The 55,548-nt window shown below is 72.3% G+C and carries 50 protein-coding genes and 3 pseudogenes (1 of these 53 cut by a window edge); 28 read left to right on the top strand and 25 right to left on the bottom strand.

The window, feature by feature from the left end; translation table 11 throughout:
- A protein-coding gene (locus tag AQJ91_RS00425) for an MFS transporter (protein ID WP_067014463.1) crosses the window boundary here: on the bottom strand, window positions 1-714 show its 5' portion. It extends 846 nt beyond the left edge of the window; only the first 714 of its 1,560 coding nucleotides appear in the window; the start codon lies at window positions 712-714; the stop codon falls past the left edge of the window.
- Between the two features lie 241 nt (window positions 715-955).
- On the opposite strand from AQJ91_RS00425, the gene panB reads away from it, so the two are divergent.
- The 3 genes from panB (at window position 956) to AQJ91_RS00410 (ending at window position 4,007) form a co-directional block, all read left to right on the top strand.
- Complete coding sequence (panB, locus tag AQJ91_RS00420; RefSeq protein WP_067014460.1) at window positions 956-1,831, top strand: 3-methyl-2-oxobutanoate hydroxymethyltransferase; 876 nt, start codon at window positions 956-958, stop codon at window positions 1,829-1,831.
- Between the two features lie 344 nt (window positions 1,832-2,175).
- On the top strand, window positions 2,176-3,201 hold the full coding sequence (locus tag AQJ91_RS00415) for an ATP-binding cassette domain-containing protein (RefSeq protein ID WP_067014457.1): 1,026 nt from the start codon (window positions 2,176-2,178) through the stop codon (window positions 3,199-3,201).
- Window positions 3,198-4,007, top strand: coding sequence for an ABC transporter permease (locus AQJ91_RS00410; protein ID WP_067014454.1), 810 nt, complete (start codon window positions 3,198-3,200; stop codon window positions 4,005-4,007). Before AQJ91_RS00415 ends, AQJ91_RS00410 begins: the two co-directional genes overlap by 4 nt.
- A gap of 26 nt (window positions 4,008-4,033) precedes the next feature.
- Here the strand turns inward: AQJ91_RS00410 and AQJ91_RS00405 are convergent, their stop codons facing one another.
- Together AQJ91_RS00405 and AQJ91_RS00400 are read right to left on the bottom strand one after the other, a co-directional pair.
- A complete protein-coding gene (locus AQJ91_RS00405; protein ID WP_067014451.1) occupies window positions 4,034-7,459 on the bottom strand; it encodes an AfsR/SARP family transcriptional regulator in 3,426 nt (1,141 codons plus the stop codon).
- A 72-nt stretch (window positions 7,460-7,531) separates the two neighbouring features.
- Window positions 7,532-8,230, bottom strand: a complete 699-nt coding sequence (locus AQJ91_RS00400; protein ID WP_067014447.1) for a DUF6578 domain-containing protein — start codon at window positions 8,228-8,230, stop codon at window positions 7,532-7,534.
- Between the two features lie 115 nt (window positions 8,231-8,345).
- Here AQJ91_RS00400 and AQJ91_RS00395 point away from each other — a divergent pair, with 115 nt between their 5' ends.
- Window positions 8,346-9,146 (top strand): site-2 protease family protein, encoded by an 801-nt coding sequence (locus AQJ91_RS00395; RefSeq protein ID WP_067014444.1) that lies wholly within the window; start codon window positions 8,346-8,348, stop codon window positions 9,144-9,146.
- Here the strand turns inward: AQJ91_RS00395 and AQJ91_RS00390 are convergent.
- The 3 genes from AQJ91_RS00390 to AQJ91_RS00380 are packed head-to-tail and all read right to left on the bottom strand — an operon-like array spanning window position 9,136 to window position 11,223.
- A complete protein-coding gene (locus AQJ91_RS00390) occupies window positions 9,136-9,318 on the bottom strand; it encodes a hypothetical protein (RefSeq protein WP_067014441.1) in 183 nt (60 codons plus the stop codon). The genes AQJ91_RS00395 and AQJ91_RS00390 overlap by 11 nt on opposite strands.
- A 56-nt stretch (window positions 9,319-9,374) precedes the next feature.
- Window positions 9,375-10,091, bottom strand: coding sequence for an NADPH-dependent F420 reductase (gene npdG, locus AQJ91_RS00385; protein ID WP_067014438.1), 717 nt, complete (start codon window positions 10,089-10,091; stop codon window positions 9,375-9,377).
- Between the two features lie 37 nt (window positions 10,092-10,128).
- Window positions 10,129-11,223 carry a sialidase family protein gene (locus AQJ91_RS00380; RefSeq protein WP_067014434.1) on the bottom strand — a complete coding sequence of 365 codons (1,095 nt, stop codon included), beginning with the start codon at window positions 11,221-11,223 and terminating at the stop codon, window positions 10,129-10,131.
- An 80-nt stretch (window positions 11,224-11,303) separates the two neighbouring features.
- On the opposite strand from AQJ91_RS00380, the gene AQJ91_RS00375 reads away from it, so the two are divergent.
- Window positions 11,304-11,906, top strand: coding sequence for a MurR/RpiR family transcriptional regulator (locus AQJ91_RS00375; protein WP_067014431.1), 603 nt, complete (start codon window positions 11,304-11,306; stop codon window positions 11,904-11,906).
- An 83-nt stretch (window positions 11,907-11,989) separates the two neighbouring features.
- A pseudogene (locus tag AQJ91_RS00370) lies at window positions 11,990-12,241 on the top strand (MFS transporter); the annotation flags it as partial.
- Here the strand turns inward: AQJ91_RS00370 and AQJ91_RS00365 are convergent.
- On the bottom strand, window positions 12,242-12,475 hold the full coding sequence (locus AQJ91_RS00365; RefSeq protein ID WP_067014425.1) for a hypothetical protein: 234 nt from the start codon (window positions 12,473-12,475) through the stop codon (window positions 12,242-12,244).
- Between the two features lie 62 nt (window positions 12,476-12,537).
- On the opposite strand from AQJ91_RS00365, the gene map reads away from it, so the two are divergent.
- A complete protein-coding gene (map, locus tag AQJ91_RS00360; RefSeq protein WP_067014422.1) occupies window positions 12,538-13,395 on the top strand; it encodes a type I methionyl aminopeptidase in 858 nt (285 codons plus the stop codon).
- A gap of 153 nt (window positions 13,396-13,548) precedes the next feature.
- The gene (locus AQJ91_RS00355) at window positions 13,549-14,196 is read left to right on the top strand and encodes a biliverdin-producing heme oxygenase (protein ID WP_067014419.1); all 648 of its coding nucleotides are present in this window, start codon (window positions 13,549-13,551) and stop codon (window positions 14,194-14,196) included.
- A 206-nt stretch (window positions 14,197-14,402) separates the two neighbouring features.
- Here AQJ91_RS00355 and AQJ91_RS00350 read toward each other — a convergent pair whose 3' ends face one another.
- Window positions 14,403-15,047, bottom strand: a complete 645-nt coding sequence (locus AQJ91_RS00350; protein ID WP_067014416.1) for a PhzF family phenazine biosynthesis protein — start codon at window positions 15,045-15,047, stop codon at window positions 14,403-14,405.
- A 66-nt stretch (window positions 15,048-15,113) separates the two neighbouring features.
- Here AQJ91_RS00350 and AQJ91_RS00345 point away from each other — a divergent pair, with 66 nt between their 5' ends.
- The 5 genes and pseudogenes from AQJ91_RS00345 to AQJ91_RS00325 all read left to right on the top strand — a co-directional run bounded on the left by AQJ91_RS00345 (window position 15,114) and on the right by AQJ91_RS00325 (window position 18,980).
- Window positions 15,114-15,959 (top strand): heme ABC transporter ATP-binding protein, encoded by an 846-nt coding sequence (locus AQJ91_RS00345; RefSeq protein WP_067014413.1) that lies wholly within the window; start codon window positions 15,114-15,116, stop codon window positions 15,957-15,959.
- A gap of 186 nt (window positions 15,960-16,145) precedes the next feature.
- A pseudogene (locus tag AQJ91_RS48520) lies at window positions 16,146-16,334 on the top strand (iron uptake system protein EfeO); the annotation flags it as partial.
- Window positions 16,327-17,151, top strand: a pseudogene (locus AQJ91_RS00335) (Dyp-type peroxidase); the annotation flags it as partial. The pseudogenes AQJ91_RS48520 and AQJ91_RS00335, both read left to right, overlap by 8 nt.
- Window positions 17,152-17,155: 4 nt before the next feature.
- Entirely contained in the window at window positions 17,156-18,028 is an 873-nt protein-coding gene (gene efeU, locus AQJ91_RS00330) for an iron uptake transporter permease EfeU (protein ID WP_067014407.1), read from the top strand.
- A complete protein-coding gene (locus AQJ91_RS00325; RefSeq protein WP_079084600.1) occupies window positions 17,988-18,980 on the top strand; it encodes an SCO2278 family lipoprotein in 993 nt (330 codons plus the stop codon). The genes efeU and AQJ91_RS00325 overlap by 41 nt, the downstream gene beginning before the upstream one ends.
- 207 nt (window positions 18,981-19,187) lie before the next feature.
- On the opposite strand, the gene AQJ91_RS00320 is transcribed toward AQJ91_RS00325, so the two are convergent.
- Window positions 19,188-19,922 carry a bifunctional DNA primase/polymerase gene (locus AQJ91_RS00320; RefSeq protein ID WP_067014401.1) on the bottom strand — a complete coding sequence of 245 codons (735 nt, stop codon included), beginning with the start codon at window positions 19,920-19,922 and terminating at the stop codon, window positions 19,188-19,190.
- A 170-nt stretch (window positions 19,923-20,092) separates the two neighbouring features.
- On the opposite strand from AQJ91_RS00320, the gene AQJ91_RS00315 reads away from it, so the two are divergent.
- Window positions 20,093-20,941: a glycerophosphodiester phosphodiesterase gene (locus AQJ91_RS00315; RefSeq protein ID WP_067015996.1), complete on the top strand. Its 849-nt coding sequence runs from the start codon at window positions 20,093-20,095 to the stop codon at window positions 20,939-20,941.
- Here the strand turns inward: AQJ91_RS00315 and AQJ91_RS00310 are convergent.
- The 4 genes from AQJ91_RS00310 to AQJ91_RS00295 form a co-directional block, all read right to left on the bottom strand.
- The gene (locus tag AQJ91_RS00310; protein ID WP_067014398.1) at window positions 20,911-21,540 is read right to left on the bottom strand and encodes a TetR/AcrR family transcriptional regulator; all 630 of its coding nucleotides are present in this window, start codon (window positions 21,538-21,540) and stop codon (window positions 20,911-20,913) included. The two genes, AQJ91_RS00315 and AQJ91_RS00310, sit on opposite strands and share 31 nt — an antisense overlap.
- A gap of 258 nt (window positions 21,541-21,798) precedes the next feature.
- A complete protein-coding gene (locus AQJ91_RS00305; RefSeq protein WP_067014395.1) occupies window positions 21,799-22,785 on the bottom strand; it encodes a small ribosomal subunit Rsm22 family protein in 987 nt (328 codons plus the stop codon).
- Between the two features lie 151 nt (window positions 22,786-22,936).
- A complete protein-coding gene (locus AQJ91_RS00300; RefSeq protein WP_107122304.1) occupies window positions 22,937-24,112 on the bottom strand; it encodes a serine hydrolase domain-containing protein in 1,176 nt (391 codons plus the stop codon).
- Window positions 24,064-25,359: a multidrug effflux MFS transporter gene (locus AQJ91_RS00295; RefSeq protein ID WP_067014392.1), complete on the bottom strand. Its 1,296-nt coding sequence runs from the start codon at window positions 25,357-25,359 to the stop codon at window positions 24,064-24,066. The genes AQJ91_RS00300 and AQJ91_RS00295 overlap by 49 nt, the downstream gene beginning before the upstream one ends.
- Window positions 25,360-25,447: 88 nt before the next feature.
- On the opposite strand from AQJ91_RS00295, the gene AQJ91_RS00290 reads away from it, so the two are divergent.
- Together AQJ91_RS00290 and AQJ91_RS00285 are read left to right on the top strand one after the other, a co-directional pair.
- Window positions 25,448-26,470 carry a Gfo/Idh/MocA family protein gene (locus AQJ91_RS00290; protein WP_067014389.1) on the top strand — a complete coding sequence of 341 codons (1,023 nt, stop codon included), beginning with the start codon at window positions 25,448-25,450 and terminating at the stop codon, window positions 26,468-26,470.
- Complete coding sequence (locus AQJ91_RS00285) at window positions 26,467-26,892, top strand: SDR family oxidoreductase (protein ID WP_079084599.1); 426 nt, start codon at window positions 26,467-26,469, stop codon at window positions 26,890-26,892. Before AQJ91_RS00290 ends, AQJ91_RS00285 begins: the two co-directional genes overlap by 4 nt.
- A gap of 253 nt (window positions 26,893-27,145) precedes the next feature.
- Here the strand turns inward: AQJ91_RS00285 and AQJ91_RS00280 are convergent, their stop codons facing one another.
- Together AQJ91_RS00280 and AQJ91_RS00275 are read right to left on the bottom strand one after the other, a co-directional pair.
- The gene (locus AQJ91_RS00280) at window positions 27,146-28,126 is read right to left on the bottom strand and encodes an aldo/keto reductase (RefSeq protein ID WP_067014386.1); all 981 of its coding nucleotides are present in this window, start codon (window positions 28,124-28,126) and stop codon (window positions 27,146-27,148) included.
- 66 nt (window positions 28,127-28,192) lie between these two features.
- A complete protein-coding gene (locus AQJ91_RS00275) occupies window positions 28,193-28,519 on the bottom strand; it encodes a nuclear transport factor 2-like protein (protein ID WP_067014383.1) in 327 nt (108 codons plus the stop codon).
- A gap of 132 nt (window positions 28,520-28,651) precedes the next feature.
- Here AQJ91_RS00275 and AQJ91_RS00270 point away from each other — a divergent pair, with 132 nt between their 5' ends.
- Window positions 28,652-29,218: a DoxX family protein gene (locus AQJ91_RS00270; protein ID WP_067014379.1), complete on the top strand. Its 567-nt coding sequence runs from the start codon at window positions 28,652-28,654 to the stop codon at window positions 29,216-29,218.
- Window positions 29,219-29,283: 65 nt separating this feature from the next.
- A complete protein-coding gene (locus AQJ91_RS00265; protein ID WP_067014376.1) occupies window positions 29,284-29,661 on the top strand; it encodes a MazG-like family protein in 378 nt (125 codons plus the stop codon).
- Here AQJ91_RS00265 and AQJ91_RS00260 read toward each other — a convergent pair.
- Window positions 29,613-29,825, bottom strand: coding sequence for a hypothetical protein (locus AQJ91_RS00260; protein WP_067014373.1), 213 nt, complete (start codon window positions 29,823-29,825; stop codon window positions 29,613-29,615). The genes AQJ91_RS00265 and AQJ91_RS00260 overlap by 49 nt on opposite strands.
- 102 nt (window positions 29,826-29,927) lie before the next feature.
- Here AQJ91_RS00260 and AQJ91_RS00255 point away from each other — a divergent pair, with 102 nt between their 5' ends.
- Both AQJ91_RS00255 and AQJ91_RS54270 read left to right on the top strand, forming a co-directional pair.
- The gene (locus AQJ91_RS00255) at window positions 29,928-31,289 is read left to right on the top strand and encodes a diacylglycerol/lipid kinase family protein (protein ID WP_067014370.1); all 1,362 of its coding nucleotides are present in this window, start codon (window positions 29,928-29,930) and stop codon (window positions 31,287-31,289) included.
- A 246-nt stretch (window positions 31,290-31,535) separates the two neighbouring features.
- Window positions 31,536-31,709, top strand: a complete 174-nt coding sequence (locus AQJ91_RS54270; RefSeq protein WP_199847816.1) for a hypothetical protein — start codon at window positions 31,536-31,538, stop codon at window positions 31,707-31,709.
- An 85-nt stretch (window positions 31,710-31,794) separates the two neighbouring features.
- Here the strand turns inward: AQJ91_RS54270 and AQJ91_RS00250 are convergent, their stop codons facing one another.
- Window positions 31,795-32,538, bottom strand: coding sequence for a thioesterase II family protein (locus AQJ91_RS00250; protein ID WP_067015991.1), 744 nt, complete (start codon window positions 32,536-32,538; stop codon window positions 31,795-31,797).
- 80 nt (window positions 32,539-32,618) lie between these two features.
- Window positions 32,619-33,062: a type II 3-dehydroquinate dehydratase gene (locus tag AQJ91_RS00245; RefSeq protein ID WP_067014367.1), complete on the bottom strand. Its 444-nt coding sequence runs from the start codon at window positions 33,060-33,062 to the stop codon at window positions 32,619-32,621.
- A gap of 181 nt (window positions 33,063-33,243) precedes the next feature.
- On the opposite strand from AQJ91_RS00245, the gene AQJ91_RS00240 reads away from it, so the two are divergent.
- The 5 genes from AQJ91_RS00240 (at window position 33,244) to AQJ91_RS00220 (ending at window position 40,099) form a co-directional block, all read left to right on the top strand.
- On the top strand, window positions 33,244-34,410 hold the full coding sequence (locus AQJ91_RS00240; protein ID WP_067014364.1) for a DegT/DnrJ/EryC1/StrS family aminotransferase: 1,167 nt from the start codon (window positions 33,244-33,246) through the stop codon (window positions 34,408-34,410).
- On the top strand, window positions 34,407-35,510 hold the full coding sequence (locus AQJ91_RS00235; RefSeq protein WP_234381768.1) for a Gfo/Idh/MocA family protein: 1,104 nt from the start codon (window positions 34,407-34,409) through the stop codon (window positions 35,508-35,510). Before AQJ91_RS00240 ends, AQJ91_RS00235 begins: the two co-directional genes overlap by 4 nt.
- 49 nt (window positions 35,511-35,559) lie before the next feature.
- The gene (locus tag AQJ91_RS00230; RefSeq protein ID WP_079084597.1) at window positions 35,560-36,285 is read left to right on the top strand and encodes an HAD-IA family hydrolase; all 726 of its coding nucleotides are present in this window, start codon (window positions 35,560-35,562) and stop codon (window positions 36,283-36,285) included.
- Between the two features lie 239 nt (window positions 36,286-36,524).
- Window positions 36,525-39,260 (top strand): AAA family ATPase, encoded by a 2,736-nt coding sequence (locus tag AQJ91_RS00225; protein ID WP_067014361.1) that lies wholly within the window; start codon window positions 36,525-36,527, stop codon window positions 39,258-39,260.
- Between the two features lie 68 nt (window positions 39,261-39,328).
- Window positions 39,329-40,099, top strand: coding sequence for an arylamine N-acetyltransferase family protein (locus AQJ91_RS00220; protein ID WP_067014357.1), 771 nt, complete (start codon window positions 39,329-39,331; stop codon window positions 40,097-40,099).
- A 961-nt stretch (window positions 40,100-41,060) separates the two neighbouring features.
- Here the strand turns inward: AQJ91_RS00220 and AQJ91_RS00215 are convergent.
- Entirely contained in the window at window positions 41,061-42,545 is a 1,485-nt protein-coding gene (locus tag AQJ91_RS00215) for an MFS transporter (RefSeq protein WP_067014353.1), read from the bottom strand.
- Window positions 42,546-42,692: 147 nt separating this feature from the next.
- Between AQJ91_RS00215 and AQJ91_RS00210 the strand changes: the two genes are divergently transcribed.
- A complete protein-coding gene (locus tag AQJ91_RS00210) occupies window positions 42,693-43,121 on the top strand; it encodes a winged helix-turn-helix transcriptional regulator (RefSeq protein WP_067014349.1) in 429 nt (142 codons plus the stop codon).
- Between the two features lie 49 nt (window positions 43,122-43,170).
- Here the strand turns inward: AQJ91_RS00210 and AQJ91_RS00205 are convergent, their stop codons facing one another.
- From AQJ91_RS00205 to AQJ91_RS00195, 3 genes are all read right to left on the bottom strand, one after another.
- Window positions 43,171-44,769, bottom strand: a complete 1,599-nt coding sequence (locus tag AQJ91_RS00205) for an FAD-dependent oxidoreductase (RefSeq protein WP_199847815.1) — start codon at window positions 44,767-44,769, stop codon at window positions 43,171-43,173.
- Window positions 44,770-44,826: 57 nt separating this feature from the next.
- Complete coding sequence (locus AQJ91_RS00200; protein WP_067014343.1) at window positions 44,827-46,359, bottom strand: FAD-binding oxidoreductase; 1,533 nt, start codon at window positions 46,357-46,359, stop codon at window positions 44,827-44,829.
- A 174-nt stretch (window positions 46,360-46,533) separates the two neighbouring features.
- Window positions 46,534-47,478, bottom strand: a complete 945-nt coding sequence (locus AQJ91_RS00195; RefSeq protein WP_067014340.1) for an ROK family protein — start codon at window positions 47,476-47,478, stop codon at window positions 46,534-46,536.
- Window positions 47,479-47,718: 240 nt separating this feature from the next.
- Between AQJ91_RS00195 and AQJ91_RS00190 the strand changes: the two genes are divergently transcribed.
- Both AQJ91_RS00190 and AQJ91_RS00185 read left to right on the top strand, forming a co-directional pair.
- On the top strand, window positions 47,719-48,540 hold the full coding sequence (locus AQJ91_RS00190; protein WP_067014337.1) for a lantibiotic dehydratase C-terminal domain-containing protein: 822 nt from the start codon (window positions 47,719-47,721) through the stop codon (window positions 48,538-48,540).
- Window positions 48,541-48,619: 79 nt separating this feature from the next.
- Window positions 48,620-49,672: a 3-dehydroquinate synthase family protein gene (locus tag AQJ91_RS00185; protein ID WP_067014334.1), complete on the top strand. Its 1,053-nt coding sequence runs from the start codon at window positions 48,620-48,622 to the stop codon at window positions 49,670-49,672.
- 279 nt (window positions 49,673-49,951) lie between these two features.
- Here the strand turns inward: AQJ91_RS00185 and mhpA are convergent, their stop codons facing one another.
- The 3 genes from mhpA to AQJ91_RS00170 form a co-directional block, all read right to left on the bottom strand.
- On the bottom strand, window positions 49,952-51,568 hold the full coding sequence (gene mhpA / locus AQJ91_RS00180) for a bifunctional 3-(3-hydroxy-phenyl)propionate/3-hydroxycinnamic acid hydroxylase MhpA (RefSeq protein WP_067014331.1): 1,617 nt from the start codon (window positions 51,566-51,568) through the stop codon (window positions 49,952-49,954).
- A gap of 1 nt (window position 51,569) precedes the next feature.
- Window positions 51,570-54,710 carry a type I polyketide synthase gene (locus AQJ91_RS00175; RefSeq protein WP_407696814.1) on the bottom strand — a complete coding sequence of 1,047 codons (3,141 nt, stop codon included), beginning with the start codon at window positions 54,708-54,710 and terminating at the stop codon, window positions 51,570-51,572.
- Between the two features lie 24 nt (window positions 54,711-54,734).
- Window positions 54,735-55,548: beta-ketoacyl reductase (locus AQJ91_RS00170; RefSeq protein WP_159054466.1), on the bottom strand; the 814-nt coding region annotated here is incomplete at its 5' end.

Here is a 55,548-nt window from a genome sequence, read left to right as displayed (position 1 = left end):
GGTGGCCAGCACGGTCGCGTCCGTGAAGTCGGCGAGCTGGCCGCCCTTGATGATGCCGTAGACGAGCAGGACCAGGCCGACGACGGACAGGACGACGCCGACGGGGTCGATCCGGCCCGGGTTCGGGTCGCGGGAGTCGGGGACCAGCCACAGCATCAGGCCGACGGCGAGGACGACGATCGGCACGTTGATGAGGAAGACCGAGCCCCACCAGAAGTGGTCGAGGAGGACACCGCCGGTGATCGGCCCGATGGCGATGGCGAGCCCGACACCGCCGGCCCAGATCCCGATGGCCTTGGGCTGCTCCTCGCGCTCGAAGACGTTCATGAGGACGGCGAGCGTGGCCGGCATGACGAACGCGGCGCCCAGGCCCATCACCGCGCGGAAGGCGATCAGCTCGGCCGGGGAGCCGGAGGAGGCGGCGAGGGCGGAGCCGATGCCGAAGACGACGAGGCCACCGAGGAGGACCCTCTTGCGGCCGAGGCGGTCGCCCAGCAGCCCGGCGCTGAACAGCAGACCGGCGAAGACGAGGGTGTAGGAGTTGATCGCCCACTCCAGCTCGCCCTGGGTGGCGCCGAGGCCGGTCGGGGCGGGTGTCGAGATCGTCTTGACGGCGACGTTCAGGATCGAGTTGTCCAGGACGACGATCAGCAGGCTGAGCATCAGGACACCGAGGATCACCCAGCGGCGCCGGTGGACGGCAGGAGTAGTCATGTCCGCGAGCCTAGGCGAAATAAGATACGGCACCGTCTCGTATCGGAATTCCTTTACGGAGGTCTTAACAACGGACCTAGGACGCAAGACGCACATCGGCGCAGGACGTACGTCGGCTACGGCGTCGCGTAGCTCACGTCCCCCGCCCCGGTCTGGCCGCGCGTGGCACGAGGTGCCACCATGGAGGGGATCCGGGGACGCCGTCAGGGCGCCTCGAGATGACGTGTTAGGAGCCGTTGCCATGACGCAGCTCTCGGCTGCCCAGAGTGCCAGCACAGGAACCTCCGACGGCAGCAAGGCGCTGTACGGGGGGAAGGGCACCCGCCGTATCACCGTGCGCGACATCGCCGCCGCCAAGGAGCGGGGCGAGAAGTGGCCCATGCTCACCGCCTACGACGCGATGACCGCGTCCGTCTTCGACGAGGCCGGGATCCCGGTCATGCTCGTCGGCGACTCGGCGGGCAACTGCCACCTCGGGTACGAGACGACCGTGCCCGTCACCCTCGACGAGATGACGATGCTGTCCGCGGCGGTCGTACGGGGCACGCAGCGTGCCCTGATCGTCGGCGACCTGCCCTTCGGGTCGTACCAGGAAGGCCCGGTGCAGGCGCTGCGCTCGGCGACGCGACTGGTCAAGGAGGCCGGGGTCGGGGCGGTCAAGCTGGAGGGCGGTGAGCGCTCCCACCGGCAGATCGAGCTGCTGGTCGAGTCCGGGATCCCGGTGATGGCGCACATCGGGCTGACGCCGCAGTCGGTGAACGCCATGGGGTACCGCGTCCAGGGGCGGGGTGAGGAGGCGGCTCAGCAGTTGCTGCGGGACGCCAAGGCGGTGCAGGACGCGGGTGCGTTCGCGGTCGTTCTGGAGCTGGTTCCGGCGGAGCTGGCGGCGGAGGTGACGCGGGTGCTGCACATCCCGACGGTCGGGATCGGAGCCGGGCCGGAGACCGACGCGCAGGTGCTGGTCTGGACGGACATGCTCGGGCTGACCGGCGGTCGCGTCCCGAAGTTCGTGAAGAAGTACGCCAACCTCCGTGAGGTCATGGGCAACGCGGCGAAGGCGTTCGCGGAGGACGTCGTCGGCGGAACGTTCCCGCTGGAGGAGCACTCCGTCCACTGAGCCATTGCGGCACCATGACAGCCCCGCCGATCTTCCCCCGTCGGCGGGGCTGTTTTTGCGCCTGAACCGGCGCCGCTCTCGCGGAGGTGGTTGCTCGCCGTCGTGGTACGCCCCTTTTGCGCCTGAACCGGCGCCGCTCTCGCGGAGGTGGTTGCTCGCCGTCGTGGTACGCCCCTTTTGCGCCTAAACCGGCGCCGCTCTCGCGGAGGTGGTTGCTCGCCGTCGTGGTTCCTCAATTGATGGTTGCGGCCGTCGTCGGGGGAATCTTCGGTGCTGTCGGTCGTTTGTCACGCTGTCGGCGACCTGTCGGTCGTTTGTCGGTGGGGGGTGGGAGCTTCTTGCTCATGACGCGCATCGACAAGAAGGCCAACGGTGGGAACGTCGCCGTCTCCGTGCGGGGGCTGGTGAAGCACTACGGGGAGACCAAGGCGCTGGACGGGGTCGACCTGGATGTCCGGGAGGGGACCGTGATGGGGGTGCTCGGGCCCAACGGGGCCGGGAAGACGACCCTCGTGCGGATTCTGTCCACGCTGCTCGCTCCCGACGCGGGACAGGCCACCGTCGTCGGATACGACGCCGTACGGCAGCCCCGGCAGCTGCGCCGGGTGATCGGCCTCACCGGGCAGTACGCCTCCGTGGACGAGAAGCTGCCCGGGTGGGAGAACCTGTACATGATCGGGCGGTTGCTCGATCTGCCACGGAAAGAGGCACGCGCGCGTGCCGATGAGCTGCTCGAGCGGTTCTCGCTGACCGACGCCGCCAAGCGGCCCGCCTCGACCTACTCCGGCGGCATGCGGCGGCGGCTCGATCTCGCCGCCTCCATGATCGGGCGGCCCGCCGTTCTCTTTCTCGACGAGCCGACCACCGGGCTGGACCCGCGGACCCGCAACGAGGTGTGGGACGAGGTCAAGCGGATGGTCGGAGACGGTGTGACCGTGCTGCTCACCACCCAGTACATGGAGGAGGCCGAACAGCTCGCCTCCGAGCTGACCGTCGTCGACCGGGGCAAGGTCATCGCGGGCGGCGAGATCGAGGAGCTCAAGGCGAAGGTCGGCGGGCGGACGCTACGGGTACGGCCGGCCGACGCCCTGCAACTGCGGCCCCTCGCCGGCTACCTCGACGAACTCGGCATCACCGGCCTCGCCTCCACCACCGTGGACACCGAGACCGGCACCCTGCTCGTCCCCGTCCTCAGCGACGAGCAGCTCACCGCGATCGTCGGCGCCATCACCGCGCGTGGCATCACGCTCTCCTCAGTCTCCACCGAACTGCCCAGCCTGGACGAGGTGTTCCTGTCCCTCACCGGCCACCGCGCCAGTGCCCCGCAGGACACCGTGCCCGCGGACGCCCGCGAGGAGGTCACCGTATGAGCGCCGCCACCGTCACCCCCACCGACGCCCGCATTCCGCTGCGCGGCCACCTGCGCCACACCGGTGCCCTCATCCGCCGCAATCTGCTGTGGATCCGGCAGGACCCGGAGTCCATGTTCGACGCGCTGCTGATGCCGGTCGTCTTCACGCTGCTGTTCGTGTACGTCTTCGGCGGCTCGATCGGGCAGGCCCTGGGCGGCGGGCAGGACGGGTACGTGCAGTACGTGATCCCCGGCATGATCGCGATGATGAGCATGACGCTGTCCCAGGGCGTCGGCACCGGCTTCAGCCAGGACTTCAACTCCGGTGTCATGGACCGCTTCCGGTCCCTGCCGATCGGGCGCGGCTCGGTGCTGTTCGCGAAGGTCTCGGTCGAGCTGGTGCGGATGCTGTTCGCGACGACCGTGCTGATGATCGTCTCCGTCGCGGTCGGGTTCGACATCGCCAGCTGGCCCGGTCTGTTCGCGGCCGTGGGTCTGTCCGCGGTGTTCGCCTCGTCGATCATGTGGGTGTTCCTCACCCTGGGCGTGGTCCTGAAGAACGCGCAGTCGGTGCAGGCGATGGGCTTCCTGGTGCTGTTCCCGCTGCAGTTCGGCTCGTCGATCTTCGCCCCGACGGACTCGATGCCGGGCTGGCTGCAGGCGTTCACCGACTACAACCCGCTGTCCACGCTGGCGGACGCGGCCCGCGGCCTGATGGTGGGCGGCCCGGTCGCGCACGACCTGTGGGTGACGCTGGGGTGGTCGGTGGCCATCACGGCGGTCATGGCACCGGTCGCCATCCACAAGTTCCGTACCAAGAGCTGACGCACCCGGGCCCGCGCCGGTACGCGTCAGAGCAGGGCGGCGGCCTCCCGCGAGGAGAAGCCGCCGCCCTCCGCGTACGCCGCCTCGTACGCCGCGTCGCCGAGAACGGCCCGGGTGTGCCGCACCGCCCGGTCGTACACCTCGCGCTCCTGGGTCGACGCGACGTGCCGGGGCGGCAGCAGCGCGTCGGCGGCGCCGAGGAAGCGGGCCGCGTCGCGGGCGCGGCGGCCGCCGTCGACGCGGGCGAGGGCGAACGCGGCGATGGTCAGGTACCCGGAGCGCATCTGCGGGGCGATGGCCTCGGACAGCGGGTCCTCGGCGTGTGCCAGGGCGCGCCTGATCGTGGCCAGGGACTCCGGGTAGCGGCCGTCGACCGCGTCCACCCAGGCTTCGGCGCCGAGGATGTACGCGTCGAAGATGACGAAGTGGGCGAGCTTGAACTGCTCGCGCAGCAGCCGGAGCTGCTCCCGTGCCTCGGGGATCCGGTCGGTCATGCCGAGCCGGCCGGCGAGGATGAGCCGGGCGAAGGGCATCGCCTGCTCGGCCGGGCCGTTCTCACGGTCGATCACCTCGCGCAGCAGGCGTTCGCCGCGCTCTCCCGCGCCGGCCTCGATCAGCACACTGCCGAGCCGGGCGCTGAGCACATCCGTCTGGGCGCGGGCACCGAGGCGTCCGGCGTGCTCGATCGCCGTCCCGTAGTCAGCGGCGGCGGCACCGTACTCGCCCCTGCGCTCATACGCCTGGGCGCGCGCGGCGAACGTTTCGGCGGTGCCCCACAGGTCGCCGAGGCGGCGGTAGATCGCCAGCGACTCGTCGGCGTCGCGGGTGGCGTCGCCGGCCCATTCGGTGCGGTTGGCGCGCAGGTTGGCCCGCATGTGCAGATTGGCGGCAAGGTCCCACTCGTAGCCGGGCACACCGCGGCAGGTGTCGACGGCGGCGTCGACGATCGTCCGCACCCGCTCCATGTCCCCGGTGAGCAGGACGGCGAAGAACCACAGGGAACCGGGGGAACGGCACGCCTGCGGCAGTCCGGGCTCGTACGTCGCGGCGATGCTCCGCAGCTTCGCCTGCGCCTGGGGCGTCTGCCAGGCATCCAACTCGGTGTCCATACAGGCGAGATGGACCAGATGAACGCCGCGCCGGGCCTCGGCGAGTACCTCGCCGGTCCACGGCGGCGGCGTGTCCGTGCAGCGCTCCCACAGCGGGGCGGCCGGGCGGACGGGCTCCGCGAAGGGGTCGGGACCGAGACCCTGGACCTCGCGGGACCAGTTGCGGGCGACGATCCGCAGGCCACGCATCTGCCAGTACCAGGCCATCGACAGGACGAGACACAGCGCCTCCTGCTCGTCGCGTGCGGCGACGGCGTGGTGCAGGGCGGCGCGGATGTTCTCGCTCTCGCGCTCGAGCCGTGCGATGGCGGCGACCTGGCTGTGGCCGCGCAGCAACGGGTCACTGGTGCGGGCCAGTTCGCGGTAGTACGTCAGATGCACGCGCTCGGCGTCCGCCCGCTGCCCGGACGCGTCGAGCCGTTCGCGCGCGTACTCCGCGACGGTCTCCAGGAGCCGGTAGCGCATAGCGCTCCCGGCACCGCCGTCCGGCGTGGGCGCCGCCACGACCAGGGACTTGTCGACGAGCGAGCCGAGCGCCTCGAGGGCGGCGGGCCCGCAGACGGCCTCGGCGGCGGCGAGATCACAGCCGCCCGCGAACACGGACAGCCGCAGCAGCACGTCCCGTTCGTCCTCGTCCAGCAGCTCCCAGGACCAGTCGACGACGGCCCGGAGGGTCTGCTGGCGGGGCAGGACGGTACGGCTGCCTGAGGTGAGGAGACGGAAGCGGTCGTCGAGCCGGTCGGCGATCTGACGTGGCGTCAGCATCCGTAGCCGGGCGGCCGCCAGCTCGATGGCGAGGGGCAGTCCGTCAAGACGTCGGCAGATCTCGGCGCACGCGGCCGCGGTCTCCTCGTCGCCGTCGACACGGAAGCCGGGCCGGGCGGCGGCCCCGCGGTCGGCGAGCAGCCGCAGCGCGACCGGCTCGGGCAGCGGCTCCACGGGCCGCAGCAACTCCCCCGGTACGCCGAGGGGTTCACGGCTGGTGGCCAGCACCGTCAGCTCCGGGCAGCGCTCCAGGAGCTCCTCGACGAGCCGGGCGGCGGCGTCGACGACATGCTCGCAGTTGTCGAGGATCAGCAGCATGCGCCGCTTGCCGCAGTGCTCGGCGAGCCGCTCGATGGGATCGTCGTGCCGGTCGGACCCGGCGCGCATGGCCTCAGCCCCCGCGCCGTACAGCACGGTCTCGCGGGCGCCGACGGCGGTGAGCACGGCCTCCGGTACGGCTTCGGGGTCGTCGACGGGCGCGAGCTCGGCCAGCCACACACCGTCCCGGACTGCGTCCCGCACGGTCTCGGCGGCCTCCTGCGACAGCCGCGTCTTCCCGGCCCCGCCGGGACCGAGCAGCGTGACCAGCCGGGTGGTCGCGAGGTCGCCCCGGATGGCCTGGATATCGGCTTCACGACCGACGAAGGAGGTGAGGCGGGCTCGGAGGATGCCGGGGGCTGGGGGTGGGGGTGAGGTGGGGGGGTTCGTGGTGCCGGGCGCGAGGGGCTGTGCGGTGCCGGGTAACGCCGGGGCGTCAGCCGCAGCGGCACGAGCCCTGGCGGACGCTGCGGGGGTCTGCGTATCGCCGGGCACGGCTGTGGTGCTCGCGCCGCCACCCCCGTCCCACTCCCCCGGCCGGAGCAACTCCCCGTGCAGCGCCCGTAGTTCCGGCCCTGGATCCGAACCCAGCCGGTCCGCGAGCAGCCGTCGTACGTCCTCGTACGCGGCCAGTGCCTCCGCCGTGCGGCCCGCGGCGCGGAGGCCGCGGAGGCGGAGGGCCTGGAGGGGTTCGTCGAGGGGGTGGGTGTCGCACAGGGCGGTCAGTTCGGGGAGGGACTGTTCGGCGTGGCCCAGGGCGAGGGCGGCGGTGTGGCGGGCGCGGAGGGCGTCCAGGCGCCGCGCCTCCCAGCGGGCCGCCTCCGCCGCACGGTCGGGCAGGTCGGCCAGCGCGGGGCCGCGCCACAGGGCGAGGGCGTCGTCGAGGACGCCGGCCGCCTTGGCGGGGTCGCCGTCGGCCAGCGCGCGGGTGCCCTCGCCGGCCAGCCGCTCGAAGCGGTGCAGGTCGATGTCGTCGGGAGGGGCGGCGAGCCGGTATCCGCCCTCCGCCGAGACGACCGCGTCCGCGCCGAGCGCCCGGCGTAACCGGCCGACCAGCGCCTGCAGCGCGCCCGGCGCGTCGGCGGGCGGGTCACCGTCCCACACCTCGTCGACCAGCAGCCCCGCGGGCACGGCGCGCCCGGCCCGCAGCGCGAGCACGGTCAGCAGCGCACGCAGCCGCGCCCCGCCGACCTGGACGGGGTTGCCGTCGGGGCGCAGTGCCTGGGTGGTGCCGAGGATGCGATAGCGCACGGGGTTCATTGTCTCCGGTGGATTCGGGGCCGGTCACGGGGTTGGGCGGCGCGGCGCGACAGAGTGGCGACGGCCCCCGCCTCACCCGTCCCCCGGCCCTCGGACCGTGCTCAGGGTCTCCAGCAACGCCGCCAGTGCGTCCTCCGGCAGGCCCTCCGTCTCCGCACCCGGCGCGGCCCCTTCGTGGGGGATGCCGCTCGCCTCGCGGACGGCGTACGACAGCCAGGAGTCCGTGCCCGGCACCTCCAGTGCGACCACCACGCCCGCGTCCCTGCGCCGCCGCGGCCGCCCGTCGCCGCCCTTGCCCGCGGCCTTGTCGGCGAACCACTTCGGGCACTCGTCCACCGCGCGCAGCCACCGCTCCCCGGGCACCGGCTCCCAAGCCGCCGACGTCCCCTCGGCGTAGCCCTGGGTCAGCACCTGCACGGCCCGCACCCGCCCCGCGACCTCAGGCCACTCGGCACCGTGCGTCTCGACCGAGAGCAGCCCGACCCGGCGTATCGGGTCCCCCAACCGCGGACCGTCCGCCTCGCCCTCGTCGTCGTCCTCGTCACGCCCGCCCAGGGCCACCATGAGGCCGGTCTTGTCCCGCACGATCCGCACACCGTCCCAGTCCTCCACCACCCCGACGACCTTGGTGAGCTGGTCGTGCCAGCCGCCGCCCAGCACCGCGTCGGCGTCCACGATCATCATCGGCCAGCTCACCTCGTCCCCCACCGAGAACGGCGTACCGCAGCACTCCATCTGCCAGTCCTCGTAGAACACATGCCAGAGCCCCATGTCCCCCACCTTCTCCGGAACCAGTGACCGGCCGCGAGACGTTTTCCCCGTACGCCCGGTACGGTCGGGCAGTCCCAGCCAGTCCCCACTTGCGCACGAGAGTCCAGGGAGCCCCATGACCAGCACCGCCATCCGCCGCAGCGACCGGCGGGTCAGTCCCGTCTTCGTCGGGATCCTCGCTGTCACGGCGGTGACAGGCTGGGCCACCTGGACCGGGTTCGCCGAGCAGCCCGGTGTGGCCGTGTTCCTGTTCGTAACCGCCGCGTGGATCGTCTCACTCTGTCTGCACGAGTACGCGCACGCCCGCACGGCCCTGCACAGCGGCGACATCACTGTGGGCGCGAAGGGGTACCTGAGCCTCAATCCTCTCGCCTACACGCACGCCCTGCTCAGCATCGTGCTCCCCGTAATCTTCGTGATCATGGGCGGCATCGGTCTACCGGGCGGTGCCGTCTTCATCGAGCGCGGGCGGATCCGGGGGCGGTGGCGGCACAGTCTGATCTCGGCGGCGGGTCCGCTGACGAACGTCCTGTTCGCGATCATCTGCACGGCCCCGTTCTGGCTGGACGCGCTGGACGGCGTGCCGCGGGACTTCCGGTTCGCGCTGGCCTTCCTCGCGCTGCTCCAGGTGACCGCCGCGATCCTGAACTTCCTGCCGGTGCCCGGCCTGGACGGCTACGGCGTGCTCGAGCCCTGGCTGTCGTACAACATCAAGCGCCAGGTGGAGCCGTTCGCGCCCTTCGGGCTGCTGTTCGTGTTCGCGCTGCTGTGGGTGCCGTCCATCAACGGCGCGTTCTTCGACGTGGTCGACACGATCCTGCGCGGTCTCGGGATCAGTGACTTCGAGACGTACTGCGGTCAGGACCTGTACCGCTTCTGGCAGGGCTCGAACGAGTTCTGCGCGGTCAGCTCGTGACGGACTTCCGAGCCGCCCGGTCCCGCTTCAGGTAGTACCAGCACATGTTGGAGGACAGGCCCGCGAGCAGCACCCACACGATCCCCAGGAAGCTGCCCTGCACGAAGGAGACGACCGCCGCGGCCACGGCGAGGACGCAGACGACAAGGGCGTAGAGGGCGAGGCGGGGCATGTCGATGGGCTCCTGTCGGGGGACACTGCTTGTGCCGACCAGTGTCCCCCATCCACTCATACGTCCGTGACGCGGAGTCCCGCGTGCGCCTTGTACCGGCGGTTCACCGAGATCAGGTTGGCGACCAGCGACTCGACCTGGTGGGCGTTGCGCAGCCGGCCCGCGAAGACACCACGCATCCCCGGGATACGGCCGGCGAGGGCCTGGACGATCTCGACGTCAGCCCGGACCTCGCCGAGGACCATCACGTCGGTATCGATCTCGTCGATCTCCGGGTCCTGGAGCAGCACGGCGGACAGATGGTGGAAGGCCGCGGTGACCCGGGAGTCCGGCAGCAGGGCGGCGGCCTGCTCGGCGGCGCTGCCCTCCTCGGGCTTCAGGGCGTAGGCGCCCTTCTTGTCGAAGCCGAGCGGGTTGACGCAGTCGACGACCAGCTTGCCGGCCAGTTCCTCGCGCAGGGACTCCAGCGTCTTGCCGTGTCCGTCCCACGGCACGGCGACGATCACGATGTCGCTGCGCCGCGCGGTCTCGGCGTTGTCGGCGCCCTCGACGCCGTACCCGAGTTCCTCGCCGGCGGCCTGCGCGCGCTCCGCGGCCCGCGAGCCGATGATCACCTTCTGGCCTGCCCTGGCGAGCCGGTAGGCGAGGCCCTTGCCCTGCGGCCCGGTCCCGCCGAGTACGCCGACGACGAGCCCGGAGACGTCGGGGAGGTCCCACGGGTCCTTGGCGGGGGCCTTCGCGGGGGTCTGTGCAGCACTGTCGGTAGTGGTCATGGGCCGACTTTACGTCCGCCCCGGCCGGCCCTGACGGTCAGGTGAGCCGCGTCACGGGCACCCGCAGGAAGGTGATCGTCTCGTAGGGGCCGAAGTCACCGGTCTCGTAGAGGAGTCCGACGGTGCCGGCGTCGATCCGTACCAGGTCGGAGTACGCGGCGGGCAGACCGTCGACCGTGAACGACGGGCGCCAGGTGCTGCCGCCGTCGGTGGAGGCGCGGATCGTCATCAGGGCGCGGGCGGTGGGGTCGGCGGGGCCGGAGTAGAGGAGCAGGTCGGGGTCGCGGAGCTGGAGGACACTGGCCTGGCAGACGGGGGCGGGCAGTGAGGCCTGCGGACGGAAGGGTTTCACCAGTGTCTTCCCACCGTCCTTCGAGTGGGCGTCGGCGCGGTTGCCGGGTGACAGGGAGGGCGGGCGGGAACTACCAGTGTCGTTACGCGTGTTGAAGTAGACGCGGCCGTCGGGGAGTTCGGCGGCGGTGGTCTCGTTGACGTTGACGTAGCCGTCGGTGTTCTCGTCGACGTAGCCGATCGACCAGGTGGCGCCGCGGTCGTCGCTGAGCAGGCAGTGGCCGCTGTTGTAGCCGGCCTCGGTGCCGTCGTCGGTGCCGGTGGGCGGGATCGTGTGGTTGGCGGGGACGACGACGCGGCCGGTGCGCAACTGGATCGCATGGCCGGGGGTGGTGGCGTACCACCGCCATCCCGCCCGTTTCACCTGCGCGGTGATCTCCCTCGAACTCGACCAGGTGAGGCCGTCGTCGTCGCTGTGACGCACCCAGATCCGGCGGCCGTCGGCATCGCTCACCTCGCCGCGGAGGATGGCGTCCTCGGTGGCGGTGGCGGTGGAGCGGATGTAGACGAGCAGGATGCGGCCGGTGTCGAGGACGACGGGGGCGGGGTTGCCGGCGAGGTGCCTGCCGTTGTCTGCGGCGACGGCCATGGGGCCCCAGGTACGGCCGCCGTCCGTGGACCGCTTCAGCACGATGTCGATGTGGCCGTGGTCGCGGGCCGATTCGACGCGACCTTCGCAAAAGGCGAGCACGGTGCCCTGTTGGCTGGTGACCACGGCCGGGATCCGGAAGCTCGCGTAGCCCTCACGGCCGGCGTGGAAGGGGACGCTGCTGTCTGCCATGGCGGTCCCCTTGCCCAAGTTGGGCGAATTCGGGGTGAACTCCGGGTCACGAGTGGTCGGTTGCGGCAGGATGCGGTCACATGGATGCCGTACGTGTCGCCTTGCTGCGTGAAGTGCTCGCCGGGACCGAGTGGCTGGGGGCCACGCGGAGGTTCGCCGGGGCGCTGCGGGGGTCGGTGGTGTCGCACGGGGGCGGTCTGCTGCTGGTCGGCACGCCGTCGTACGAGCCGTGGCATCTGGCGGCGCATCTGGTGGACGAGGCCGCGTGGTCCGGTACGCCGGAGTTGGCGCCGACTCTGGTACGGCACGACGCGCGTCCCTCGGACCCCGCTCATCTGGCCGTCGGTCTGGGGAGGCTGGCGGCGGCACGGCGGGGCGAGACGCTGCTGGTGGTTTCACCGGACGGCCCGGGGACTCCCCTCCTGGAACGGGTGCACGATGCCCGGCGGGCCGGGGCGACGGTGCTGGCGCTCGGGGCCGGGAACGGGGACCTGGCCTCGATGGCGCACGAGTCTCTGGCGGTACCGGAGGGGACGGACCTGGACCTGGACACGGTGCAGCACTTGGTGAGCGCGGCGACGGGGGAGAACTCCTTGCCGGCACCAAGGGGTCGACGCCGTGTCCGGGACAGGCTCGCAAGCCTGGCGGACACCTTGACAGCACCGCCACCGGCGCCTTGGTGACTACCTTTGCCCAACCGCCCACCCGACTCGCTCGGGATCCTGCCTTCGGCAGAGGGGCCAACAGCCGGCTGCGCCTCGCGGGAGGCCGCCTGCGGCCAGAAAAGCTGCTGTCGTACTCGGTCGGCCCGCAGCTCGGACAGACCAGGGTGGGCGGCGTCGCCGCCTGGAAGGGCGTACGGACGTCCGTGTGGTCGGGCGGGCTGTTGTGCGTGGGCGCGGTGGGGCTGCTGGCGCTGTGCCTGCCGAAGCCGATGACGTACGACGTGCGGACGAACGAACACGCGCTGCGGCAGCGGGAACAGCGGGCGGCGGCAGCCGCACCCACCCCGGCCTGATCAGTCCTCGTCCGACGCGCCGCTCGTCGGCGCGTCGTGCCAGCGCGGGTCGTTCTCCCACTCCAGGTTGCGTTCGCGGGCGAGCGACATGGCGTGCTCGGCCTCCTTGCGGGTGGCGTACGGGCCGAACCGGTCCTTGGCCGGGCACTCGGGGCCCTCCTCGACCTTCTTGTGGACCAGGCAGTAGTACCACTCGCCGGGCTTCCCGACCGTCCGCTTCTTGAACAGGGCCATGACAGGCTCCTTTCGCTCGCCACGGACATGGTCCCCCACGCCCGCTGGTTAGACTCGCTGGCATGTCTGGCCAGTCGCTGCTCGTACCAGGGGAGCTGTCTCCCACCCGTTCCGTACCCGGAAACATCCGTCGTCCCGAGTACGTCGGCAAGCCCGCACCCACGCCGTACACCGGACCGGAGGTGCAGACTCCCGAGACGATCGAGGCGATGCGCCACGCCGGCCGGATCGCCGCGCAGGCGATGGCGGAGGCCGCGAAGCTGATCGCGCCGGGTGTCACCACCGACGAGCTGGACAAGGTGGCGCACGACTACATGTGCGACCACGGCGCCTACCCGTCGACGCTCGGCTACCGGGGCTTCCCGAAGTCCCTGTGCACCAGTGTCAACGAGGTGATCTGCCACGGGATTCCGGACTCCACGGTCCTGCGGGACGGCGACATCATCAACCTCGACGTGACGGCGTACGTCGGCGGGGTGCACGGCGACAACAACGCGACGTACCTCGTCGGGGACGTCGACGAGGAGAGCCGTCTGCTGGTGGAGCGGACCCGGGAGTCCCTCAACCGCGCGATCAAGGCGGTCAGGCCGGGCCGGCAGATCAACATCATCGGCCGGGTCATCGAGTCGTACGCGAAGCGGTTCGGCTACGGCGTGGTCCGCGACTTCACCGGGCACGGCATCAACTCGTCCTTCCACTCGGGCCTGATCATCCCGCACTACGACAGCCCGCACGCGACGACGGTCATCCAGCCCGGCATGACCTTCACCATCGAGCCGATGCTGACGCTCGGGACGCACGAGTACGACATGTGGGACGACGGCTGGACGGTCGTCACGAAGGACCGGAAGCGGACGGCACAGTTCGAGCACACGCTGGTGGTGACGGAGACGGGCGCGGAGATCCTCACGCTGCCGTAACCCCGCCCCGACCACACCCCACCCATGGCCCGCTCTCTTCGGAGGGCGGGCTTTTCGCATGTGGCAGCATCGCGGATTCCGAGTACCGTTTTACCGACAGAGGGTCGGCAAAGGCGTTGACTTAGGTAAGCCTAACCATAGAAAATCTGGTTCATGGACTCGTTCTCGACACTCATCCGCACCGCGTCCCACGAGCAGCACGTGGAGGCGGAGACCTCGACGTTCATGAGCGACCTGCTCGGCGGCAAGCTGGGCGTGGCGGCGTACGCGCGGTACACCGAGCAGCTGTGGTTCGTGTACGAGGCGCTGGAGGCCGGGGCCGAGCGGCTGGCGTCGGATCCGGTGGCCGGGCCCTTCATCCAGCCGGAGCTGTTCCGGCTCGCGCCGCTGGAGCGGGACCTGGCGCATCTGCGGGGTCCGGAGTGGCGGTCCACCCTCACCGCGCTGCCCGCCACGCGCGCGTACGCGGACCGGGTGCGCGAGTGTGCCGCGCGGTGGCCGGCCGGATACATCGCCCACCACTACACCCGCTACCTCGGCGACCTCTCCGGCGGCCAGATCATCCGCGACAAGGCGGAGAAGACATGGGGCTTCGCGAAGAAGGGCGACGGCGTCCGCTTCTACGTCTTCGAGGAGATCACCAACCCGGCCGCGTTCAAGCGGGGTTACCGGGAACTGCTGGACGCGGTGCGCGCGGACGACCTGGAGAAGCAGCGGATCGTCGCCGAGTGCAAGAAGGCGTTCGCCCTGAACACCGCGGTCCTGCGGGCACTGGGCGAGGAGTTCCCGCTGAGCGCCTGACCGACGACGGCTAGGGGGTGTTTCGAAAGTCCTGTGCGGTGCCCGCGGTGTCCGGTGCGTGCTCTCGGCGCGCCGGACGAAAGCCCTCGTACTGGACGTACTTGGGCTTTTGGCCGGTGCGGCGAGTGGGGGCACCTCCCACGCCCTTAAGGCAGTGGCGGAGCGTGCCGGGCGTCGCGACGGGGCGAATGTCGCCTGTTGGGGCACTAGCGCTCCAGGAACACGCGCCCGCCGACCTCCACCCAACCCCCCGGCTGCGGCGCCGTGAGGATCTGCGAGCCCGCTCCCTGCGTGATGTTGAGAGCCCGCCCCAGCCGGTCCGTGAGCAGCAGCGCCGCCGCGCCCGTCGCCTCGTCCTCCTCCATGCCGTCGTCGCGGCCGGGGAAGGCGCGGGCGCGGATCCGGCCGGCGGGCTCGTCCTCCCACGCCCAGGCGTAGATCCACTCCCCCGGCGGCGGCACGTCCAGATCATCGACCTCGGCGGCCTTCGCGTACTGGCGGAGCGTGCGCGGCGGTGCCCACTCCGGGCGTGCCTCGATCCAGCTGAACTCGCCGTCCAGGCGGGCGCCCACGATCCCGGCGGGTGTGACCAGTTCGGGTACGTCGAGCAGCCAGGCCGTGCCGACGCAGGGGTGGCCGGCGAACGGGAGGCGCAGGGTCGGGGTGTAGATGTCGATGACGCCGCGCTCGGGGTCGTCCACGAACACGGTCTCGCTGAAGCCGAGTTTGGCGGCCAGGGTCTGGCGGTCCGCCGGGTCGGGCAGGACGGAGCCCTCGCGGACGACGCCGAGTTCGTTGCCGTATCCGCCGGTCGGGCCGCAGAAGACGCGCAGCACGTCGTAGTCAGTCACGGGGGCATTCAAGCATCGCGCGGTCGGTGAGGTCGTCCCAGGTGGCGGGTCCGCCGGGGACACGCGATGGTCGGTTCGCTGCCACCACCTCGTCTGAGCCACCCGGCACCCCGTCCAACCCCTCCCGCCCCCGCCACCCCCGGTGACGTACTCGCCGAAGCCGAAGACCTCCACGTCCGCCTCGGCCCCCGTACCGTCCTCCGCGGAGTGTCCGTCACCGTCCGTGCCGGCGAGGTGCTTGCCCTCGTCGGGCCCAACGGCGCGGGCAAGTCCACCCTTCTCAACGCCCTCGCCGCCGACCTCCCGCCCGTCGGCGGGGTCGTCCGCGTCCACGGCCGCCCCGCCACGGAGTGGTCCGCACCCGAACTCGCCCTGCGCCGCGCGGTGCTGCCGCAGGCGGCGACGCTGTCCTTCCCCTTCCCGGTGGAGGAGGTCGTACGGATGGGCAGGGCGCCGCACGCCACCTCGCCCGCGGAGGACGACGTGGCCGTCGCCGAGGCGATGGCCGCGACCGAGGTGACCGCCTTCGCCGTACGGCAGTTCGCCGCGCTCAGCGGCGGCGAGCGGGCCCGCGTCGCGCTCGCCCGGGTGCTCGCCCAGCGCACCCCCCTGCTGCTGCTCGACGAGCCGACCGCCGCCCTGGACCTCAAGCACCAGGAGCTGGTGCTGCGGTTGTGCCGGGAGCGGGCGCGGGCCGGGGACGCGGTGGTTGTCGTCCTGCACGATCTGGGGCTCGCGGCGGCGTACGCGCACCGGGTCGCGATCCTGAGTGCCGGCCGGGTCGCCGCCGACGGGCCGCCGGCTGAGGTTTTCTCCGAGGGACTGCTCTCGGAGGTCTACGACCAGCCCGTGGAGGTGCTGCCGCATCCGCGGACGGGAGCGGCCCTGGTGACCCCAAGACGCGACCTTTGACCCGCCTTTGACTTCCCGATGGCATCCATTTTTGGCCACCGTAACCGGCTCGTGCTCATACAGCGTCCATGAGAGGTGGATCACTATATCGCCGGGTATCGCTCAGGAAATCCTTGGGTAAGTTAGGCGAGCCTCACCTTACGCGAGGACCGTCACGCGTACTTTTCGGCCATCCTTGGAGCCCGCATGCGAGCCGCCAGACTCTCCGCCCTCACCGCCACCGCCGCCGTGGCGGCTCTGACCGCAGTCACCGGCTGCACCGAGAAGGGCGGCGGCACGGCGGGCGGTGACGGGACGATCAGCGTGACCGCCACGGACGACAAGTGCGAGGTGTCGAAGAAGGAATTCCCGGCCGGGCACATCGAACTCGCCATTCGGGAAGTTCGGGCTGGCCGACCGGCGGCCCGAAGCGCTCGTAGAGCTGCCGAAGTTCTCCGGCGACAACCTCGACAAGAACCGCAGCGGCGGCGACCTGTGCGTCCAGGCCTGCGCTGACGACCCGCAGGTCGCCGTGCACGCGATCCGCCAGCTGGCCCGCATCGGGTTCGGCAAGGTCGTCATCCGCTGGTCGCAGCTCGGCTTCGGCAAGACGTCCTCGACGACGCCGGAGGAGCAGACCCCGCGCAACCTGATGGGCTTCAAGGACGGCACCCGCAACATCGCGGGCACCGAGACGGACCGGCTGAAGAAGTTCGTGTGGGTGGACGAGAAGGAGGGGCCGGCCTGGATGGCCGGCGGCTCCTACCTCGTCGCCCGGCGTATCCGCATGCACATCGAGACCTGGGACCGCACCTCGCTGCAGGAGCAGGAGGACATCTTCGGCCGCGACAAGGGCGAGGGAGCCCCGGTCGGCAAGGCCAAGGAGCGCGACGAACCGTTCCTGAAGGCGATGAAGCCCGACGCGCACGTCCGGCTCGCGCACCCCGACTCCAACGACGGGGCGACAATCCTGCGCCGCGGCTACTCCTTCACCGACGGCACCGACGGCCTGGGCCGGCTGGACGCGGGCCTGTTCTTCCTGGCGTACCAGAAGGACGTCCGCAAGGGCTTCATCCCGATCCAGCGGAACCTCGCCCTCGACACGCTCAACGAGTACATCCAGCACGTGGGTTCGGCGATATTCGCGGTCCCGCCCGGCGTCCGCGACCAGGACGACTGGTGGGGCCGGGCGCTGTTCTCCGAGGAGGCGTAGGCGCATGTTCGCGAACTATCTGATCGGGCTGCGCGAGGGGCTGGAGGCCGGCCTCGTCGTCTGCATCCTCGTCGCCTACCTGGTGAAGACGGAGCGCAGGGACGCGCTGAAGCCGGTCTGGACCGGCATCGGGGTGGCGGCCGCGCTCGCGCTCGGGTTCGGCTGCGCGCTCGAATTCGGCTCGCAGGAGCTGACGTTCGAGGCACAGGAGGCGCTCGGCGGCACGCTGTCCATCCTGGCGGTCGGCCTGGTGACGTGGATGGTGTTCTGGATGCGGCGCACCGCCCGGCACCTGAAGGCCGAGCTGCACGGCAGGCTGGACGCCGCCCTGCAGATCGGCACGGGCGCCCTGGTCGCCACCGCGTTCCTCGCGGTCGGCCGGGAGGGCCTGGAGACGGCCCTGTTCGTGTGGACGTCGGTGCGCGCGGCCGGTGACGGCAGTACAACCCCCGTCATCGGCGCCGGACTTGGCCTGGCCACGGCGGTGTTCCTGGGCTGGCTGTTCTACCGGGGTGCCCTGCGGATCAACCTGGCCAGGTTCTTCACCTGGACCGGCGGCATGCTGGTCGTCGTGGCGGCGGGTGTGCTGGCGTACGGCTTCCACGATCTCCAGGAGGCCGACTGGCTGCCGGGCCTGACGGACCGGGCGTTCGACATCAGCGGCACCGTCCCGCCGGACAGCTGGTACGGCACCTTGCTGAAGGGCATCTTCAACTTCCAGCCGGATCCGACGGTCCTCCAGGTCACGGTGTGGCTGCTGTACCTGATCCCGACGCTCACCGTGTTCCTCCTGCCGGTAGGGTTCGCCTCCGGGAAGGGGAAGGTGAAGGGACCTGATGAGCAGGGATCGCGGCCCTCGAAGGCTCCGCAGGCTTGACCGGAGCGTACTGATAGCAGCCTCGTTGACCGCTTTGTCGTTGACGGCGAGCGGATGCGTGGTGGTCCACGGGGAGCGGGAAGTGCTGCCCTCGGCCACCAAGTCCGAGGCGGCCAAAGCACTCCAGCAGTTCACCACCGCGTACAACGCGGCGGACAAGGCCTACGACAGTTCCCTGGACGCCGACTTCATCACGGGCGCGTTCGGCGACATCGACGAGGCGCGGCTGAAGGCGGGCCGGGCCAACAACCCCGACGGCAACCCGGCGCACACGCCGCTGAAGCTGTCGGACGCCAAGTACACGATTCCCAAGAAGGCGGGCTGGCCACGCTGGTTCGTCGCCGACACCGCCGCCAACAAGGGCAGCACGGCACGCTGGGTGTTCGTGTTCACGCGGAACAGCCTGGCCGAGCCGTGGGAGGCGGCGTATCTGACGCTGCTGGCCCCGGACAAGGTGCCGCGGTTCAAGACGGACAAGGACGGCTGGGCCGAGGCCGTGCCCACGAACTCGACCGAACTGGCCATAGCACCGGGCGACTTGAGCGAGGACTACGCGGGCTACCTGAAGGACGGCGGGACCGCCTTCGCGGACGGCACCCACACCAGCGCCTGGCGCGCGGAGCGGCAGAAGGAGTCCAAGAAGCCGGGCCTGGCCACGCAGTACCTCGACGACCCGCTCACCAGCGGCGACTACCTCCCGCTGGCGTTGCGCACCACGGACGGCGGCGCGCTGGTGTTCTTCACCACGCACCACTACGAGAAGCAGACGGCGGCGCCCGGTACGACGATCCCGACGACCGCGGCCGTGCAGGCGCTGACGTCCGGCGAGATCAAGCAGTCACTGACGATGGAGTTCGTGTCGAACGAGGTGGCCCTGGACCCCCCGAAAGGTTCGGGGAAGGTGTCGGTCATCGGACGCATCCAGGGCCTCACGTCGGCGAAGGGCGACTAGGGCCTGTCCGGCAAATCAGGTCGCAGGGAATCGGCGGTGTCTGATCAGCGCAGGTGAGCGGGGGCGATGGAGGTCCCCCCGCTCGAGCGAACTCGAGAGTGGGGGAGTCGGCGACCGACGACAACGCGGCAGATGTGCGTGCCAGACCCCGCGTCTGCGGCATGATCCGCCGGACAAGCCCTGGGGTCGGGCCGGCCGGCGCGGGGTTCAGCGGCGCAGGGGCCAGGCCGCGGAGGTGTGGTCGGGCTCCTGGCCCGCGTGCCGGGCGCAGGCGTCGGTGAGGACCTCGAGGAGGGTCAGCGGGTCGGGCAGCGGGTGTTCGAGGCCGCGTACCCAGTGCACGCTCTGGCCGTCGCCGGGGAGCTGTGCGGGCGGGACCAGGACGTAGGACCCGCGGCAGTGCCAGCGCAGTCCCGGGTGCTCGTCCATGGTCTCGGGGTGGCAGTCCAGTTCGCAGGGCCACCACTCGTCCTCGTCCTCGGGGGTGCCGCGGGTGAGGGTGAAGAAGAGGAGCCGGCCGTCGTCGCTCTCGGCGACCGGGCCGACCTCGATGCCGACGGCGAGCAGCCGCTCCAGGGCCTCGCGGCCCGCTTCGAGGGGGACGTCGAGGACGTCGTGGATCATGCCGGTCGCGGTGATGAAGTTGGCCTGCGGCTGGTGGCGGGCCCAGCGCTCGATCTGGCCGCGGTCGGTGGTGGACTGCGTCTGCCAGGCGAACGACACGGGGTGCCGGGCCGGGGTGGGACATCCCACCCGGTCACAGGAGCAGCGGTAGCCGGCCGGGTACGCGGCGGGTGCGAGCGGCAGGCCGACGGCGGCGGCGGCGAGCAGCAGGGCCTCACGGCCGTCGCTGTCAGCGGCGGTGTCCTTGGGGCGGCGGCCGCGCAGCCACTGGGAGATTCTGCCCTGCAGGCCGGTCCGGTCGCCGAACTCCGCGCTCATCTATCCCCTCGCCTCGCTGTCGTGCGGAACAGCATGCCCTATGGTCCCACCATCCTGCGCTCCGGGGGGCCAGAGCCGACAACCGGGGTAGCTGGGACGAGGCGTACGCGGCACCGGGATCGAGTGTCATTGCGCACTTTGTAGTGATTTACACCCCTACCGTGGTCGCCATGGTCACATGGATCGCGGTGACGGGCCTGGCTGCTTCCATGGCATGGGCGGCTTCGGTGGTCCCCCCGGTTCCGCTGGAGTGGGGCGCGGGCCCGCTGACGGTGGACGCGCTCCCCCGCGTCACCTATGTCGCCCATCGCGGCGGGGCGCGCGAGGTTCCCGAGAACAGCATGTCGGGCCTGATGGCCACCTACGCGCGCGGTACGGCGCAGGTACTGGACTTCGACACCCGGCTGCTGCGCGACGGCACGGTGGTCGTGATGCACGACGAGACGCTGAACCGGACGACGTACCTGGGCGGTGCGGTGCGCGGGCTCGACCGGCGGGAGTGGCAGGGCGTGCGGCTGCGGCCGAGGGCGGCGCTGCCCGGGAGCTGGCGGTCGGAGCGGCCACCGACGGTGGCCGAGGTGCTGGACCGGTTCGGCGGGCGGATCGTGCTGACGCTGGAGGCGAAGGACCCGCGGAGTGTGGGGCCGCTGGCGCGGCTGATCCGGGCGCGAGGGCTCGCCCGGTCGGTCTTCGTGAACTCCAACGACCCCGAGGTCGCGCGCCGGGTGCACGGCCTGGGCCTGCTGAGCCAGCTGTGGCGCTCGGCCCGGCAGCTGCGCACGGACCGGCCCGAGCGGTGGCGGTCGTACGTGGACCTCCTGGACGTCGACCACAGGGCGCGCGACCAGGATCTGCTGCGGGCCGTCCGCTCCGGGATCCCCCGGGTGTGGGCGCACACGGTGCTGACCTCCGCCCAGCGGGACCGGGCGCTGGCGCTGGGCTGCGACGGGATCATCACGGACGCGCCGGGCAGGCTCGCCCGGGCGGCTCAGCGGGGTGCGAGGCCGTGGAGGGCGTAGTCGACGAGGGTGTCGGTGTACTCGTACGAGATCGGGCCCGTGTGCTGGAGCCAGCGCTGGGCCAGCGGTGAGACGAAGAGTTCGAGGGCGATGCGCGGGTCGATCTCGGGGCGGACCTGGCCGGCGTCCTGGGCGGCGCGCAGCCGGTCGACGTAGAGCTGGAGCGAGGGTTCGAGGAGCTTGGTGACGAATCTGCGGCCGAGTTCCTCGTCGACCAGGCCCTCGGCGGCGAGGGCGCGGGACGGTGCCTCGAAGCGGGGGTCCTTGAGCTCGTCGACGGTGGCGCGGAGTACGGCCTTGAGGTCGGCGGCGAGGTCGCCGGTGTCGGGGATGGTGTACGGCTGCTGGCCGGCATCCTGGGCCGCCTGAGCGCTGAGGTCGAAGAAGGCCTCCATGAGGACGTCCGCCTTCGACGACCACCACCGGTAGATGGTCTGCTTGCCGACGCCGGCGCGGGCGGCGATGCCCTCGATGGTGGTCCTGGGGTAGCCGACCTCCGCGACGAGGGCGAGGGCGGCGTCGTAGATGGCGCGGCGGGACTTCTCGCTGCGGCGGGCGGTGTCGGGGGGCCGCTTGTCGGGGGCGGACTGCTTGGGCATGGGTCGACGGTAGCAGGACGGTGAGACGGCGCGTCTCGCCGGACGGGTGGGCGGGCGCGGGTGCTAGGGGGTGTTTCGAAAGTCCTGTGCGGTGCCCGCGGTGTCCGGTGCGTGCTCTCGGCGCGCCGGACGAAAGCCCTCGTACTGGACGTACTTGGGCTTTTGGCCGGTGCGGCGAGTGGGGCACCTCCCACGCCCTTAAGGCAGTGGGGGAGCGTGCCGGGCGTCGCGACGGGGCGAATGTCGCCTGTTGGGGCACTAGAGGAGCGGCGGCCAGGGGTCGCCCCAGTCCGCGTCGCGGGCCGCCTTGTACAGGTCGCCGTGGCGTTTGGTGACCGTCGTGCGGCGCAGCTGTTCGTCGGTCTCGCACAGGTCGAGGAGGACCTGGCCCTTGCGGATCTGGGGGCGGCGGACGACGCGGGCGGCGGCCGGGGTGGCCGGGCGGCGGGTGGCGGCGACGTAGCTGAACTTCTCGTCCTCGTAGGCGAGGGAGCCGCCCTTGACCTGGCGGTGCAGGGAGGAACGGCTGACGCGCGCCGAGAAGTGGCACCAGTCCGTGCCGGGGGCGATCGGGCAGGCGGCGCTGTGCGGGCAGGGGGCGGCGATACGGAAGCCCGCCGCGATGAGGTGGTCGCGGGCCTCGATGACGCGGGTGTAGCCGTCCGGGGTACCGGGTTCGACGATCACGACGGTCTGGGCCGCGGCGGCGACGGTCGTGAGGAGCGCGGTGCGGTCGGGGGCGGTGAGTTCGTTGAGGACGTAGGAGATGGTGGCGAGGTCGGTGGGGGCGAGGGTGAGGGCCGGCCCGATGCGGGAGCGCTGCCAGTGGGCGTCGTGCAGGGCCGGGTTGGCGGCGGCGATCTCCTTGCCGAGGGCGAGTGCGGGTTCGGCCCAGTCGAGCACGGTGACGGGGCGGGTGCCGGGCCAGGTGGCGGTGACGGCCCACGTCGCGGCGCCGGTGCCGCCGCCGATGTCGGTGTGGCCGGCGGGTACCCAGTCGGGGGTGGCCTCGGCGAGGGCCTCCAGCGCGGAGGCCGTTGCCTGGAACGTGGCCGGCATGCGGTAGGCGGCGTAGGCGGCTACGTCGGCTCGGTCGCGGAGGATGGGGGCGTGGGTGGGGGTCGCACCGCGGTAGTTGGCGATCAGCCGGTCGACTGCCTGTGCTGCCTGTCGGGGTGGCAGGTTGGTGAGGAGGGCGGCGAGACTACTGCGCAGGGCGTCCGCCGGGGGTACGGGGTCATTCACCCGGCGATTCTATGTTTCGCGGGTGCTGGCGCGGGCGCCGCCGGGGGCTCCGCCCTCAGAGGTTGCCGTCGTCACCTCTGTCCCAAGCGAGTCGGTGGGTGGGCATAGGCCGGGGGTCCAGGGGGCGGAGCCCCCTGGACGGCCCACGCCGCTAGCGTCCCCGTACCGCCCTCGCCACCCTCGTCCCCACCGCCGCCCTCGGCCCGCTGTCCGGCGTCCGTCGTCTCGGGTGCACCGTGTTCGCCAGCAGGATCACGAACGTGTCCGTCGCCGGGTCCAGGACCAGCGAGGTGCCGGTGAAGCCCGTGTGGCCCGCCGCTCCCCGCCCCGCCAGCTCCCCCATGAACCACGGCGCGTCGATCGCGAAGCCCAGACCCGGCGGGGTCAGCAGCAGTTCCGCGACGTCGGGGCCCAGGATGCGCGCCGGACCGTACGCGCCGCCGGACAGCAGTGCCCGGCAGAAGACCGCCAGGTCACCGGCCGTCGAGAACAGGCCCGCGTGACCGGCCACCCCGCCCAGCGCCCACGCGTTCTCGTCGTGGACCACACCCCGCAGCATCCCCCGGTCCGCCTTGCCCCACGGACGTCGCTGGTCCTCCGTGGCCGCCGCGTCGGGGCACGGGCCGAAGCGGGTGGACGTCATGCCGAGGGGGCGGGTGATGCCGTCGTGGATCAGGGCGTCGAGGGTGCGGCCGGTGAGGCGTTCCAGGACGTGCTGGATCAGGAGGAGGTTCAGGTCGGAGTAGCAGTACGTGCCGGGGACGCCGACCGGGGCCTCCGCGCGCAGCCGCTCCAGGCGTTCCGCGGCGTCGGTGCAGTCGTACAGGGGGAGTTCGGGGCGTAGGCCCGAGGTGTGGGTGAGGAGTTGCCGTACCGTCACGTCGTGCCGGGCGGCCGCACCGAAGTCCGGCAGGTACGCGCCCACCCTCGCGTCCACGCCCAGCGTGCCGCGTTCGATCTGCTGCACCGCGGCGACCGAGGTGAACAGCTTGGTGAGGGAGGCCAGGTCGAAGGGGGTGTCCGTGGTCATCGGCACCCGGTCGGCGGGCGGTAGCTCCACGCCCGTGTCCGTCTCCGGGGCGTAGGCCGCATACCGCACCGCCCAGCCCGCCGCCTCCTCCACGGCGAGATACGGCCCCCGTCCGACGACCAGGACGGTGCCCGCCGCCCAGGGGCGGTCGCCGTCGGTGAGGTCCCGGACCTCGTGGACGAGGTGACGGATCTCCTCGGGGTCGAGTCCGGCCCGTTCCGGTGTGTCCCTGCGCAGTCTCGGCGCGCTCAGCTCTCTACTCCCTCCGCGCTCGCACGCTTGTTCCAGGGACGGCACATTCCCACGAAGCAGCCCAGTGCCACCAGTGCGGCCGCCAGTTGGACGACGGCCATCGGGACGGCGGTGTCCTCCCCGGCGATCCCGACCAGCGGCGAGGCGACCGCGCCGATCAGGAAGGACGAGGTGCCGAGCAGCGCGGACGCGGACCCGGCACCGTGCTTGGTGCGCATCAGGGCGAGGGACTGGGCGTTGGGCAGGGCGACGCCCATCGCCGACATCAGGACGAACAGGGCGGCGGCGACCGGCACCAGTCCGGCCTCGCCGAAGACGTCCAGGGACATCAGCAGGAGTGCGGTCGCCGCCGCGATGACGACGGCCAGGCCCACGGCCAGCACCCGGTCCAGGCTGACCCGGCCCACCAGCAGTTTTCCGTTGATCTGGCCCACGACCACCAGCCCGACCGAGTTGAGCCCGAACAGGAGGCTGAAGGTCTGCGGGGAGGCTCCGTAGATCTCCTGGATCACGAACGGGGACGCGGCTATGTACGCGAACAGCGTGGCGAAGGCGAACCCGCCCGCGAGCATGTAGCCGGAGAAGGCCCGGTCGGCGAGCAGGTCGCGCATCGCGCGCAGGGCCTCGCCGACGCCGCCGCCGTGGCGTTCGGCGGGCGGGAGGGTCTCCGGGAGCTTCGCCCACACCAGCCCGCCGAGCAGGACCCCCACGACGGTCAGGACCACGAACACGCCCCGCCAGTCCGTCACCCGCAGGATCTGCCCGCCGATGAGCGGCGCGATGATCGGGGCGACCCCGCCGATCAGCATGAGGGTGGAGAAGAAGCGGGCCATGGCCACGCCGTCGTACAGGTCGCGTACGACGGCCCGCGCGATGACGATCGCGGCCGCGCCCGCGAGGCCCTGCGCCAGCCGGAAGGCGACCAGGAGCTCGATGGTCGGGGCGAGCGCGCACAGTACGGTCGCGACGACGTAGAGCGCCAGGCCCGCGAGCAGCGGGCGCCGGCGGCCCCACCGGTCGCTCATCGGGCCGACGACCAGTTGCCCGGCCGCCATGCCGGCCAGGCAGGCGGTGAGGGTGAGCTGGACGGTCGCGGCGGGGGCGTGCAGGGACTCGGTGACCTCCGGGAGGGACGGGAGGTACATGTCCATCGCCAGCGGGGGTGTCGCGGTCAGGCCGCCGAGGACGAGGGTGACCAGCAGGCCGGTGCGGCGGAGGGAGCCGGTGGGGGGTTCCGTTGTCGGTACGGCTGTCTGCGACACGTTCGTTGCCGGTGCCCCGCGCTCGGGCATGTGCCCCTCCCTCTCCGAGTAATCCGCCACCTATGCTCTCAGGTCGTACATGGTGCCGTAGATCGCATGAGCGAGGGTGGGGTCCGGGATGACGGAACGGAAGGTGCGCTGGGGCATCCTGGCGACCGGTGGGATCGCGGCGGCGTTCACCGCGGATCTGGTCGATCTGGTGGACGCCGAGGTGGTGGCGGTGGCCTCCCGGTCACAGGCCTCGGCGGACGCGTTCGCGGAGCGGTTCGGGATACCGCGGGCGTACGGCGACTGGGCGGCGCTGGCCGGTGACCCGGACATCGATGTCGTGTACGTCGCCACTCCGCACTCGGCGCATCGCGCGGCGGCCGGTCTGTGTCTGGAGGCCGGGCGGAACGTGCTGTGCGAGAAGTCGTTCACGCTGAACGCCCGCGAGGCCGAGAAGCTGGTCGCGCTGGCGCGCGGGCGCGGGAGCTTCCTGATGGAGGCCATGTGGATGTACTGCAATCCGCTGGTGCGGCGGCTGAAGGCGCTCGTCGATGACGGTGTGATCGGTGAAGTGCGCCATGTGCAGGCCGACTTCGGGCTCGCGGGCCCCTTCCCGGCGTCACACCGGCTGCGTGATCCGGAGCAGGGCGGGGGCGCGCTGCTGGATCTCGGTGTGTATCCGGTGTCGTTCGCGCATCTGCTGCTCGGTGAGCCGTCGGACGTGGCGGCGCGGGCCATGCTCTCCGAGGAGCGCGTCGATCTGCAGACGGGGGCGCTGCTCTCCTGGGACAGCGGGGCGCTCGCCTCGGTGCACTGCTCCATCGTCGGCGGTACGGCGACCTCCGCGTCGGTCACCGGCTCGCTGGGCCGTATCGACGTACCGCACGGCTTCTTCTTCCCGGACCACTTCGTGCTGCACCGCGACGGACGCGACCCCGAGGAGTTCCGGGTCGACCCCGCCGACGGTCCCCGCAACAGCCTCAAGCACGAGGCCGCCGAGGTGATGCGCGCCCTGCGGGCCGGCGAGACCGAGTCGCCGCTGGTCCCGCTGGACGGCTCGCTCGCCGTGATGCGGACGCTCGACGCGATCCGGGACCGCATCGGCGTCCGCTACCCGGGAGAGGCCAACGAGCCGGAGCTCGTGCCGGCTTGAGCCCCGGCTCCCCCGCCTCCGTCACGAAGGGCGCGGCCGTCGTGACCGCGTTGGAGCAGGACCCGCAGGGCGGCCGGATCATCAACAACGGGTCGATCTCCGCCCATACGCCCCGGCCGCTCTCCGTCGCCTACACGGCGACCAAGCACGCGCTGACCGGCCTCACCAAATCGCTGTCGCTGGACGGGCGGCCGTACCGCATCGCGGTCGGGCAGATCGACATCGGGAACGCGGCGACCGACATGACCGCGCGGATGCAGACGGGCGCGCTGCAGGCCAGTGGTGAGGTCGCGCCGGAGCCCGTGATGGATGTCGCCGACGTGGCGCGCACGGTGCGGCACATGGCGGAGCTGCCGCTGGAGGCGAACGTGCAGTTCGCGACGGTGCTGGCGACGGCGATGCCGTACGTGGGGCGGGGCTGAGCCCGCACCTCGTTTGGTCACCCCGGCAACTTGCACAAACGGAATGCGGCCGTCTGCCGAATTACGGCCGGTGGCGGACTTATGCTCTACATCTCCTGCACCAGAGCTTCACACTTGGGACACTGGCCTTCCGACCAACCCGAGGGGGGGAGGCGGCAGCCGTGCCACGGCACCGGGTGGGGGTGGACCTCGCGTGGGACCGCGGGGTACGCACCGGTACGTGGCACGGCTGCCGCGTCAGTCAGGCTGACGCTCAGCGTCCGAGGATGCGGTCCACGTCGGCCAGCTGCTCCGCGGTGAGCGGTCCCTTCGCCAGCGCGCCCGCGTTCTGTTCGGCCTGGGCGACCGAGCGGAACCCGGGGATCGGGATCGTGCGCGGGCTGCGCGCCCACAGCCAGGCGAGGGCGCCCTGGGCGAGGGTGCGGCCGTCGCTGGTGAGGACGTCCTTCAGCGCGTCGATGCGGGCGAGCCACTCGGGGTCGGCGCCGGTTCCGTCCTCGAACCCCTGCAGCCAGGCCGGCGGCCGGCTGCGGATGTCCCCGGCCGGCAGCGCCCCCTGACGCTTCCCGGCGAGCAGGCCCATGGCGAGCGGACTGCGGTTGATGCTCGCGAGGTCCGTCTCCTCGCACAGGGCGATCATGCCGGGCGCGTCCTGCAGCACGTTGATCGCGTGCTGTACGGCCGTACAGTGCTCCCCCGCCGCGAACACGGCGGCGCGGTCCGGGTCGTCGGTGCTCCAGGCGTAGGCCCTGATCAGTCCCTCGCGCACGAACTCCTCGCAGACGTCGCGGAGTTCGGCGGCGCGAGCGGGGTCGGCGTCGGAGAGGTGCAGCTGGTAGAGGTCGATGTGGTCGGTGCCCAGGCGCTTCAGGGACGCGGTGAGCGCGCGGCGCGCGTACGCCGGGGAGTCGTCGCCGCCGGTGCGGGTGCGGGTCTCCTCGTCGAAGACGTTGCCCCACTTGGTCGCGACGACGACATCGGCGCGGCGTTTGCCGAGGGCGCGGCCGAGGACGCGTTCGCTGTGGCCGGCGCCGTAGGTGTCCGCGGTGTCGAAGAAGGTGACACCGAGGTCGAGGGCGCGGTGGACCGCCCGTACGGACTCCTCGTCGTCGACCTTGCCCCAGCCCAGCGGCTGCCCGTCGGTGTCCTGCCATTCGCCGCCGATCGCCCAACAGCCGAAGCCGAGCGCGCTGACCTCGATACCGCTGCGGCCCAGTGTCCGTGTGGTCTCCATGCCGGAGCACGCTAGGAGTTGGAGCGCACACCAAGGCAAGCCCTTGGACGAAACTCTTACGCCGGGTTACGCCTGTCCGGTCTCGAAGCGGGAGATCCTGCCGTCCTCCCCGACCTCGAAGTGCCACCGGGTGCGCATCTCGCCCCAGGTGTCGTTGCTGTAGTGGGCGACGAGGTCGCGGCCGTGGTTCGTCTCCTTGTCGACCTCCAGATGACCGTGGGAGGAGAAGATCTCCCGGTCGATCCAGTCGGTGAGGTCGCGGTCGGTGCCGTCGTCCGCCATGGTCGCGTCGGGCGCGAGGAGGTCCATGAACCGCTCGCGGTCATGGGCGTTGACGGCGCTGACGAAGGCGCGGACGGCCGGGTCGCTGAGTCGGGACGTCTGAATCGTCATGCCAGTCAGACTCACATCCCGCACCGCGGCCTGCCACCCGAACGGCGCCCCGGACGGGCCGGCCGGGTGTCGGGGATGCGACGGTGGATACGCGGGAGGGGACCGTTTCTGCTGTCTGTTCCGGGAGTCACCGTGAGTGTTTACGACCGACGTGATCTGGGCCTGCTGCTGCTCCGGCTGGGTGCCGGCGGAGTGCTGGCCGCGCACGGCACGCAGAAGCTGTTCGGTTGGTTCGGCGGCCACGGTATCGAGGGCACCGGCCAGTTCATGGAGTCCGTCGGCTACCGGCCGGGCCGGGTCAGCGCCACCGCGTCGGGCCTCGCCGAGACGGGCGGCGGTGCGCTGCTGGCGCTGGGTCTTGCGACCCCGGCGGCGGGCGCCGCGGCGGCCGGCGCGATGGGCGGGGCGGCCGCGGTGCACACCCCGAACGGCTTCTTCAACCAGAGCGGCGGCTACGAGTACGCCGCCACCCTCGGCCTGGCCGCGACCGGCCTCGCGGTCACCGGCCCCGGCCGGCTCTCCCTCGACCACGCCCTCGGCCATGTCTTCGACCGCGGCTGGATGGTGCCCGCGGCCCTCGCGGCGACGGCGGCGGTGACGGCGCTGGTCGTGGGGGCGCGGAGCTGTCGGCTGGAGAAGGACGAGAAGGAGGAGGGGGCCGAACAGTTCGAGGAGCAGGAGGCGCTGTTCGAGGAGTAGAGCCCGGTTCCGCACGTACCGGGGCGCGCTGTCCGGCGCCCCGCTCCCCGTGCCAAGCTGCCCGCATGACTGATCAGGCCACCCCCGCAGCGTCCTCCGTCGAAGCCTCCCCCGCGCCCTCCGCCGACCTGTGGGCCGCCGTAGACGACCTGTGGGCCTGGCTGGAGGCGAACCGGCCGGTCGGCGGCCGGGAGGGCATGCTGCTGCGGATGCTGAAGCTGTCGGAGGAGGTCGGCGAGGTCGCCGAGGCCGTGATCGGCGCGACCGGCCAGAACCCGCGCAAGGGCACCAGCCACACCTGGGAGGACGTCGAGTCGGAACTCTGCGACGTCGTGATCACGGCCCTGGTCGCCCTGCGCACGCTGACCCCCGACACCCGCGAGGTCTTCACGCGTCATCTGGCCCGGGTGACGGAGCGCTCGCTGGGGACGGCGTCAGCCTGAGCCGCCCCGGCGAGGAGGAGGAGGACGGCGGGGCGGTCGGGCGCGAGGAGCCGGCGGTTCTGCTTGAGTTCCTCCAGGCCGGGCAGCGTCACATCGAGGATCACCAGATCGAAGGTGAGAAGGACGTCGGGTGCATCGCGGTGAGCGGACGACGACTTGGGCATACGGCCACTTTGCCGGGGTGCGACATCCAGGAGCCCCGCGCCTGTCCTTCATGACCACGGCACAGACGCCTCCTACGATGTCCGCCGGTGAGTGGAGGAAGCATGGGTGCGGACATGATGGGCTGGGAGCCCGCCGGGCAGCGCTGGGCGGCCCGGGCGTCGCTGGCGTCGGCGGCGCTGGCGGTGCTGCTGCCGGTCGGCTTCGGGGGCGTGACGGGGCTGCTGCTGGTGGCCGCCGGGCTCGTCGGGGCGGGCCTGACGGCGGCCGCCGTGTGGTGGGCGCTGGCCAACCGGGGCCCGGTGCGGGTGCTGGCGGCCCTGGTCGCCGTCGCGGTGCCGGTCGGGCTCGTCACCCTGTTCGCGGCCACCCTGTGGTGGGCCCCGCTGGTGTCGGCGGCGCTGTGGACGCTGGCCGTCTGGGCCGGGCGGTACGCCCTGCGCAGCACTGGGTTCCGTGCGCCGCGCCAGAAGGAGTACCGGACGCCGGCACCGCAGCGCCCCTTCCTGATCATGAACCCGCGTTCCGGCGGCGGGAAGGTCGGACGCTTCGGCCTGACGGAGAAGGCCGAGAGCCTCGGCGCGCAGGTCGCGCTGCTCGATCCCGAGAAGCACCAGGACGTCACCGTCCTGGCCCGGGACGCGGTGGCGCGGGGCGCGGACCTGCTGGGTGTCGCGGGCGGCGACGGCACCCAGGCGCTCGTCGCCGCGGTCGCCGCCGAGCACGGCGTGCCGTTCATGGTCGTCACCGCCGGCACCCGCAACCACTTCGCCATGGACCTCGGCCTCGACCGCGACGACCCCGCCGCGTCCCTCGACGCGCTGACCGACGGCGTCGAACTCCGCGTCGACCTCGGCTACGCGGGCGACCATCCCTTCGTCAACAACGCGTCGTTCGGCACCTACGCCGCCGTCATCCAGAGCCCCGCCTACCGCGCCGACAAGGTGGGCACCGCGCTGGACCTCCTCCCCGACCTGCTCACCCGTAAGCAGGGCGCACGGCTCACGGCCCGCGTACGGCGCACGGTCCTCACCGACCCGCACGCGGTGCTGGTCAGCAACAACCCCTACCGCACGGACGACCCCCTCGGCCTCGGCCGGCGCCGACGGCTCGACTCCGGGGTCCTCGGCGTGCTGGGCGTCAGGGTGGACAACGCGGCGGAGGCGGCGGCCCTGCTCCTGGACCCCCAGCCGGCCGGCCTCACCATCATGACGGCGCGTGAAGTGGTCGTGGATGCCGACCGCCCCGAAATCGAGGTCGGCCTGGACGGCGAGGCCCTGACCCTCCCCACCCCCGTCCACTGCCGCATCACCCCGGGCGCCCTCCGCGTCCGCGTCCCCCGGCACCGGCCCGGGGTACCGGAGGCCCCACCGCGCCTGAACTGGCGACGGTTGCGCAAACTGGCGGCATCGGTGGGGCGGACGGCGGCGCCGCGGCGGGCGGGGTGGCGGACGTGGGGCGGGTGAGGGAGCCGCGCGGGCGGGGTGGCGGACGCGCGGCAGGGGATCGGCCGTGCCGGCTTTCTCGGCCTTCTCGGCAACGGGCCGCCAGGCCGCGCGGCAGGACGGCGGCGGCCGCCTGTTGGGTGCCGGCCCAGGGCAGGGCCGGGTTTTCCGGCCGTGAGGTGGGGAACTCGTTCTCGCGCAACGAGAGGTAGCAGAGGATCGGACCGGTTCCCGGCAGGACCGGATGCAGAAGGAAGATGAAGCACCGTGACCGCGGACGTCAGGAAGAGCAGCGCCATCCGTCGGCCCGATACGGGCTGGGAGAAGGAGCGCCGTCGGCGCGGGAGCGGAGTACGTACCTGTGTTCCGGCGACCGTCGACGCGGGCGCCCGGCAGCCCCTGACGGACGCCGAGTGGAACATCGTCAGGGGCGAGGACTGACACACCGGACCCGCGAGGGGAAACCAGGAGAAAAGGGCCGGAGGGACCAGCTGAGTGTCTCTCCGGCCCCGGCACACCCGACCGCTCAGGGGCCGGGCCGTCGGCTGACCTCACCTTCCGACAGGAGCCCGCGCAGGACGGCCTGTACCTCGGGCAGGTGTTCGTTGAGGTAGAAGTGGCCGCCCTTGAAGGTGCGCAGCGCGAAGGCGTGGGTGGTGTGTTCGGCCCAGGCGGCCGCCTCCTCCGCGGTGACCTGGGGGTCGTTGTCCCCGGTGAGGACGGTGACGGGCGTCCGCAGGGGCGGTCGCGGGGTGTGGCGGTAGGTCTCGATGGCCTCGTAGTCGCCGCGGACCGCGGGGAGGATCATCGCGCGCAGTTCGGGATCGTCCAGGAAGGCGGGGTCCACGCCGCCGAGCCGCCGCAGTTCGGCCACGACTCCTTCCTCGTTCCGCAGGTGGACCGATTCGGCACGGTGCCGTGAGGGTGCCCGGCGGCCGGAGGCGACCAGCGCCCGGGGAGCGATGCCCGCCGCCTCGAGCCGGACGGTCACCTCGTAGCCGAGGAGGGCGCCCATGCTGTGGCCGAAGACGACGAACGGGCGGTCGGCCCAGGGGGCGAGCGCGTCCGCGACGAGGTCGGCGAGGTCTGTGAGACGGGTGATGCCTGGCTCGGCGCGGCGGTCCTGCCGGCCGGGGTACTGGATCGCCAGCACGTCCGCCACGGGGGCGAGCGCGCGGGCGAGGGGGGCGTAGGAGGCGGCCGAACCGCCCGCGTGCGGCAGGCAGACCAGCCGTACGGGGGCCTCGGGGGTCGGCTGGAAGCGCCGGATCCAGGGGTCGGCCGGAGTGGTGGGTTCGCGGGCCGCACGGCCGCCCGGTGAGGGGCGGCCGTGCTCCGCCGTGGCCGTGCTCACCGGGCCTCGGCGGGTGTCAGGGCGAGCAGTGCCCGGGCCGCGAGCCGGTAGCCCGTGGCCCCGAGGCCGGCGATGAGACCGTCCGCGATGGGGGCGATCACCGACGCGTGCCGGAAGGACTCCCGTGCCCAGATATTGGAAATGTGCACCTCTATCCAGGGCCGCGGGTAACTGGCGAGTGCGTCCCGCAGGCTCCATCCCGCGATCATCAGCGCCCCGGGATTCACAATGGCCCCGACCGTGTCATAACTGTCCTGAATGGCACGGATCAGTTCCGCCTCCGATTCATGCTGAACGCTCTTCACCTTCCAGCCGCGGTCGGCGATCTCGTCCGCCACGGCGTCGGCGATGTCGCCCAGGGTCTCGGTGCCGTAGATCTCTGGCTCGCGGCGCCCGAGGATGCCGAGGTTCGGTCCGTTCAACAGCAGCAGTTCGCTCATATCGCCTCCAGATGACTGCACTGCTCAAAAAGCTAAAGCACTACCCCGCGCGGTGGAATTGGCACTCCTTTACGGACCCCTTGACAAGGGGGACATAGGGGTCCTGTAGGGGGATGACCGGGCCGCTTCGGCGCCGGTAGATTCGCGGCACAGCTTTTGACCGCGAAGGAGCGAAAGAGAAATGACTCAGAATTCTCGGCCGAAGCCCGAATTCCCGGTGTGGCCGCAGTTCGGAGAAGAAGAGCGCACCGGTCTCGTCCGCGCTCTCGACCAGGGCCAGTGGTGGCGCATGGGCGGCAGCGAGGTCGACACCTTCGAGGAGGAGTTCGGCGCGTACCACGGCACCCCGCACGCCCTGGCGGTCACCAACGGCACGCACGCCCTGGAACTCGCCCTGCAGGTCCTGGGCGTGGGCCCCGGCACCGAGGTCATCGTGCCGGCGTTCACCTTCATCTCCTCGTCACAGGCCGCCCAGCGGCTGGGTGCCGTCGCCGTGCCGGTGGACATCGACCCGGGCACCTTCAACATCGACCCGGTGGCCGCCGCGAACGCCGTCACCCCGCGCACCGCGGCGATCATGCCGGTGCACATGGCCGGGCAGATGTGCGACATGGACGCGCTGGCCAAGCTGTCCGCGGACAGCGGCGTACCGCTGATCCAGGACGCCGCGCACGCGCACGGCGCGGAGTGGGCGGGCCGGAAGGTCGGCGAGCTGGGCGCGGTCGCCGCGTTCAGCTTCCAGAACGGCAAGCTGATGACGGCCGGCGAGGGCGGCCTCGTCACCTTCGTGGACGCCGGGCAGCGCGAGGAGGCGTTCCTGCGCCACAGCTGCGGCCGCCCGAGCAGCGACCGGTACTACTTCCACAAGACGTCGGGCTCCAACTTCCGGATGAACGAGTTCTCCGCGAGTGTGCTGCGCGCCCAACTGGCCCGCCTCGGCGGCCAGATCGACACCCGGGAGCGCAACTGGCCGGTGCTGTCCGGGCTGCTGGCCCAGATCGACGGCGTGCAGCCGCAGCTCATCGACGAGCGGGTCACCCGCAACCCGCACTACATGGCCATGTTCCGGATCCCCGGCATGAGCGCCGAGCGCCGTAACCGGCTCGTCGACGCGCTCATCGAGCGCGGCCTGCCGGCGTTCGCCGCGTTCCGCGCGATCTACCGCTCCGACGGCTTCTGGGAGACCGGCGCACCCGAGGAGTCCGTCGAGGCGATCGCCGCCCGCTGCCCGCACACCGAGGCCGTGTACGCGGACGCGATCTGGCTGCACCACCGCACCCTGCTCGGCACCGAGCAGCAGATGCACGAGATCGCCGACATCCTCTCCGAGACCCTGGCGACACTGTGACCCCGCCGGTACGCGTGGCCGTCGTGGGGCTCGGCTGGGCGGGACGGGAGATCTGGCTGTCCCGGCTGGCAGCGCACCCGGCGTACCAGGTGGTCGCGGTGGCGGACCCGTCCCCCGCCGCCCGTGAGGCCGCCGCGGCGGCGTGGCCGGACGTCCGGGTGCTGGCCGACGTCGCGGAGGTGACCCCGGATCTGGCGGACCTCGCCGTGGTCGCCGTACCCAACCATCTGCACAGCCCGGTCGCCTGCGGGCTGCTGCACCGGGGAGTGCCGGTCTTCCTGGAGAAGCCGGTCTGCCTCACCTCCGCCGAGGCGGACCAGCTGGCCGCGGCGGAGCGCGAGGCGGGTGCGGTGCTGCTCGCGGGCAGCGCCGCCCGCTACCGCGCGGACGTCGCCGCCCTGGCCGCGGCCGTGGCCCGCGAGGCCGGCGAGGTCCGGCACGTGGAGGTGTCCTGGGTGCGGGCGAAGGGGGTGCCGGACGCGGGCGGCTGGTTCACCCGCAGCGACCTGTCCGGCGGCGGCGCCCTGGTCGACCTGGGCTGGCACCTGCTGGACACGGTCACCCCGCTGCTCGGCCCGGTCGACTACGAGCACGTCCTCGGCACGGTCTCCGGCGACTTCATCAACGCCGCAGCGCACGGCACCTCCTGGCGTCACGGCGGCGGTCCGGCCCCGGCCGGCGGCGGGGACGTCGAGGACACCGCGCGGGGTTTCCTGGTCACCTCGAGCGGCATCTCGGTGGCCCTGCGCGCCAGTTGGGCCTCGCACGAGGCGCTCGACACCACCACCATCCGCGTCGAGGGCAGCGCGGCGGCGGTCTCGCTGCGCTGCACCTTCGGCTTCAGCCCCAACCGCGCGGGCGGCTCACACCTGGTCCTCAGCCACGCGGGCGAGTCCCTGCCGGTCCCTTTCGACGGCGAGCCCGTCGGCGCGGAGTACGACCGTCAGCTCGACGCCCTGCCACAACTCCTCGCCGACCCCGGCTACCAGGGCAGGGCCGTCGCCGAGGCCCGGCGCACCATCACCGTCATCGAGCGCCTCTACGGCTCGGCCCGCCGGATCCGGTCCGCGCCGACGCCGGCGCCGGTCGCCGTGGTGTGAGCAGGACCGGCACCCCTTACACACCCATACCGACGTCAGGGAGATCCCCATGCACTCTGGTATCACCTTCGCCCCCGGAACAACCGGCACGATCGGTACAGCGGTCACGACCGCCGGTCCCTTCGCCCATCCCAAGAGCGTGGTCATCTTCGATCTCGACGGAGTGATCGTGGACAGCTTTCCGGTCATGCGGGAGGCGTTCACGATCGCCTATGCCGAGGTCGTCGGGGACGGAGAGGCCCCGTTCGACGAGTACGAGCGCCATCTCGGGCGATATTTCCCGGACATCATGAGGATCATGGGGCTGCCGCTGGAGATGGAGGGTCCCTTCGTCCGGGAGAGCTACCGGCTCGCCGGCCGGGTCCCGCTGTTCCCCGGCGTCACCCCGCTCCTCCAGGAGCTGCGCGAGCGCGGGTTCCGCACCGCGATAGCCACCGGCAAGGCGGGCGACCGGGCCCGGCATCTGCTGGACACGCTCGGGGTCCTCCACTGCTTCGACCATGTGCTCGGCTCCGACGAGGTGGCCCGTGCCAAGCCGGCGCCGGACATCGTGCTGCGCGCGCTGGAGCTGCTCGGTGCCCGCCCCGAGGAGGCCCTGATGGTCGGCGACGCCGTCACCGACATCGCGGCGGCACGCGGCGCCGGGGTGGACGCGGTGGCCGCGCTGTGGGGCGAGTGCGACGCGGCCGAGCTGCTCACCGCCGACCCCGACGCGGCCCTGCACCGGCCGGCCGAACTGCTGGCACTGTGCCCGGCGGTGGCGGGGGCCGTCTGACCGACGGCCGCCTCGGTCCCCCTCCCCCTGTCCACACCCGAAGCCCTTCTCACCGGCGGCGTCCCCCGGCCGCCGCGCGTCCGGCGGTTCCCCCCGACCGCCGCCTCGGCCCGGCCGGTGTCCCCTCCACCGGCCGGGCCGCGCGCTGTTCGAGTGGATGGCCGATTCCCGGCCGATGGTCCCCTCGTGCCGATAGTGGGTCCGGGCCGCGAACGGCCACCACGTCTGGGGGATCAGCCATGCTTGTCGAACGCGAGGAACATCTGGGACGGCTGCACCGCGTCCAGGAGGCCGCGCTCGCCGGGAGGGGCCGGACGGCGCTGGTCGAAGGCCCGTCCGCGACCGGGAAGACGGAACTGCTGCACGCCTTCGCCGACCGCGCGGAGGCGGCCGGCTTCCGGCTGCTGCACGCCATCTGCTCCCGGCCCGAGCGCACCCGTGCCCACGCGGTGGTGAACCAGCTGCTGCGCTACGCCGGCCCGCCGGGCCCCGGCGCGGCGGGGGCGCACCGGATCCCGCCGCCCACGGTGCGCTCCGCCGACGACCTGTGGGCAGCGCTGCTGGAACGTTCCGCCGAGGGGCCGGTCCTCATCGCCGTCGACGATGTCCAGCACGCCGACGAGCCCTCCCTGCGGATGCTGCTGCACCTCTCCCACCGGCTGCGCTCGGCCCGGATGGCCATGGTGTTCACCGACAACACCGATGTGCCCCCGGTCAACCTCCAGCTGCGCGCGGAACTACTGCGGCAGGCCGGGCTCACCCGGCTGAAGGTGAGCCCGCTCGGCGAGGCCGGCGTCACGGCGTTCCTCTCGCCGCGCCTCGGCCCGGAGACCGCGCGCCGGCTCACCCCGTACTTCCACACCACCACCGGCGGCAACCCGCTGCTGCTCGCGGCCCTCGTCGACGACTGGGAGGACTCCGACGGCGACGAGGCCGTCGGCCCGTCCTACTGCCTCGCGCTGCTGAGCTGTCTGCACCGGGGGGACGAGGCCGCGCTCGCGCTGGCCCGCGCCCTGGCCGTGCTCGGCCCGGACGCCGACGACGACACCGTCGCCGCCCTGGCGGAGGCACCGGTCGAACCGACCGTACGCGCGATGACCGCCGCCGGACTGCTGCGGCCCGACGGCAGGTTCCGCCACCCCTCGGTCCGGCAGGCCGTCCTGGACGACCTGTCCTCGCGTGAGCTGTCCGTCCTGCACCGGCGGGCCGCCCGGCTGCTGTACGACTCCGCGGCGCCGGCCGGCCGGGTGGCCCGGCATCTGCTCGACGCGGGCCGCGCCGACGAACCCTGGGCGGTACGGATCCTGCTGGAGGCCGCCGATCACGACCTGCTCTCCGACCGGCCCGCCGCGGCCGCCGTCTGCCTGGAGCTCGCCCAGCGCTCCAGCGGCGATCTGACCGAGCGGGCCGAGATCCTCGCCCGCCTCGCCCACACCGAGTTCCAGTCCGACCCCGGCACCGCGGCCCGCAGTCTCCAGCAGCTCGTCACCGCGGACCGGGCGGGCCGGCTGCGGTTCCCCGAATCGGCACTGCTGGTACGCCAGTTGCTGTGGCACGGGCGGTCCGAGGAGGCCGCGGAGGCACTCGGCCGGCTGCGCGCGGCGGCCACGGCGCGGGGCGATGCCTCCGGGGAGGAGACCGACCTGGAGCAGTGGCTGTCCTGGGCGCATCCGGCGCTCGCCCGGCCGGCCCGGATCCCGGTTCCGGGGCCGCGCCGACCGGGCGGGGACACCGTGGTGGCGCTGCGCAGCGAACCCTGGCTGGAGCGGGCCGCCGCCCTCGCCGGCGAGCTGGCCCGGGACCGGCAGGTCGCGGTGGAGCGGGCCGAGCAGGTGCTGTGGGACCTGCGGCTGAGCCGCTCCGCCTACTGGTCCGAGGAGGCCGCCCTGCTGGCGCTGCTCACCCTGGTCCACGGCGACCGGGCGGACAGCGCGGCCGAGTGGTGCGAGCGCCTCGTGATGGACGCCGCCGAACGGGCCACGCCCACCTGGCAGGCCGTGTTCCAGGCGGTCCGCGCCGAGATCGCCGTACGCCAGGGCGACCTGGCCGCGGCCGTGGAGCGGGGGCACTCCGCGCTGGAGCTGCTGCCGGCCAAGTCGTGGGGGGTGGCCATCGGGCTGCCGCTGTCCAGTCTGGTCGTCGCCACGACCCGGATGGGCCGGTACGACGACGCGCTGCGGCATCTGTCGCAGGCGGTGCCGCAGGCGATGTACGAGAGCTGGTACGGGCTGCTGTTCCTCCAGGCCCGCGGCATCCACCACCTGGCGACCCATCACCACCGCGCCGCCCTGGGGGACTTCCTGTCCTGCGGGGAGCTGCAGCGCAAGTGGGGCGTGCAGGCCCTCGGGCCGGTGCCGTGGCGGGCCGGTGCGGCCGAGGCGTGCATCCGGCTGGGCAACACGGACCGGGCCAAGCAGCTGGTGCACGAGCAGTTGTCCCGGCCTGGGGCGAGCGGCGGGCGGGCCCGCGGTATCGCGCTGCGGCTGTACGCGGCAACGTGTGCGCCGGGGCGCGGGCTGCAGTTGCTGACCGAGGCGCTGGAGCTGCTGGAGTCGGCCGGGGACCGCTTCGAACAGGCGCGGGTGCTGGGCGACATGAGCCGGCTGTACAACGCGGTGGGTGAACAGCGGCGGGCGCGGATGCTGTTCCGGCAGAGCCTGCACGTGGCGAAGGCGTGTGGGGCGCAGCCGTTGGCGCAGGAGCTGCTCGCGGGGTCCGCGGACAGTGGGGCGGCCCAGCAGGCGCCGGTGCCGGTGCCTGAGCAGCACGGCTCGGTGCGGGAACTGACCGGTTCCGAAATGCGGGTGGCCTCGCTCGCGGTCATGGGATACACGAACCGGGAAATCGCGGCGAAGCTCTTCGTGACGCCGAGCACGGTGGAACAGCACCTGACCAGGGTCTACCGAAAGCTGAAAATACAGCGCCGCCAGGACCTGCCGTCGTTCCTGTGGCCGAACGCGTCAAAGGCGGGATGAGGCCATTCCGTTCTGATTCATTTCGTTTCGATCCATTCGTTTCGATTCCCTGCAAGGAGGGTTTCCATATGTTCGACACAGACGCCTATGTGAAGAAACTGGGGTACTCGGGTTCTCTCGAACCCGCTCCGGAGCTGCTGCGGATTCTCCACAAGCTGCATCTGATGAAGGTGCCGTTCGACAACTCGCTCAACGCCGGGCGGGGGGTGGACATCTGGGAGTACGTGGACATCGACGTCGACGAGACGTTCGACGCGGTCGTCACCGGTGGCCGTGGGGGCGTCTGCCACGAGCTCAGCGGTCTGTTCCGCACGCTGCTGACCCGGCTGGGCTTCGACGTGTCCGTCATGGCGGCCGGGGTCCGGATGGCGAACGGGGAGTTCGGGCCCGAGTTGGAGCACATGTTCCATGTCGTCCGGTTCGGCGAGGAGCGGTGGATGGTGGACGTGGGGTTCGCCGGTCCTTCCTTCCTGGAGCCACTGCGGCTGGCCGAGGGCGAGCAGGAGCAGTACGGCTGCACGTACCGGCTGGACCCGGAGGACGGGTACTGGACCCTCAACCGCCGTCCGCGTGAGGGCGCCTGGGAGGTCGTCTACCGGTTCCCCGACGTCGTACGGGACCTGTCCGAGTGGCGGGGCGAGCCCAGCCTGCGGGAGTACGCGCGCGAGCTGAACTCCGCGGTGACCCTCATTCGCGGGCGGGCCTTCGAGACCGGCCAGCTGACCCTGATAGGCAAGCGGCTGATCACGGTGGCCAACGGCCGCCAGGAGATCCGGGTACTGGTACGGCCGGCGGACTTCGAGAACGCCGTGGACACGATCCTCCTGCCGGAGTCCTGACCGGGCCACAGCAGGACGCCATGAGACGACGAAGGTGCCTTTCCCCGGCTCGGGGGAGGGCACCTTCGTCGTGACCGGGCGGGGGAGCGAGGGCCGACGCCGGAGCGGCGTCACAGGACGGCGCCTCGGGGCAGCCGTAGCAGGTGCCCTTGCCCGGCCGGGATGCCGCGCGGCCCGGAGCCCTGCGTCCCATACGCCACACGATGGCACCCCACCCCGTGGCGCAGCCACACGGACCGCGGCCCCGTTCGCCGCCGCGCCGGAGGATCCGGCCGGTTCACCTTCCGGCCGACCACGCCGCCCGCGGACGTCAGCACCGCCGGCCGGCAGCCGACCGCACCGCCACACTGACCTGCGCAGTCATGAACCCGCACCGCTGCGCCACGCGGCGGCACGGGCTCCGCCCACCCACAGAGGTCGTAGCCCCGACGCATGGGCGCTCCACCGGCCCGCGAGCCCCGGCATCCGTACGCCGCGCCACTTCCCCACCCCGGCCCACCTCCGCCCGCCCTCAGGGGCCAGCACGGTGGCGGCTTCGCATCCCCGCGGGGGCCTCCGGCCAAGTGGTGTGGCGGCGCAAAGTTCAGGACCCGCACGTCAACACGGCTGCGAGTTCATCGCCGCGCAGGATTGCGGCGTAGACGCCCGTCGGCGGCGCGGGCAGCTGTGCGGTGGGACCGGCGGTCATCCTCCGTCGGTGCGCCGAGCGGCGCCGAGCGGCGCCGAGCGGTCCACATGGCTCCGCGCCGCGCGATGCCACCCCGGCGAGCCCGGCACCCGTACGCCGCGCTTCTTCCCCTGCCCGCAGGGGCCCACTCCCCCAGCGCCGCAAGCGCTTCCCCCCTCACCCGCAGGTGCCGCCGTGCGCCAGCCCTTGCTCCGTCCGTAGAAACAGCTCGCCCGCCAGTGTCAGGGCACTGGCGGGCGAGTCGGAGGGGACTGTGGGGAGCGGGGGCTGGGTTCAGTTGACGGTTTGGGGCTGGGGAGTCTCGGCGGGGGTTTCCGCCGGGGCCGGGGTCTCGTCCTGTGCCGTCGCCTTCTGGGACTTCACGCGGAAGGCCAGGAACGCGCCGGCGATGGCCGCGATGCCGCCGACGAGGGCGGACAGCTGGAGGCCGTTCACCACGTCGGCGAGCGGGTTGTTGGCGCCCTCGCTCAGGTCGAGGCCGGAGTTCGCGACAGCGATCAGCGCGGCCATGCCCATCGCGCCGCCGATCTGGGCGGAGGTCTGGGTGAGCGCGGAGGCGACGCCCTGCTCGTCGGGGGCGGCGTCCGAACCGGCGGCCATGAACATCGCCGGGTAGATCATGCCGGCGAACAGACCCCACAGCAGGACCGCCGGCAGCAGCGGCCAGAAGCTCTGGCTGGTGGACATGGTCGCGGCGAGCACGATCATCGCGGCACCGACACCGAGCATGCCGGCGAACAGGGCCGTACGGACACCCCAGCGCTTGATCACGTTGGGCAGCAGTTTGTTGGAGCCCAGCATGGCGACCGCGCTCATCGGCAGGAAGGCGAGGCCGGCCTCGAGCGGGCTGTAGCCCATGACGTCCTGGAGCTGGATGAAGAACAGGTAGTGCAGGGTGTTGATGGCGCCCTGGAAGACGAAGATGATCAGGATCGCGGTCAGCAGGCCGCGGTAGCCGAACAGGCGCGACGGGGCGAGCGGATCGGCCGTCCTGGCCTCGACGGCGAAGAAGCCGATGCCCAGCGCCAGGCCGACGGCCAGCGTGACGATCGTCTGGGTGGAGGCCCAGCCGGCCTCGGGACCGCTGATCAGGCCGAAGACCAGCAGGGTGGAGCCGCCGGTGGCGAGCAGCGCGCCGGGGATGTCGAACCTGCGGGCCTCGGCCTGCGCCACCGCGTCGGCGGCGAAGTTCGAGAGCAGACCGGCGATGGCGATGAGGCACAGCGGGACGTTGACGTAGAACACCCAGGCCCAGCCCAGGTAGTTGGTGAGCAGACCGCCGACCATCGAGCCGATGATGGCGCCGGAGGCACCGGCGGTACCCCACCAGGCGTACGCCTTGTTGCGCTCGGCGTCCTCCGAGAAGCTGGTGTTGATCAGCGACAGGGTGGCCGGGAAGAGCAGCGCGCCGCCGAGACCCTGGACCACGCGGGCGGCGACCAGCAGACCCGGCGTGGTGGCCAGACCGCCGGCGACGGACGCGATGCCGTACAGGGCGAGGGCGAGGACGAGCATCCGGCGGGCGCCGAGGCGGTCCACCGCGCGGCCGCCGATGAGCAGGGCGCCGCCGAGGCCGACGGAGTAGGCGCTGACGACCCACTGCAGCGACTGCGCCGAGAAGCCGACCTCACGGCCGATCTCCGGCAGCGCCACGTACACGATGTTGTAGTCGATGGAGAAGATGAGCATGCAGAACGCCAGCAGTGCCATCTTCGTACCCGGCCGCCCGGCGGACCGGACAGGCGATGAGGCAGACATATGCCTATTTCCTTTCTGGGGGATCTGATCCCTATGGGGGTGTTCAGTGAGGGTGTTCCGTCAGGTATCAGTTGGTGCGCCGACGTTACGTCTTGTTACTGACACCATCATCTGTAACGATGGCCTGACAGGGAAGGAGGCACTTTTATGTCCCAACGGAACACCGGTGTAACCACGGAGGCCGGGAGCGAGGCGGACGCCTGTCCGGTGCGCGAGGTGCTGGACCGGATCAGCGGCAAGTGGAGCATCCAGATCATCCTGGCTGCAGCCGAGAAACCGATCCGCTTCACCGAGCTGGAGCGCTCCATCCCGGGCATCAGCCGGCGCATGCTCACCCTGACCCTGCGCAGCCTGGAGCGGGACGGTCTGCTGGTGCGCACCGTCTACCCCACGGTCCCGGCGAAGGTCGTCTACAGCGTCACGGACAGCGCGCGCGAACTGCACGACGCCTTCGTCACGCTGATGGACTGGGCGGAACGCAACCGCGGCGCCATCACCGCGGCGCGCGCGGCCTACGACAGCGATGCCCTGGCCGCCGCCGCGCAGGAGGAGGAGCCCGTGGGCAGCCCGCGGTGAGGTGCGGGCCGTCCACGAGCGGCTCTCGGCCGTCATCTCCCGTGCCGCCCTACGCCCGTAGGCGCAGCGTTGTCGGGTCGTCGGGGTCGGCCGTCACGGTGAACCCGGCCGCGGTGATGACCTCGGCGCAGTCGTTCCGGTCGCCGCCGTCCAGGCGGGCGACCAGCATCGGGTCGCCGCCCTCGACCGCGAAGCCCGGCTGCCGGTCGGAGAACTCCGGCAGCCCCGCCTCACGCAGCACGGCCCGGACCCGCTCGGCGTCCCGGTCCTCGGCCGTCCACAGCGGACGCCCGTGCGCGCCGTGGCCGAACTCCGGTTCCGTGCCCTCGGGCGCGTGCCGGGCGGCGCGGACGATCTCGGCCGTGAGCGAGGGCTCCCACAGGGCCATCGGCGGCACCAGCAGGTGCTGCACCGAGAGGATCACCTTGCGGACCTCGCCGGAGACCTGCGCGGCCAGCTGCGCCTGGGTGGAGTAGCGGCCGAACAGCTCGGCGGCGAACGGACGTTGGCCCACTGTCTCGGCGTAGTCGAAGTCACCGCCGATGGCGGCCTGCCACGGCACGAAGAGCACCCCGGCGGCCTCCTGGTAGAAGGCGCGGGACAGGTCCGCGGTGACGCCCTCGTGCTCGGCTAGGAGCCGGCCCAGGGCGAGCGCCTCCTGCGCGGCGCAGGTCATGCCCTGCCCGTACAGCGGGTTGAAGCTGCAGATGGCGTCGCCCAGGGCCAGGTAGCCGCTCGGTACGTCGTCCAGTGCCTCGAAGTGCCGCCGCCGGTTGGCGGGGTACTGGAAGGCCACCGGCTCGGTGAGCGGCTCGGCCTGCCGGACGAGCTTGGCGATGATCGGGTCAGGCAGGCTCTCCGCGTGCTCCAGGAAGCCGGCGTCGGTGGCGGCCGGGTAGTCGCGGTGCCAGCCGCCGACCGAGACCAGCCACTGGTCGTCCTCGATCAGCAGCGCGGCGCCGATGCGCTTCTCGGCGGGCGGGGTGGGCTGCACGAACGCGGCCTTGACGTCGAGGTCGCCGGGCACATGACGGTAGAGACGGCTGACGTAGCCGACGTTGACCTTGACCTCCTCCACGTCGGGGGCGGGGAAGCCGAGCGCCGACAGCCAGCGGTCGGAGCGGCTGCCACGTCCGGTGGTGTCCACGACCAGGTCGGCGGCGAGCCGCTCGGTGCCCGCCAGGAGCACCTCGGTGACCTTGCCGTCGGCACCGCCGAGCCCGGACACCGCGGTGCCGGAGCGGATCGTGACGTTCGGCAGGGCCTGCACCCGGCGGCGGATCGAGTACTCCAGCAGCGGGCGGCTCATGGAGACGAACGGCTGCCCGCTGTGCACCGGGTTCCAGGCGGCGCCGAGCCGGTAGAGGTGGAGGTCGCCGCCCGAGTCGAAGACCTGGGCGCCGGCCTCGACGAGTTCGTCGCCGAGGCCCGGGAAGAGCTCCTCCAGCGCGCGCTGGCCGGCCACGAGCAGGACGTGCGAGTGCTGTCCCTGCGGGACGCCGCGGCGCGGCCGGCCGCCGTCCGGCAGTTCGTCGCGGTCGACGACCACGACGGTGTCGAACGCGTCGGACAGCGACTTGGCCGCGGTCAGGCCCGCGATGCCGGCACCGATGACCACCGCGGTGCCGCGCCTGGTCGAATTACTCATGATCAGTTCTCCTCGGTCTGAATCCGTCTGCGTCCGTCTGCGTCTGTGTGCGTGGCGTCACTGGGTGGTGCTGCCGATGGAGCGGGGGTGACGGAAGAAGTTGCCGGGGTCGTAGCGGCGCTTGACGGTCAGCAGCCGCCGGTAGTTGTCGCCGTAGTACTGGGTCGCCCAGTCGGGCAGGCTGGAGCCGGGGAAGTTGACGTACGCGCCGGATCCCAGCGGGTTCAGCAGCGCGGCGCCGGCGTCGACGAACGCGCTCGCCGCCTGCTGGTCGTCGGGGCTCGCCGGCTGGTCGAGCTGGGTGGTGAAGCCGACGATGAAGTTGGCGTCGCGGTGCGGGAAGGCGGTCGCGGACGGGGCGACGCTGTTCGCGGCGCCGCCGACGGACATGCAGTGCAGGAAGCGGCGCTGACCCGGTCGGCGGTCACCCTCCCACGCCGTGATGAGGTTGTTGAGCTCGGTCGGCGAGAACGGCCGGTCGAAGAACCGGTAGGCCTCGCGCAGCCAGCCCACGCGGTGCAGCAGCGCCTCCGGGTCGGTGCCCTCGCGGTGGCACTGGTCCTGGGTGAGGTCGCCGCAGCCGTAGGCGGTCTTCATCGCCTCGTCGTACGGCAGGTCGGTGGCGAAGCGGCTGGTGGGCTGGGCGCCCACCAGGGAGGTCAGCTGGTCCAGGGCGGCGGTCGCCTCGGCCTCGGAGCCGTGGTAGCCGCCGGTGACGATGATCTGCGGGACCTCGCCGGGGGCGGCGTCGGGCAGCATGAAGATCAGGGCGGAGCCGAGGCTCAGCGAGCTGGTGAGCTGCCAGGTCTGCCAGGCGGCGAACACCTCTTCGGCCTTGTCCCAGGACCAGGTGGTGTTGAAGAAGACCATGCGCGGTGCGTCGATCGGCGCGACCTCGAACTCTGTGACGATGCCGAAGTTGCCGCCGCCTCCGCCGCGCAGGCCCCAGAACAGGTCGGAGTACTGGGACGCCGAGGCGCGCACGAGACGGCCGTCGGCGAGGACGAGCTGAACGGAGCGCACGCGGTCGGCGCCCATGCCGAACTTGCGGGTCTGGTAGCCGATTCCGCCGCCGGAGAGGAAGCCTCCCAGGCAGACGGTGGGACAGGTTCCGGCGATGAGCTGCTTGCCGTGCGGGGCCAGTGCGTGCAGGGCGTCGATGGACTGCAGGCCCGGGCCGACACGGACGGTCGAGGTGCCGACGGTGGCGTGCCGGATGCGGGAGACGTCGACGACCAGGCCCTCGCCGGTGGACCAGCCGCGGTAGTTGTGGCCGCCGCTGCGTGTTCTGACGGATATGCCCTCGTCGCGGGCGAACGCGACGCAGGCCTGGACGTCCGCCGGTGTCTCGCAGTAGGCGACGGCCGTCGGGTGCACGGCGTCGAACTCGGCGAACTGGTTCTGCTTGGCGGACGCGTAGCCGGCGTCCGTAGGCAGCACGAGGTCGCCCTGGAGACGGGATCCGAGCCCCGTCCAGTCGTCGGCGGTGGCGGAAGTCCCCGCGGCGACGGCGCCGACCCCCGCGGCTGACGCGGCGAGCGCCAGCCCGGCTCCTGCTCCGGCCCGGAGAACGTTTCGTCGTGTGTACACGGCGCTCCTTGAAGGAAGTAGCTGGATGGAAGGGGTGGCGCGGCCGGGCCGGGGGCGGGGTTCCGTGACCTGCGCGGACCCCACTATCGGGCCCCCCGAACCACTCCCCGGGAACCCACCGCCCACTGAGCCCTGGGCATCTGCCGTGACCTGGGGTTGACGGCCGGGGCGGCGTCAGCCAGGGGCGGGCGAACCCGTGAGGACCGGGGTCGGGATGGTCGCGGAGGTTGTGCGGGCCAGTTGGACCGCTCCGTGGAGGGAGGAGAGGCCACCGAGTTGGGCCTCGTGGTGGGTGGGGGCGGGGTGGCCGGGGCGGGTGAGGTGGTGGGTGTGGCGGGCTACCCGGGGCGTGAAGCCCGGGAGGCCTTCGGCGAAGCCGCCGCCTACGACGACCGCGTCCGGGCGGAGTAGTTCCGCGGCCGAGATGATGGCCGTGGCGAGGGCCGCGCAGCCTTCGTCTACGGCCACCACGGCCCAGGACAGCTGTCGCTGCCAGGCGTCGCACAGGTCGGCGTATGTGACGGGCGCGTCCCTCAGTTCGGTGGCTCGGCGGAGGATCGCCGGCCCGGAGGCGTGGGCCTGGACGCAGCCGCGCCGGCCGCAGTCGCAGCGGGTGCCGGCGCGGTCGATGACGAGGTGCCCGAGTTCGAAGGAGCCACGGGCGGGGCCCGGGCAGAGCTCGCCCCCGAGGACGGCGCCGCCGCCGACGCCCGTGCCGACACCGACGTAGAGGATGTCGTCCAGGCCTGCCACCCCGGCCTCGGCGAGGGCCGCGAGGTCACCGTCGTCCGCGCAGGCCACGGCGGTGCCCGGCAGCATGCCGTGCAGTTCCGCCGCGAGGCTCAGGCCCGCCCAGGCGGGGCGGTTGGGCCAGGCCGTCACCCGGCCCCCGGAGTCCAGCGTGGCGGGCAGGGCGACGCCCGCCGCGCGCAGCGGGCCGGGCCATCGCCGCCGTACCGCCACCAGGCAGTCGGCCAGCGCGGCCAGGTCCTCGCGGACGTCCGCACCGGAGGTCCAGCGGAAGGTGGTCAGGAGCGGGTCGGTGCCCGCGCCCTCCACCCGGACGGCGACCTTGGTGCCGCCGATGTCGATACCGAGAAATCCCGTGATACCACTCATTCCCGCGAGTGTCGGCAGCCCGGCCCACCGCCCGGTAACCGCGCGCCCACCCCGTCCCACCCGCACCGGCCGCACCGGCCGCACCAGCCCGGGAACACCCCCACCCCGGCCCCCCTATCTCCGCCCTATCTTCGGCCGCGCCCCGACGGGCTTGGCGCGGCCGGAAATTCCGGGGCGGAGCGGACCTTAGCCTCACGGCATCCGCACACTCCCCCGTCATCCCACGAGGAGATTTCCGCGATGAACCGTCAATGGCTCTTCGTCCGACTGCCCAACCCGATGCGGAGCCGGCCGGAGAACCACGCCGCCCGGGTCGTCTCCACGCTGGTCACCGAGCTCGTCGGCCGGCTGCGCACGCAGGACCCGGAGGCGCTGTGGCAGTTCCGCGGGCCGGGCGCCGGCGGCGAACCGGACCTCGGACTGTGGTTCCACTCCGCCGAGCCGGTGCTGAAGGACCTGGAGCGCCGGCTGCTGGCCCGTACCTCCGCGTACAACTGGCCGATGATCACCAGCACTTACCTCCCGGAGACGGCCAAGTACCGCACACCGGGGACGCTGCGGATGGCACACCGGCTGGCCACGGAGTCCAGCTCCTTCGCGCTGGAACTCCTCCGCGACGGCGGTCTCGGCCCGACGGACCGGCAGTGGCTGGCCGTCGCGCACCTGAGCCGCGTGAGCACCCTCGTCCCGGAGCGCGAACGGGCCGCGTTCCTCTTCCACTTCTGGCAGTTCGGCACGGCCGGCCTGGCCCCGGCGGACCGGCTGGAGCTGGCCGCCGAAGCGGACGCCCGAGCCGCGGCACCGGTTGACGCGTGCGTCCCCGGCGACGCGGAGCTGTGGGACGGCTACCTGTCCTCGGTCCGCGCGGCCGTCGCCACGGGCCGGGACGACGGGATGCCGGTCAACTTCCTGCTGTACGACCACGTCCTGCTCACCCACGAACGGCTGGGCGTACCGGCCCGAACCGAGGCGCGGGCGGCCCGCACGGTCCGTTCGGCGCTCGCCGCGGGCAGGCCGCTGCCGACCGCGTTCACCGGGGGCACGGCCCTGCAGTCGGCCTGAGCGAACGGCCGGCGGACTCCCGGACTCCCCTCGACCGAAAGGACTCTCCTTGACTGCTGTGACTGCTGCTACGACTGCGGTGAAGGCTGCGACCGTCGCACCCGCTGCAAGTGTCGCCGCCCGCCGGATCGACGTGGACCTCGGCGAGCGCTCGTACCCCGTCCACATAGGTCCGGGCGTACGCCATCTCCTCACCGGCATCCTCGCCGACGTCGGCGCCCGGAAGGTCGTCGTGGTCTCGGCCCGGCCGCGTTCCCTGCTGCCCGCGACCGGACTGCCCACGCTGCATCTGTCGGCGCGGGACGGTGAGGAGGACAAATCGCTCGCCACCGTGGAACGGATGTGCCGGGCCTTCGCCAAGTTCGGGCTGAGCCGCGCGGACGCCGTCGTCTCCGTCGGCGGCGGCACCACCACCGACTCCGTGGGACTGGCCGCGGCGCTGTACCACCGCGGGCTGCCGGTGATCCATCTGCCGACGACGCTGCTCGCCCAGGTGGACGCCAGCGTCGGTGGGAAGACCGCGGTGAACCTGCCGCAGGGCAAGAACCTGGTCGGCCAGTACTGGCAGCCGTCCGCGGTGCTGTGCGACACCGACTTCCTCGGCACGCTCCCGGAACGCGAGTGGCGCAACGGGTACGGGGAGATCGCCCGGGCGCACTTCATCGGGGCCGGGGATCTGCGGGGCCGGCCGCTCGTCGAGCAGATCGCGGCGAGCGTGGCGTGCAAGGCGCGGATCGTCGCCGCCGACGAACGGGACGCCGCCCTGCGGCACATCCTCAACTACGGCCACACGCTGGGGCACGCCCTGGAGCGGGCCACCGACTTCGCCCTGCGGCACGGTGAGGCGGTCGCGATCGGCACGGTGTTCGCGGGCCGGCTGGCCGGGGCGCTGGGCCGCATCGACGAGGCGCACGTCGCCGAGCACGAGGAGGTGGTCCGGGACCACGGCCTCCCCCACCGGCTGCCGGCCGGCCTGCGGGACGCCGAACTCGTCGCCCTGATGCGTCTGGACAAGAAGGCGATGACGGGCCTCTCCTTCGTACTGAGCGGCCCGCAGGGCCCCGAACTGGTCTCCTCGGTCCCTGAGGAGGTGGTCCTGCGCGTCCTCGCGGAGATGCCCCGCGAGCACTGAACCTCCCTACGGCTTTACGGCTTTACGGCAGAGGGCCGTTCCTTCCGCGGCAACGTCGGCGCGGACGGGACGGCCCTCTGCCATACCCGGCCCACATACTTCAACTTCACCCCGTACACAGCGTCGCAGGCACCGCACATCCGCACGCCACCGTCCGGGCACCACCGCTCCCTCCCTCGCCCATCCGGCCACCATCGCCGGGCCATCCCACGTCCAAGAGGCCGCCCCCGGATCACGGGGGGCGGCCTCTCGCCGTACAGGAGTGCGGAAGCGCAGGCGTCAGACAGGCATCGCCGCCCTCAGCTGCGTGCGGGCCTCGTCGAGGAGGGCGCGGGTGGCCTCGGGGCCGGCGGCTGCTCCGTAGACGTAGAAGTCCGGCCTGACGAGGGCGGTGGTCGCGGCCGCCGTGGTCAGGAACGGGACGTAGACGTCGTCGAGGTCCACGACCTCCCCGGGAACCGTCCGCGCCGGGTCCGTACCGGACGGGAGGATGCGGACGATCCTCGTGCCCAGGGTGGCGAGAAAGGACCGGTCCGGTTCCGTGAGCAGGGTCTCGGGGTCCTCCGTGGTGAGGAGGACGAAGCCCAGGCCGACGATCTCGTCGAAGAGGCCGGTCCGGCTGCCCTGTGCCACTCGGGCCTGCGGGGACAGCGCGCCGGCGGGCTTCGCGGGCCTGCCGTTCGCGGTGCGGTGCAGGAAGCCCTTGGTCAGCGGCTGGAGGGGGGAGCGCTGTGGGGGTGCGGTGCCCGCGGCCGTGGCCCGTTCCGCCGCCGCCTTCATCACCAGGTCCCGGTCGGCGCCGGCCTTGGGGTCGGTCTGGCAGATGATGCGGCCCAGGTTGACCGACATGGTGATGGCGTGCCTGACGTGGGTGCGGCGTTCCTCCTCGTAGTGGTCGAGGACCTCGGGGCCGGCGCGACCGGCGAGCAGGGCGTCCAGCCGCCAGGCGAGCGCGCCCGCGTCCCGGAAGCCGGAGGACATGCCCTGGCCCGCGAACGGCGGCATCACATGGGCGGCGTCGCCCGCGATGACCAGCCGGCCGAGGTGCCAGCGTTCGGCCGAGCCGGCCCGGAAGCTGTAGACGTGGTGGCGTCGCAGGGTGGAGTTCTCGGGGGACACGTCGAAGTGTTCCAGCAGCCGCCAGCAGCTCTCCGGGGTGTTGAGCTCCTCGACGGTCTCCCCCGCGACCCGCATGAACTCGTAGCGGCGGTGCCCGGGGCCCGCGGACACCGAGGTGCGCGGGCGGGCCGGGTCGCAGATCTGCAGGTTGTTCGGCCGGAAGGTGCGCTCGTCGTGGTGGACGATGTCGCAGACCAGCCAGTCGTGGGAGAAGCCGAGGTCGGACAGTTCGGTGCCGATGGCCTGGCGGACGAAGCTGTTCGCCCCGTCGCAGCCGACCACCCAGGAGGCGGTCAGCGTCCGTTCGTCGCCGTCCGGGCCGACGGCCGTGACCTCGACGGTCCCGTCCGGCGCGGCATCCTCGACGATGCGGACGACCTGGTGGCCGCGGTGCACGGTGATGTTGGCGTGCCGGGCTCCGCGTGCCTCCATCTCGGCCTCCAGCGCTGGCTGGTACATCGACGTGGACTCGGGCCACCCGGCGAGTTTCCGCTCGGATCCGTCGATGTGCAGCAGGACCTGGCCGTCGGCGTTCTGCCACAGGTACTCGCCGGACGACTCGCCGATCCTGCCGACGAGGCCGCCGATCCCGGCCGCGGACAGCGTCCGTGCGCCCTCGCCGTCGAAGGCCACGGCCCGCGGCATGGGGTACGCCTGCGGCCAGCGCTCGACGACGGTGACGGTGCGGCCCCGGTCGGCCAGGAGCAGTGCGAGCAGCTGGCCGACCGGGCCGTAGCCGACGACGAGGATGTCGGCGTGTGCGGTCGGTGCGGTCATCTCACTCACCTCCGTTCGCGGTCTCGGTGGCCAGCTGCTCCTGCAGGAACTCGGCGATGTAGGCCGGGGTCGGGTAGTCGAAGAGCAGCATCGGGCTGAGGGTGAGGCCGGTCACCTCGACGAGCCGGTTGCGCAGTTCGACGGCGCTCAGCGAGTTGAAGCCGACCTCGAAGAACGGGCTCTCGCCGTCCAGTTCGTCGTCGAAGGTCTCGTCGGGGTTCTGTTCGGTCCGGGCGGTCTCGGCCTCCGCCGCGACCAGGTCGACGAGGAGGGCGACCTGCTCCGCCGGGTCCAGCCCCGCCAGCCGCTCCTGGAGTGCGCGCCGGGTCGCGTCCAGGGCGTCGGCGCCGGGGTCGGTGGCGGTGTCCGTCTCGGGGGTGCTGATCGTCTCGGTGGTCATGGTGCCGGCCTCCAGCCAGTAGTCGCGGCGCTGGAAGGCGTACGTCGGGAGGTCCACCCGCCGTGCGCCGGGGAAGAGCGCCGTCCAGTCGATGGGAACGCCCCGGGTGAACAGCCCGCCGGCCGCGGTGAGCGCGGTCTGTGCGTCGGGGGCGTCGACGCGCAGGGCGGGGAGGAAGGCGACGCCGTCGTCGGTGGCGTCCAGGCAGGCGGGGCCCAGGGCGGAGAGCACCGCGCCGGGGCCGAGCTCCAGGAAGGTGGCGACGCCCTGGGCCCGCAGGGCGCGGATGCTGTCGGCGAAGCGGACGGCGGCCCGGACGTGCCGTACCCAGTACTCGGGGGAGGTGAGCTCCTCGGCGGTCGCCGGTGCGCCGGTGACGTCGGAGATCACCGGGATGCGCGGCTCCTGGTAGGTGAGCTCGGCGGCGGTCTGCCGGAACTCCGCCAGCATCGAGTCCATGAGGGGAGAGTGGAACGCGTGACTGACCGTCAGCCTCTTGGTCCTGCGGCCCAGTTCGGCGAAGTGCGCCTGGACTGCCGCCGCTTCGGACTCGACGCCCGAGACCACCACGGACCGCGGCCCGTTGACGGCGGCGATGCCGACACCGTCGGTGAGCAGGGGCAGGACTTCGGCTTCCGTCGCCTGTACGGCGATCATCGCGCCGCCCGACGGCAGCGCCTGCATCAGCCGGCCCCGGGCCGCGACCAGCCGGGCCGCATCAGCCAGCGACCACACCCCCGCCACATGCGCGGCGGCCAGCTCGCCGATGGAGTGCCCGGCCAGGGCGTGCGGACGCACTCCCCAGGACTCGTAGAGGCGGTACAGGGCGACCTCGACGGCGAACAGCGCGGGCTGGGTGAACTCGGTGCGGTCCAGCGCGGCCGCGTCGTCGAGGACGACCTCCTTCAGCGGCCGGGGCAGATGCCGGTCCAGCTCGGCCACCACCGCGTCGAAGGCTGCCGCGTAGGCGGGGTACGTCTCGTACAACTCCCGGCCCATGCCGAGCCGTTGGGAGCCCTGCCCGGTGAACAGCACCGCGAGGCGACCCTTCGTCCGGCTGCCGCGGGCCACGCCCGGGAGTGAACCGGCGGTGTCCTCGGCGAGGGCGCGGACCTTGGCGCGCAGGGTGCCGGTGTCGTCGGCGACGACCACGGCCCGCTCGTCGAAGGCGGCGCGGGCCAGCGCGAGGGCGTGCCCGACGTCGTACGGGTCGGCGTCGGCGTCCGCCGCGTCGAGGAAGGTGTCGAGGCGGGCGGCCTGGTCGCGCAGCGCGGCTGCGGTCTTCGCCGACAGCGCCCAGGCGACGGGGCCGCCCGCGCGGGCGGCGCCTGTCCCGGCGGCGGGCTCGGGTGCGGCCTCCTCCAGCAGGACATGCGCGTTGGTGCCGCTGATGCCGAACGACGAGACACCGGCCCGGCGCGGGCGGCCCTCCTCCCGGGGCCAGGGACGGGCCTCGGTGAGGAGCCGTACGGCCCCTTCCGACCAGTCCACCTTCGGTGTCGGCGCGTCCACGTGCAGGGTCCTGGGCAGTTCCTCGTGGCGCAGGGCCATCACCATCTTGATGATCCCGGCGACGCCGGCCGCGGCCTGCGCGTGCCCGATGTTCGACTTGAGTGAGCCCAGCCACAGCGGGCGGTCCGCCGGTCGGTCCTGGCCGTAGGCGGCGATCAGCGCCTGCGCCTCGATCGGGTCGCCCAGCACGGTGCCGGTGCCGTGCGCCTCGACCGTGTCCACGTCGGCGGGGGTGAGGCCGGCGCCCGCGAGGGCGGCCCGGATGACCCGCTCCTGCGAGGGGCCGTTGGGGGCGGTGAGGCCGTTGGAGGCGCCGTCCTGGTTGACGGCCGTACCGCGCACCACCGCGAGCACCGGGTGCCCGTTGCGCCGCGCGTCCGACAGCCGCTCCAGGAGCAGTACGCCCGCGCCCTCGGCCCAGTTGGTGCCGTCGGCCGAGGCCGAGAACGCCTTGATGCGCCCGTCGGGAGCGAGGGCCCGCTGCGCCGCGAAGCCGACGTACGCATCCGGCGTGGCCATCACGGCGACACCGCCCGCGAGCGCCATCGCGCACTCGCCGCCGCGCAGCGCCCGCACGGCCATGTCCAGGGTGACCAGTGAGGAGGAGCAGGCCGTGTCGACGGTGACGGACGGGCCGGTCAGGTCGTACAGGTAGGAGACCCGGCCCGACAGTACGCTGCCCGACTTGCCGAGGCCGAGGAAGCTGTCGACGCCCTCGGGGAGTTTGCGTACCCCGTTCGCGTAGTCGTGGTACATCAGGCCCGCGTAGACGCCGGTGTCGGTGCCACGGACGCTGTGCGGGTCGATACCGGCCCGTTCCAGGGCCTCCCAGACCAACTCCAGCAGGATGCGCTGCTGCGGGTCGGTGCCGAGAGCCTCCCGGTCGGAGAGACCGAAGAAGCCGGCGTCGAACTGTCCCGCGCCGTACAGGACTCCGGCCTCCTTGACGTAGGTGGTGCCGGGGTGGCCGGGCTCCGGATGGTAGAGGCCGTCCAGGTCCCAGCCGCGGTCGGCGGGGAGGCCGGTGACGGCGTCGTGGCCGCTGGCCACCAGGGTCCACAGCTCCTCGGGCGAGGTGACCCCGCCCGGCAGCCGGCAGGCCATGCCCACGATGGCCACCGGTTCCTGGGCGGCGGCGGTGATCCGCTCGTTCTCCCGCCGCAGCCGCTCGTTCTCGGTGAGGGACGCGCGCAGCGCCTCGACGAGCCGTTCGTCGGAAACAGTCATGATCTTCTCTCCCGGTCCGAGACCGAATCAGTTGGCCGAGGCGCTCAGGGCGCGCGCCACGAGGCTCTCCACGTCCAGGCCGGCGATCAGGTCGGCCTCCGCTTCCCCGGCCGGCGCGGAGGACTCCGTCGTCCTCCGGGCCGGAGCCGTCTCCTGTGCTGCCCGCGGGACCAGCGCCTCGCGCAGGCGTCGGGCGAGCGCGGTGGGCGTCGGGTGGTCGAAGACGAGGGTGGCGGGCAGCCGCACCCCCGTGCGGGCGGCAAGCTGATTGCGCAGTTCGACCGCGGTCAGCGAGTCGAAGCCCAGGTCCTTGAAGGCCTGGTCGTCCTCGACCTGGTCCGGCCCGGCGAGGCCCAGGACCCCGGCCGCCTGCTCGGCGACCAGGTCGAGGAGCGCCTGGTGCCGCTCCTCCTCCGGCAGGGCGGCCAGCCGCTCGGCGAGGGACTCGGCGGCGGGCGCCGCGGCCGCCCGCGCGGACCGCCGGGCCGGGCGGACCAAGGCACGCAGCAGGACGGGCACCGCGTCCTGTCCGGTACCGCTGCGCAGGGCCGCGAAGTCGAAGTGGGCCGCGACCAGCACCGCGTCGGGGGCGTGCAGCGAGGCGTCGAAGAGGGCCAGTCCCTCATCGCCCCTCAGGGCCCGCATGCCGCTGCGGCTCATCCGCTCGCGGTCGCTGTGCGCGAGGGAGTCCTGCATGCCGCCGTCCTGCTCCCACACACCCCAGGCGAGCGAGGTGGCGGGCAGCCCCAACGAGCGACGGTGCTCGGCGAGGGCGTCCAGACAGGCGTTGGCGGCCGCGTAGTTGGCCTGGCCGGCGCTGCCGACGGTGCCCGCGACGGAC

This window comes from Streptomyces dysideae (genome assembly GCF_001514305.1).
Lineage (GTDB): Bacteria > Actinomycetota > Actinomycetes > Streptomycetales > Streptomycetaceae > Streptomyces > Streptomyces dysideae.
Note: the sequence above shows the minus strand (reverse complement) of the source record. Positions and strands in the feature narration are given on the sequence as shown.

What these genes read in the sequence shown, in the direction of transcription:
- panB (WP_067014460.1), top strand. Translation starts at nt 956, where the DNA reads ATGACGCAGCTCTCGGCTGCCCAGAGTGCCAGCACAGGAACCTCCGAC.
- AQJ91_RS00415 (WP_067014457.1), top strand. Translation starts at nt 2,176, where the DNA reads ATGACGCGCATCGACAAGAAGGCCAACGGTGGGAACGTCGCCGTCTCC.
- AQJ91_RS00410 (WP_067014454.1), top strand. Translation starts at nt 3,198, where the DNA reads ATGAGCGCCGCCACCGTCACCCCCACCGACGCCCGCATTCCGCTGCGC.
- AQJ91_RS00405 (WP_067014451.1), bottom strand. Translation starts at nt 7,459, where the DNA reads ATGAACCCCGTGCGCTATCGCATCCTCGGCACCACCCAGGCACTGCGC.
- AQJ91_RS00400 (WP_067014447.1), bottom strand. Translation starts at nt 8,230, where the DNA reads ATGGGGCTCTGGCATGTGTTCTACGAGGACTGGCAGATGGAGTGCTGC.
- AQJ91_RS00395 (WP_067014444.1), top strand. Translation starts at nt 8,346, where the DNA reads ATGACCAGCACCGCCATCCGCCGCAGCGACCGGCGGGTCAGTCCCGTC.
- AQJ91_RS00390 (WP_067014441.1), bottom strand. Translation starts at nt 9,318, where the DNA reads ATGCCCCGCCTCGCCCTCTACGCCCTTGTCGTCTGCGTCCTCGCCGTG.
- npdG (WP_067014438.1), bottom strand. Translation starts at nt 10,091, where the DNA reads ATGACCACTACCGACAGTGCTGCACAGACCCCCGCGAAGGCCCCCGCC.
- AQJ91_RS00380 (WP_067014434.1), bottom strand. Translation starts at nt 11,223, where the DNA reads ATGGCAGACAGCAGCGTCCCCTTCCACGCCGGCCGTGAGGGCTACGCG.
- AQJ91_RS00375 (WP_067014431.1), top strand. Translation starts at nt 11,304, where the DNA reads ATGGATGCCGTACGTGTCGCCTTGCTGCGTGAAGTGCTCGCCGGGACC.
- AQJ91_RS00365 (WP_067014425.1), bottom strand. Translation starts at nt 12,475, where the DNA reads ATGGCCCTGTTCAAGAAGCGGACGGTCGGGAAGCCCGGCGAGTGGTAC.
- map (WP_067014422.1), top strand. Translation starts at nt 12,538, where the DNA reads ATGTCTGGCCAGTCGCTGCTCGTACCAGGGGAGCTGTCTCCCACCCGT.
- AQJ91_RS00355 (WP_067014419.1), top strand. Translation starts at nt 13,549, where the DNA reads ATGGACTCGTTCTCGACACTCATCCGCACCGCGTCCCACGAGCAGCAC.
- AQJ91_RS00345 (WP_067014413.1), top strand. Translation starts at nt 15,114, where the DNA reads ATGGTCGGTTCGCTGCCACCACCTCGTCTGAGCCACCCGGCACCCCGT.
- efeU (WP_067014407.1), top strand. Translation starts at nt 17,156, where the DNA reads ATGTTCGCGAACTATCTGATCGGGCTGCGCGAGGGGCTGGAGGCCGGC.
- AQJ91_RS00325 (WP_079084600.1), top strand. Translation starts at nt 17,988, where the DNA reads ATGAGCAGGGATCGCGGCCCTCGAAGGCTCCGCAGGCTTGACCGGAGC.
- AQJ91_RS00320 (WP_067014401.1), bottom strand. Translation starts at nt 19,922, where the DNA reads ATGAGCGCGGAGTTCGGCGACCGGACCGGCCTGCAGGGCAGAATCTCC.
- AQJ91_RS00315 (WP_067015996.1), top strand. Translation starts at nt 20,093, where the DNA reads ATGGTCACATGGATCGCGGTGACGGGCCTGGCTGCTTCCATGGCATGG.
- AQJ91_RS00310 (WP_067014398.1), bottom strand. Translation starts at nt 21,540, where the DNA reads ATGCCCAAGCAGTCCGCCCCCGACAAGCGGCCCCCCGACACCGCCCGC.
- AQJ91_RS00295 (WP_067014392.1), bottom strand. Translation starts at nt 25,359, where the DNA reads ATGCCCGAGCGCGGGGCACCGGCAACGAACGTGTCGCAGACAGCCGTA.
- AQJ91_RS00290 (WP_067014389.1), top strand. Translation starts at nt 25,448, where the DNA reads ATGACGGAACGGAAGGTGCGCTGGGGCATCCTGGCGACCGGTGGGATC.
- AQJ91_RS00280 (WP_067014386.1), bottom strand. Translation starts at nt 28,126, where the DNA reads ATGGAGACCACACGGACACTGGGCCGCAGCGGTATCGAGGTCAGCGCG.
- AQJ91_RS00275 (WP_067014383.1), bottom strand. Translation starts at nt 28,519, where the DNA reads ATGACGATTCAGACGTCCCGACTCAGCGACCCGGCCGTCCGCGCCTTC.
- AQJ91_RS00265 (WP_067014376.1), top strand. Translation starts at nt 29,284, where the DNA reads ATGACTGATCAGGCCACCCCCGCAGCGTCCTCCGTCGAAGCCTCCCCC.
- AQJ91_RS00260 (WP_067014373.1), bottom strand. Translation starts at nt 29,825, where the DNA reads ATGCCCAAGTCGTCGTCCGCTCACCGCGATGCACCCGACGTCCTTCTC.
- AQJ91_RS00255 (WP_067014370.1), top strand. Translation starts at nt 29,928, where the DNA reads ATGGGTGCGGACATGATGGGCTGGGAGCCCGCCGGGCAGCGCTGGGCG.
- AQJ91_RS00245 (WP_067014367.1), bottom strand. Translation starts at nt 33,062, where the DNA reads ATGAGCGAACTGCTGCTGTTGAACGGACCGAACCTCGGCATCCTCGGG.
- AQJ91_RS00240 (WP_067014364.1), top strand. Translation starts at nt 33,244, where the DNA reads ATGACTCAGAATTCTCGGCCGAAGCCCGAATTCCCGGTGTGGCCGCAG.
- AQJ91_RS00230 (WP_079084597.1), top strand. Translation starts at nt 35,560, where the DNA reads ATGCACTCTGGTATCACCTTCGCCCCCGGAACAACCGGCACGATCGGT.
- AQJ91_RS00225 (WP_067014361.1), top strand. Translation starts at nt 36,525, where the DNA reads ATGCTTGTCGAACGCGAGGAACATCTGGGACGGCTGCACCGCGTCCAG.
- AQJ91_RS00220 (WP_067014357.1), top strand. Translation starts at nt 39,329, where the DNA reads ATGTTCGACACAGACGCCTATGTGAAGAAACTGGGGTACTCGGGTTCT.
- AQJ91_RS00215 (WP_067014353.1), bottom strand. Translation starts at nt 42,545, where the DNA reads ATGTCTGCCTCATCGCCTGTCCGGTCCGCCGGGCGGCCGGGTACGAAG.
- AQJ91_RS00210 (WP_067014349.1), top strand. Translation starts at nt 42,693, where the DNA reads ATGTCCCAACGGAACACCGGTGTAACCACGGAGGCCGGGAGCGAGGCG.
- AQJ91_RS00205 (WP_199847815.1), bottom strand. Translation starts at nt 44,769, where the DNA reads ATGAGTAATTCGACCAGGCGCGGCACCGCGGTGGTCATCGGTGCCGGC.
- AQJ91_RS00195 (WP_067014340.1), bottom strand. Translation starts at nt 47,478, where the DNA reads ATGAGTGGTATCACGGGATTTCTCGGTATCGACATCGGCGGCACCAAG.
- AQJ91_RS00190 (WP_067014337.1), top strand. Translation starts at nt 47,719, where the DNA reads ATGAACCGTCAATGGCTCTTCGTCCGACTGCCCAACCCGATGCGGAGC.
- mhpA (WP_067014331.1), bottom strand. Translation starts at nt 51,568, where the DNA reads ATGACCGCACCGACCGCACACGCCGACATCCTCGTCGTCGGCTACGGC.